Origin of the sequence: Georgenia ruanii (genome assembly GCF_009193175.1) — a bacterium.
GTDB lineage: Bacteria > Actinomycetota > Actinomycetes > Actinomycetales > Actinomycetaceae > Georgenia > Georgenia ruanii.
Window position 1 is genome coordinate 173,015 of the sequence record NZ_VUKE01000004.1, and the last position, 57,671, is coordinate 230,685.

General features: G+C 74.5%; 46 protein-coding genes (2 of these 46 running past the window's edge). 27 read left to right on the forward strand and 19 right to left on the reverse strand.

Annotated features, from left to right (window positions below):
- Both GD880_RS06420 and GD880_RS06425 read left to right on the forward strand, forming a co-directional pair.
- Positions 1 to 1,318: the 3' portion of a dipeptide ABC transporter ATP-binding protein gene (locus GD880_RS06420; RefSeq protein ID WP_152230793.1), read on the forward strand. The gene continues 638 nt to the left of window position 1, outside the view; the window shows 1,318 of its 1,956 coding nt (coding positions 639-1,956); the start codon falls outside the window, past its left edge; the stop codon is at positions 1,316 to 1,318.
- Between the two features lie 108 nt (positions 1,319 to 1,426).
- Positions 1,427 to 3,106: an ABC transporter family substrate-binding protein gene (locus GD880_RS06425; RefSeq protein ID WP_152230794.1), complete on the forward strand. Its 1,680-nt coding sequence runs from the start codon at positions 1,427 to 1,429 to the stop codon at positions 3,104 to 3,106.
- Positions 3,107 to 3,121: 15 nt separating this feature from the next.
- Here GD880_RS06425 and GD880_RS06430 read toward each other — a convergent pair whose 3' ends face one another.
- The gene (locus tag GD880_RS06430; protein ID WP_152230795.1) at positions 3,122 to 3,760 is read right to left on the reverse strand and encodes a PH domain-containing protein; all 639 of its coding nucleotides are present in this window, start codon (positions 3,758 to 3,760) and stop codon (positions 3,122 to 3,124) included.
- Between the two features lie 220 nt (positions 3,761 to 3,980).
- Between GD880_RS06430 and typA the strand changes: the two genes are divergently transcribed.
- The 4 genes from typA (at position 3,981) to GD880_RS06450 (ending at position 8,182) form a co-directional block, all read left to right on the forward strand.
- Positions 3,981 to 5,900, forward strand: a complete 1,920-nt coding sequence (typA, locus tag GD880_RS06435; RefSeq protein WP_152230796.1) for a translational GTPase TypA — start codon at positions 3,981 to 3,983, stop codon at positions 5,898 to 5,900.
- A 194-nt stretch (positions 5,901 to 6,094) separates the two neighbouring features.
- Positions 6,095 to 7,264 (forward strand): PIG-L family deacetylase, encoded by a 1,170-nt coding sequence (locus GD880_RS06440; protein WP_152230797.1) that lies wholly within the window; start codon positions 6,095 to 6,097, stop codon positions 7,262 to 7,264.
- Positions 7,261 to 7,671, forward strand: a complete 411-nt coding sequence (locus GD880_RS06445; protein ID WP_152230798.1) for a hypothetical protein — start codon at positions 7,261 to 7,263, stop codon at positions 7,669 to 7,671. Before GD880_RS06440 ends, GD880_RS06445 begins: the two co-directional genes overlap by 4 nt.
- Positions 7,664 to 8,182: a flavin reductase family protein gene (locus GD880_RS06450; RefSeq protein ID WP_152230799.1), complete on the forward strand. Its 519-nt coding sequence runs from the start codon at positions 7,664 to 7,666 to the stop codon at positions 8,180 to 8,182. Before GD880_RS06445 ends, GD880_RS06450 begins: the two co-directional genes overlap by 8 nt.
- 585 nt (positions 8,183 to 8,767) lie before the next feature.
- Here GD880_RS06450 and GD880_RS06455 read toward each other — a convergent pair.
- On the reverse strand, positions 8,768 to 9,481 hold the full coding sequence (locus GD880_RS06455; RefSeq protein WP_152230800.1) for a hypothetical protein: 714 nt from the start codon (positions 9,479 to 9,481) through the stop codon (positions 8,768 to 8,770).
- Between GD880_RS06455 and GD880_RS06460 the strand changes: the two genes are divergently transcribed.
- Entirely contained in the window at positions 9,458 to 11,383 is a 1,926-nt protein-coding gene (locus tag GD880_RS06460; RefSeq protein WP_152230801.1) for a VanW family protein, read from the forward strand. The two genes, GD880_RS06455 and GD880_RS06460, sit on opposite strands and share 24 nt — an antisense overlap.
- 67 nt (positions 11,384 to 11,450) lie before the next feature.
- The gene (locus tag GD880_RS06465) at positions 11,451 to 11,945 is read left to right on the forward strand and encodes a GNAT family N-acetyltransferase (protein WP_152230802.1); all 495 of its coding nucleotides are present in this window, start codon (positions 11,451 to 11,453) and stop codon (positions 11,943 to 11,945) included.
- 26 nt (positions 11,946 to 11,971) lie between these two features.
- On the opposite strand, the gene GD880_RS06470 is transcribed toward GD880_RS06465, so the two are convergent.
- The gene (locus tag GD880_RS06470) at positions 11,972 to 12,214 is read right to left on the reverse strand and encodes a putative acetyltransferase (RefSeq protein WP_226909424.1); all 243 of its coding nucleotides are present in this window, start codon (positions 12,212 to 12,214) and stop codon (positions 11,972 to 11,974) included.
- 277 nt (positions 12,215 to 12,491) lie between these two features.
- Here GD880_RS06470 and fdxA point away from each other — a divergent pair, with 277 nt between their 5' ends.
- From fdxA to GD880_RS06480, 3 genes are all read left to right on the forward strand, one after another.
- On the forward strand, positions 12,492 to 12,809 hold the full coding sequence (gene fdxA, locus GD880_RS20635; protein WP_226909425.1) for a ferredoxin: 318 nt from the start codon (positions 12,492 to 12,494) through the stop codon (positions 12,807 to 12,809).
- Between the two features lie 2 nt (positions 12,810 to 12,811).
- Positions 12,812 to 13,954, forward strand: coding sequence for a succinyldiaminopimelate transaminase (gene dapC, locus GD880_RS06475; RefSeq protein WP_226909426.1), 1,143 nt, complete (start codon positions 12,812 to 12,814; stop codon positions 13,952 to 13,954).
- A 160-nt stretch (positions 13,955 to 14,114) separates the two neighbouring features.
- Positions 14,115 to 15,416, forward strand: coding sequence for a citrate synthase (locus tag GD880_RS06480; RefSeq protein WP_152230804.1), 1,302 nt, complete (start codon positions 14,115 to 14,117; stop codon positions 15,414 to 15,416).
- Between the two features lie 184 nt (positions 15,417 to 15,600).
- Here the strand turns inward: GD880_RS06480 and GD880_RS06485 are convergent, their stop codons facing one another.
- Together GD880_RS06485 and GD880_RS06490 are read right to left on the reverse strand one after the other, a co-directional pair.
- On the reverse strand, positions 15,601 to 16,593 hold the full coding sequence (locus GD880_RS06485) for an ABC transporter substrate-binding protein (protein ID WP_152230805.1): 993 nt from the start codon (positions 16,591 to 16,593) through the stop codon (positions 15,601 to 15,603).
- A 197-nt stretch (positions 16,594 to 16,790) separates the two neighbouring features.
- Entirely contained in the window at positions 16,791 to 17,240 is a 450-nt protein-coding gene (locus tag GD880_RS06490) for a MarR family winged helix-turn-helix transcriptional regulator (RefSeq protein ID WP_152230806.1), read from the reverse strand.
- A gap of 169 nt (positions 17,241 to 17,409) precedes the next feature.
- On the opposite strand from GD880_RS06490, the gene GD880_RS06495 reads away from it, so the two are divergent.
- From GD880_RS06495 to GD880_RS06515, 5 genes are read left to right on the forward strand one after another with little or no spacing between them, the layout of a single operon-like run.
- Entirely contained in the window at positions 17,410 to 18,360 is a 951-nt protein-coding gene (locus tag GD880_RS06495; protein ID WP_152230807.1) for an SDR family oxidoreductase, read from the forward strand.
- Positions 18,357 to 19,298 (forward strand): amidohydrolase family protein, encoded by a 942-nt coding sequence (locus tag GD880_RS06500; RefSeq protein ID WP_152230808.1) that lies wholly within the window; start codon positions 18,357 to 18,359, stop codon positions 19,296 to 19,298. Before GD880_RS06495 ends, GD880_RS06500 begins: the two co-directional genes overlap by 4 nt.
- On the forward strand, positions 19,291 to 20,865 hold the full coding sequence (locus GD880_RS06505; protein WP_152230809.1) for an acyl-CoA synthetase: 1,575 nt from the start codon (positions 19,291 to 19,293) through the stop codon (positions 20,863 to 20,865). Before GD880_RS06500 ends, GD880_RS06505 begins: the two co-directional genes overlap by 8 nt.
- A complete protein-coding gene (locus GD880_RS06510; protein WP_152230810.1) occupies positions 20,862 to 21,314 on the forward strand; it encodes a MaoC family dehydratase in 453 nt (150 codons plus the stop codon). The genes GD880_RS06505 and GD880_RS06510 overlap by 4 nt, the downstream gene beginning before the upstream one ends.
- 7 nt (positions 21,315 to 21,321) lie before the next feature.
- On the forward strand, positions 21,322 to 22,509 hold the full coding sequence (locus tag GD880_RS06515) for an acyl-CoA dehydrogenase family protein (RefSeq protein WP_226909427.1): 1,188 nt from the start codon (positions 21,322 to 21,324) through the stop codon (positions 22,507 to 22,509).
- A 49-nt stretch (positions 22,510 to 22,558) separates the two neighbouring features.
- Here GD880_RS06515 and GD880_RS06520 read toward each other — a convergent pair whose 3' ends face one another.
- The 4 genes from GD880_RS06520 to GD880_RS06535 all read right to left on the reverse strand — a co-directional run bounded on the left by GD880_RS06520 (position 22,559) and on the right by GD880_RS06535 (position 27,130).
- Positions 22,559 to 23,974 (reverse strand): glycoside-pentoside-hexuronide (GPH):cation symporter, encoded by a 1,416-nt coding sequence (locus tag GD880_RS06520; protein ID WP_152230812.1) that lies wholly within the window; start codon positions 23,972 to 23,974, stop codon positions 22,559 to 22,561.
- 145 nt (positions 23,975 to 24,119) lie between these two features.
- Positions 24,120 to 25,181 carry a hypothetical protein gene (locus GD880_RS06525; RefSeq protein WP_226909428.1) on the reverse strand — a complete coding sequence of 354 codons (1,062 nt, stop codon included), beginning with the start codon at positions 25,179 to 25,181 and terminating at the stop codon, positions 24,120 to 24,122.
- Positions 25,174 to 26,136, reverse strand: a complete 963-nt coding sequence (dapD, locus tag GD880_RS06530) for a 2,3,4,5-tetrahydropyridine-2,6-dicarboxylate N-succinyltransferase (RefSeq protein ID WP_152230813.1) — start codon at positions 26,134 to 26,136, stop codon at positions 25,174 to 25,176. Before dapD ends, GD880_RS06525 begins: the two co-directional genes overlap by 8 nt.
- A 100-nt stretch (positions 26,137 to 26,236) precedes the next feature.
- Positions 26,237 to 27,130: an NUDIX hydrolase gene (locus tag GD880_RS06535; protein ID WP_226909429.1), complete on the reverse strand. Its 894-nt coding sequence runs from the start codon at positions 27,128 to 27,130 to the stop codon at positions 26,237 to 26,239.
- 878 nt (positions 27,131 to 28,008) lie between these two features.
- Here GD880_RS06535 and betT point away from each other — a divergent pair.
- From betT to GD880_RS06550, 3 genes are read left to right on the forward strand one after another with little or no spacing between them, the layout of a single operon-like run.
- Positions 28,009 to 30,054, forward strand: a complete 2,046-nt coding sequence (gene betT, locus GD880_RS06540) for a choline BCCT transporter BetT (RefSeq protein WP_226909430.1) — start codon at positions 28,009 to 28,011, stop codon at positions 30,052 to 30,054.
- Positions 30,054 to 31,529, forward strand: coding sequence for an aldehyde dehydrogenase family protein (locus tag GD880_RS06545; protein ID WP_152230815.1), 1,476 nt, complete (start codon positions 30,054 to 30,056; stop codon positions 31,527 to 31,529). Before betT ends, GD880_RS06545 begins: the two co-directional genes overlap by 1 nt.
- A 14-nt stretch (positions 31,530 to 31,543) precedes the next feature.
- Positions 31,544 to 33,130, forward strand: a complete 1,587-nt coding sequence (locus tag GD880_RS06550; RefSeq protein ID WP_152230816.1) for a GMC family oxidoreductase — start codon at positions 31,544 to 31,546, stop codon at positions 33,128 to 33,130.
- A gap of 159 nt (positions 33,131 to 33,289) precedes the next feature.
- On the opposite strand, the gene GD880_RS06555 is transcribed toward GD880_RS06550, so the two are convergent.
- Positions 33,290 to 35,131 carry an acetyl/propionyl/methylcrotonyl-CoA carboxylase subunit alpha gene (locus GD880_RS06555; RefSeq protein WP_152230817.1) on the reverse strand — a complete coding sequence of 614 codons (1,842 nt, stop codon included), beginning with the start codon at positions 35,129 to 35,131 and terminating at the stop codon, positions 33,290 to 33,292.
- A gap of 311 nt (positions 35,132 to 35,442) precedes the next feature.
- Here GD880_RS06555 and GD880_RS06560 point away from each other — a divergent pair, with 311 nt between their 5' ends.
- Positions 35,443 to 36,273: a uracil-DNA glycosylase gene (locus GD880_RS06560; protein ID WP_405002728.1), complete on the forward strand. Its 831-nt coding sequence runs from the start codon at positions 35,443 to 35,445 to the stop codon at positions 36,271 to 36,273.
- A gap of 129 nt (positions 36,274 to 36,402) precedes the next feature.
- Here the strand turns inward: GD880_RS06560 and GD880_RS06565 are convergent, their stop codons facing one another.
- Both GD880_RS06565 and GD880_RS06570 read right to left on the reverse strand, forming a co-directional pair.
- On the reverse strand, positions 36,403 to 37,389 hold the full coding sequence (locus GD880_RS06565; RefSeq protein WP_152230819.1) for a diaminopimelate dehydrogenase: 987 nt from the start codon (positions 37,387 to 37,389) through the stop codon (positions 36,403 to 36,405).
- A gap of 231 nt (positions 37,390 to 37,620) precedes the next feature.
- Positions 37,621 to 38,271: a Maf family protein gene (locus tag GD880_RS06570; RefSeq protein WP_152230820.1), complete on the reverse strand. Its 651-nt coding sequence runs from the start codon at positions 38,269 to 38,271 to the stop codon at positions 37,621 to 37,623.
- A 295-nt stretch (positions 38,272 to 38,566) separates the two neighbouring features.
- Between GD880_RS06570 and GD880_RS06575 the strand changes: the two genes are divergently transcribed.
- The 6 genes from GD880_RS06575 to GD880_RS06600 all read left to right on the forward strand — a co-directional run bounded on the left by GD880_RS06575 (position 38,567) and on the right by GD880_RS06600 (position 48,976).
- Positions 38,567 to 40,477, forward strand: a complete 1,911-nt coding sequence (locus GD880_RS06575) for an Hsp70 family protein (RefSeq protein WP_152230821.1) — start codon at positions 38,567 to 38,569, stop codon at positions 40,475 to 40,477.
- Positions 40,474 to 43,005, forward strand: coding sequence for a helix-turn-helix transcriptional regulator (locus GD880_RS06580; RefSeq protein WP_152230822.1), 2,532 nt, complete (start codon positions 40,474 to 40,476; stop codon positions 43,003 to 43,005). The genes GD880_RS06575 and GD880_RS06580 overlap by 4 nt, the downstream gene beginning before the upstream one ends.
- Before the next feature lie 229 nt (positions 43,006 to 43,234).
- Positions 43,235 to 44,236: an IniB N-terminal domain-containing protein gene (locus GD880_RS06585; protein WP_152230823.1), complete on the forward strand. Its 1,002-nt coding sequence runs from the start codon at positions 43,235 to 43,237 to the stop codon at positions 44,234 to 44,236.
- A 220-nt stretch (positions 44,237 to 44,456) separates the two neighbouring features.
- The gene (locus tag GD880_RS20285; protein ID WP_193314391.1) at positions 44,457 to 45,440 is read left to right on the forward strand and encodes an IniB N-terminal domain-containing protein; all 984 of its coding nucleotides are present in this window, start codon (positions 44,457 to 44,459) and stop codon (positions 45,438 to 45,440) included.
- A gap of 90 nt (positions 45,441 to 45,530) precedes the next feature.
- Complete coding sequence (locus tag GD880_RS06595) at positions 45,531 to 47,372, forward strand: dynamin family protein (RefSeq protein ID WP_152230824.1); 1,842 nt, start codon at positions 45,531 to 45,533, stop codon at positions 47,370 to 47,372.
- A complete protein-coding gene (locus tag GD880_RS06600; protein ID WP_152230825.1) occupies positions 47,369 to 48,976 on the forward strand; it encodes a dynamin family protein in 1,608 nt (535 codons plus the stop codon). Before GD880_RS06595 ends, GD880_RS06600 begins: the two co-directional genes overlap by 4 nt.
- Here GD880_RS06600 and GD880_RS06605 read toward each other — a convergent pair.
- The 7 genes from GD880_RS06605 to GD880_RS06635 form a co-directional block, all read right to left on the reverse strand.
- Positions 48,918 to 49,886, reverse strand: a complete 969-nt coding sequence (locus GD880_RS06605; RefSeq protein WP_152230826.1) for a hypothetical protein — start codon at positions 49,884 to 49,886, stop codon at positions 48,918 to 48,920. The two genes, GD880_RS06600 and GD880_RS06605, sit on opposite strands and share 59 nt — an antisense overlap.
- Positions 49,887 to 50,021: 135 nt before the next feature.
- Positions 50,022 to 51,731, reverse strand: a complete 1,710-nt coding sequence (locus GD880_RS06610; RefSeq protein WP_152230827.1) for a DUF885 domain-containing protein — start codon at positions 51,729 to 51,731, stop codon at positions 50,022 to 50,024.
- On the reverse strand, positions 51,728 to 52,756 hold the full coding sequence (locus GD880_RS06615; protein WP_152230828.1) for a zinc-binding dehydrogenase: 1,029 nt from the start codon (positions 52,754 to 52,756) through the stop codon (positions 51,728 to 51,730). The genes GD880_RS06610 and GD880_RS06615 overlap by 4 nt, the downstream gene beginning before the upstream one ends.
- A gap of 34 nt (positions 52,757 to 52,790) precedes the next feature.
- Positions 52,791 to 53,582 carry a class I SAM-dependent methyltransferase gene (locus GD880_RS06620; protein WP_226909431.1) on the reverse strand — a complete coding sequence of 264 codons (792 nt, stop codon included), beginning with the start codon at positions 53,580 to 53,582 and terminating at the stop codon, positions 52,791 to 52,793.
- A gap of 25 nt (positions 53,583 to 53,607) precedes the next feature.
- Entirely contained in the window at positions 53,608 to 53,997 is a 390-nt protein-coding gene (locus GD880_RS06625) for an acyl-CoA carboxylase subunit epsilon (RefSeq protein ID WP_152230829.1), read from the reverse strand.
- A complete protein-coding gene (locus GD880_RS06630; RefSeq protein ID WP_152230830.1) occupies positions 53,994 to 55,619 on the reverse strand; it encodes an acyl-CoA carboxylase subunit beta in 1,626 nt (541 codons plus the stop codon). Before GD880_RS06630 ends, GD880_RS06625 begins: the two co-directional genes overlap by 4 nt.
- Before the next feature lie 180 nt (positions 55,620 to 55,799).
- A complete protein-coding gene (locus tag GD880_RS06635; RefSeq protein ID WP_152230831.1) occupies positions 55,800 to 56,666 on the reverse strand; it encodes a DUF559 domain-containing protein in 867 nt (288 codons plus the stop codon).
- Between the two features lie 414 nt (positions 56,667 to 57,080).
- Between GD880_RS06635 and GD880_RS06640 the strand changes: the two genes are divergently transcribed.
- A protein-coding gene (locus GD880_RS06640; RefSeq protein WP_152230832.1) for a biotin--[acetyl-CoA-carboxylase] ligase crosses the window boundary here: on the forward strand, positions 57,081 to 57,671 show its 5' portion. Its footprint extends 255 nt past the window's final position; the window shows 591 of its 846 coding nt (coding positions 1-591); it begins with the start codon at positions 57,081 to 57,083; its stop codon lies off the right edge, out of view.

Sequence of the window (57,671 nt, forward strand, 5' to 3'; positions counted from 1 at the left end):
GCACGACCTGGGCGTGGTGGCGGGCCTGGCGGACCGGGTCGCGGTCATGGACGCCGGGCGGGTGGTGGAGGACGGCGACGTCGAGCGGGTCTTCGCCCGCCCGCGCGCCGCCGAGACGGTCGCGCTGTTGGCCGGGGTGTGCCCGGCGGGTGCTGGGGGAGCGGCCGGCGACGGCGTGCCGACAGCAGCCGGGACCGGCGTGCCGACGGCAGCCGGGACCGGCGTCCCGACGGCGTCCGCGACCGGCACGGACGGCGGGGTCCCGGCCGCGCCCGCCACGGCGCCCCGCGAGGCCGCCGTTCAGCGCGAGGACCCGGTGGTGCTGCGCGTGCGCGGCCTGCACCGCCACTTCCCGCTGACCCGGCCGGGCCCGCTGCGCCGGCGCGTGGGCACGATCCGCGCCGTCGACGGCGTGGGCCTGGAGGTGCGCGCGGGGGAGGTCCTCGCCCTGGTCGGCGAGACCGGCAGCGGGAAGTCCACCACCGTGCGCGCCATCCTCGAGCTCGCGGCGCCGCAGGCCGGCACGGTGGAGGTGCTCGGCCGGGACGTGGCCAGCCTCGACCGGGCGGCCCGGCGGGCGCTGCGCCGTGACGTCCAGGTGGTCTTCCAGGACCCCGACGCCGCGCTCGACCCGCGCCTGCCCGTCGCCGACCTCGTCGCCGAGCCGCTGCTCGCGGACGGGCGCCGCGGAGAGGCCGTGGCCCGGCGGGTGGCGGAGGTCCTCGACCTCGTCCGGCTCGAGCCCGCCCTGGCCCACCGCTTCCCGCGCCACCTCTCCGGCGGGCAGCGCCAACGGGTGGCCATCGCCCGGGCGCTCGCACTGCAGCCGCGCCTGCTCGTCCTCGACGAGCCCGTCTCCGCCCTCGACGCCCCCGTCCAGGCCGACATCCTCGACCTGCTCGCCGACCTGCGCGCCCGGCTGGCCCTGAGCTATCTCCTCGTCACCCACGACCTCACCGCCGTGCGGCGCCTGGCCGACCGGGTCGCCGTCATGCACCTGGGCCGGATCGTCGAGGCCGGCGACGCCGCCGAGGTGCTCGCCCGGCCCGCGCACCCCTACACCCGCGCGCTGCTGTCCGCGGTGCCGCTGGCCGACCCCGCCGCCGAGCGGCGCCGGCCCCGCACCCTGCTCGTGGGGGAGGTGCCCTCGCCGGCGGACCCGCCCTCGGGGTGTCGCTTCCGCACCCGCTGCCCGCTCCGACCCACCCTCGACGACGCCGCCCGGGCCCGCTGCCGCGAGGAGGACCAGCGGCTCACCGCCCTGGCCGGCGACCACGAGGCGGCCTGCCACGCGGTGCGGCGACACGCGGTGGGGTGAGACGCGCCGGTAGCGTGCCCCCAGAACGTGGTTCAGTACTGTCAGGACGCTGCACGGCCGGAACCCCCTCCGTCGGTCAGCCGTGTGCCTGGAGGAGGACACCCACCGATGAGAAGGCGTGCGACAGCACTGCTCACCGGCGCGGCGCTGGCGCTCGCGCTCGTGGGCTGCGCCGCCGACGACGGCGCCGGCCCCGGGCCGGCCCCCACCACCGTCGCCGGGGAGCTGGCCGACGTCAACGCCACCCCCCGGGAGCGGCTCGCCGAGGGCGGCACGCTGCGGCGCGCCGTCGAGCGGTTGCCCAGCCAGTGGAACCCGCTGCACCTGGCCGGCGGCGACGTGTCGGCGTCGGAGATCCGCGGCCCGCTCAGCGTCACCAACTGGGACACCGACGCCCGCGGCGTCACCACCCCTAACGAGAACTTCGTCACCGACGTCGAGGACACCGTCGCCGACGGGCGCGAGGTCGTCACCCTCCACCTCAACCCCGACGCCGTGTGGAACAGCGGCGAGCCCATCACCTGGGCGGACTACGCCGCTACGGTCGCCGCGTGCTCCGGCACGCGGCCCGACTTCGAGTGCGCCACCCACGCCTTCGGGGCCATCGAGTCCGTGACGCACGGCGAGAGCGAGTTCGACGTCGTCGTCACCTTCGCCGGCACGTTCCCCGACTGGCCCGCGCTGCTGGGCACCGTGCTGCCGGCCGCGGGCGTGGCCGACGCCGAGACGTTCAACGCCGGTTGGCTCGACCACCCCGAGGAGTGGTTCACCGGCCCGTTCCGCCTGGACGAGGTCGACGCGGCCCAGCAGGTCGTCAAGCTCGTGCCGAACGAGCGGTGGTGGGGCCCGGCGCCGAAGCTCGACGAGATCCAGTACCGCGCCGTCTCCCCGGACGCCGCCGCCAGCGCCTTCGCCAACCACGAGCTCGACGTCCTCGACGTCGGCGCCGACGCCAACGCCTACCAGCGCGCCCTCGCGGTGCCCGACGCCGAGGTGCGCCGCGCCGCCGGGCCCGACTGGCGCCAGATCACCTTCAACGCCACCGCGGGCCCGCTGACCGACCCGGACGTGCGCCAGGCGGTCGCGCGGGCGATCGACCGCGACGCCGTCGCCGCCTCCAGCCTGGCGGGCCTGCCCGAGGAGCTCCAGCGCCCGCTGGACAACCACATCTTCATGCAGGGCCAGGAGGGCTACGAGGACAACGCCGGGGCGTACGCCTACGACCCGGGCGCCGCGGCCGCCCAGCTCGACGCCGCCGGCTGGGTGCTCAACCCCGACACCGGTGTTCGCGAGCGCGACGGCGAGCCGCTCACGCTCCGCTACACGGTCTTCAGCGGGGTGCCGGCCTCCGCCAACGAGGGTCAGCTGGTCCAGGCCCAGCTCAAGGAGGTGGGCATCGCCGTCGAGCTCGACGCGGTGCCCGAGACCGCCCTCGGCCCAGTGCTCGGCGAGGGCGACTTCGAGCTGATCGGCTTCTCCTGGTACGGCTCGCCGTACCCGCTGCTGGCCGTCGCGAACCTCTATGGCGACCCGGCGACGACGCCGACGAACTACGCCCGCCTGGCCGTCCCCGGCCTCGACGACCTCCTCGGCCAGCTCATGACCGAGACCGACCACGCCACCCGCCTCGGCCTGGCCGACCGGGCCGACGAGCTGCTCTGGGACGCCATGCCCATCCTGCCGCTCTACCAGCGCCCGCAGCTGGTGGCCACGGCGCGCGACCTGGCCAACGTCGGCGCGTCCGGGCTCGGCTCCACCCGGGCAGAGGACTGGGGCTACGTCGGCTGAGCGGCGCCAGCGCGATTAGAGCGCGACCGCGAGGACGGCGAGGGCAATCGTGCCGCCGAGCAGCACGACGACCACGGTGTTGACCCGGGCCTGCGGCGCGTCGGCCCCGCGCGCCCCGGCGTCGGGCGCCCCGACGGCGCGTTCCGCAGCGTGCGGTGGCGCCCCGGCGGAGGCCCTCGCCGCCCGACGGGCCCGCCGGTCCTCGACGACGGCGCCGACGGCCGCCGCGTCCCCGGGGTGCCGCACCCGGCCGGTGCCCTCGAAGAGCCGGTCGGGGAGGTGCTCGGCCCGCCGCTGGCTGCGCGCACGCCCGACGCCCGCCCGCGCGGGCGCCGCCCATCCGTTCACCGCGCCCCGCGAAGTGACCAGCCGCAACCCCCAGCGGGTCTCGACCCGGTCGATCGCGCCCCACGGCACCTCGACGGTGCGCAGGACGTTGGTGAGCACCACGCCGTCGTCGCCCACCTCGACCGAGGGCCGCCAGAACACCGCCCAGCCGAAGACCGCCATCGCCAGCGGGATCGCGCCGTAGCGCACCACCTCGCCGATCCCGCCGTTGGCGCCGAGGGCGGCCAGCACGACGGCGGCCACCGCCCAGGTGATGACCGCGTACACGCGCGCGGAGGTCGTTCGGAAGACGATGGTCGGGCCCACCGGCCCATCCTCGCCGATCTCGCCGGGCCGCGCCGGAATCGCCCCGCGCGCCGCCCCTCCCGCGCGTGAGCCCACGCACACCGGCTAGGGGTGACGCAATGCGGGGGTCGACCGGTAGAATTGCGGTTTGGCGCCGGACTATCCGGCACCGGGCCCGCGGGCAGCGAACCTCCTGCCGTCGGCGGTCGGCCCCTCATCTTCGATGAAATGAGCTCTGCGTATGCCTGTGCGCTCTGATCTGCGCAACGTCGCGATCGTCGCCCACGTCGACCACGGCAAGACCACCCTGGTGGACGCCATGCTGTGGCAGTCCGGCGCCTTTGGCGAGCACCAGCACGTCGACGAGCGGGCCATGGACTCCGGCGACCTCGAGCGCGAGAAGGGCATCACCATCCTCGCGAAGAACACCGCGGTGCACTACCGCGGCCCGGCCGCCCAGCGCGCCGGCCTCGAGGATGGGCTGGTCATCAACGTCGTCGACACCCCCGGCCACGCCGACTTCGGCGGCGAGGTCGAGCGGGCGCTGAGCATGGTTGACGGCGTCGTGCTGCTCGTGGACGCCTCCGAGGGCCCGCTGCCGCAGACCCGGTTCGTGCTGCGCAAGGCGCTGGCCGCCAAGCTGCCCGTCGTGCTCGTCGTCAACAAGGTCGACCGGCCCGACTCGCGCATCACCGAGGTCGTCTCCGAGGCCCAGGACCTGCTCCTGGGCCTGGCCTCCGATCTCGCCGACGAGGTGCCCGACCTCGACCTCGACGCCATCCTCGACGTCCTGGTCGTCTACGCCTCCGCCAAGGCCCGCCGCGCCAGCCTCACCCAGCCCGCCGACGGCACGCTGCCGGACAGCGAGGACCTCGAGCCGCTGTTCGAGACGATCATCGAGAAGATCCCCGCGCCGTCCTACGACGAGGGCGCGCCGCTGCAGGCGCACGTGACCAACCTCGACGCCTCCCCGTTCCTGGGGCGCCTCGCGCTGCTGCGCATCCACAACGGCGAGCTGCACAAGGGCCAGACCGTGGCCTGGGCCCGGCACGACGGCACCATGAAGAACGTGCGCATCTCCGAGCTGCTGCGCACCGAGGCGCTGGACCGGGTGCCCGCCGAGAGCGCGGCCGCGGGCGACATCGTCGCCGTCGCCGGCATCGAGGACATCACCATCGGCGAGTCGCTGGTCGACCCCGAGGACCCCCGCCCGCTGCCGCTCATCACGGTCGACGACCCGGCGATCTCCATGACCATCGGAATCAACACCTCCCCGCTGGCCGGCCGGGTCAAGGGCCACAAGCTCACCGCCCGCCAGGTCAAGGACCGCCTCGACCGCGAGCTCATCGGCAACGTCTCCCTCAAGGTGCTGCCCACCGACCGCCCGGACGCCTGGGAGGTCCAGGGGCGTGGCGAGCTGGCGCTGGCCATCCTCGTCGAGCAGATGCGCCGCGAGGGCTTCGAGCTCACGGTCGGCAAGCCGCAGGTGGTCACCCGCACCATCGACGGCAAGAAGCACGAGCCGATGGAGCGCATGACCATCGACGTGCCCGAGGAGTACCTCGGCACGGTCACCCAGCTCATGGCCCAGCGCAAGGGCCGCATGGAGACGATGTCCAACCACGGCACCGGGTGGGTGCGCATGGAGTTCGTCGTCCCCTCCCGCGGCCTCATCGGCTTCCGCACGCGGTTCCTCACCGAGACCCGCGGCACCGGTATCGCCTCCTCGATCCACGAGGGCTACGAGCCGTGGCAGGGCCCGATCGACATGCGCGCGACCGGCTCGATGGTCGCCGACCGGGCGGGGGCCGTGACCCCCTTCGCCATGATCAAGCTCCAGGAGCGCGGCTCGTTCTTCGTCGAGCCCACCTCCGAGGTGTACGAGGGCCAGGTCGTCGGCGAGAACCCGCGCAACGAGGACATGGACGTCAACATCACCAAGGAGAAGCAGCTCACCAACATGCGCTCCTCCACCGCGGACAACTTCGAGAGCCTCGTGCCGCCGCGCAAGCTCACCCTCGAGGAGTCCCTGGAGTTCGCCGCCGAGGACGAGTGCGTCGAGGTCACCCCCGAGACCGTGCGGATCCGCAAGGTCATCCTCGACGCCAACGAGCGCTACAAGGCCGCGTCCCGCAACCGCCGGGCCGCCGCCGCGGTGTGACGCCGCGCGTGCCGTCCACGGTCTGACGCCGTGCGCGCCGCCGCCGTCTGACGGCGTCGACCGCGACCACCGCGAGGGCGGCCGACACGTCCCGAGAGGCCAGGTCCCACACCCGTGGGCCTGGCCTCTCGGCCTCGGGGGACGACGACGCGCGTTTCGCTGGCGGGGTCGGGGGAAGCGGTCATCATGGAGCCATGGCGTCGACACTGAGCACCAAAGAGGCTGAGCCGCCGACCGGCGGGGTGCTGGGGGCGTTCGCGCACCCCGACGACGAGACGATCACCGCCGGCGGCCTCCTCGCCTCCGCCGCCCGGGTCGGCCTGCCGACCACGGTTGTCGTCGGCACGCGGGGGGAGCGGGGCCAGGTCATCCCGCTGGACCTCGTCCACCTCGACGGCGACCCCGCGGGCCTGGCCCACCAGCGCGCCCGCGAGCTCGCCCGCGCCTGCTCGGCGCTGGGGGTCCGCAGCCACTACTTCCTCGACGAGGTGCCGGGCCTCGCCGCCCGCCGGCCGGCCCGGTTCACCGACTCCGGCATGGTCTGGGTGCGCCCGGGCGTCGCCGGCCCGGTGCCCGAGGCCGGCCCGGACGCCCTGAGCGCCGTCCCGGTCGAGGTCCCCGCCCGCCTGCTCGCCGCCCGCCTGCGCGTGGAGCGGCCCCAGGTGGTCATCACCGAGGACCCGCGAGGCGGGTACGGCCACCCCGACCACGTCCACATGCACCAGATCGCCATGCGGGCCGTCGAGCTGGCCAACGAGGCCGGCGAGGTCGATGACGCCGACGACCCGCTGGCCGGGCTCGAGCCCTGGCGCGTGCCGGTGGTGGTCTGGGTCGTCGCCCGCGAGGACCGCTACCGGGAGTCGTTGCGGTGGCTGGCGGACAAGCTCACTCACGCGCCGCAGTTCGGTACCCGTGGTGACGTCCTGGCCACCTTGCCCCCCACCACCGAGCTGCCGACGTTCGTCTTCCCGCCCGAGAAGGTCGACGTCGTGGTGGACTTCGCCGCCGTGCTGCCGGCCGTGGTCTCGGCGCTGCGCGCGCACCGCAGTCAGCTCCAGGACGTCCAGCACGAGGAGGTGGCGCGGCGCGACCAGCCCGCCCGCGGCTGGTTCGCCGTCGCCAACGGGCTGCTGCTGCCCCTGCTCGGCTCCACCGGCCTGTACCTGGTGCCGGGGTTCGACCGGGTCGGCGACCTCTACGTCGCCCCCGTGCACCACAGCGTCACCGAGAAGATTCCCGTGCTGGAGCGCTACAGCCTGGCGGGCACGTTCGGCCTGGCCCGTCTCGACGTGCGGGACCGGCTCGGCGACACGCGGGGCACCGACCGCCTCGCCGCCTTCCTCGGGGTGAAGATCGTTCCATGAGGAGTCGGGACCGCTCGGGCGTCGCAGTCGGCGTCGCGGCGGTGGTGCTGCTCGGCGTCGTCGTCGCCGGCTGCGGGACGATGCTGCACCGCTGGGAGCTTGGCGGCGTGCCGCTCGGGGTGGTGCTGGCCCTGCTCATGGTGCTGGTGGGCGGCGTCGTGGCCCGCGCGCTGATGGACATGGGCGGAGTGGTCCTCTACGGCCTCGCGGCCATCGTCACCAGCCAGGTGATGACGTTCTTCGGTCCCGGCGGCGACGTGCTTGTGCCCTCCGGGGCGCCGAGCCCCGTGTGGCTCCTCGGGCTGCCGGTCGCGGTGGCCCTGGCGGCCGCGACACCGCGGGCCTGGTATGCCGACCTCCCGGCGGGCGTGCGCCACCATCGCCGGCGCCGTGGCACCCATGAGTGAGGGCGCGGCGGTCGCCCCCGATCCCGAGGAGCTGGTGGAGCGCTACCGGGCGGCGATGGGCCGGCTCGCCGGGGGAGTGACCGTCGTGTCCGTGCGCGCCGGACAGGTGGATCTCGCCATGACCGCGACGGCGGTTGCGTCGGTCTCGCTGCGCCCGCCGATGGTGCTGTTCTGCGTGTACTCCGACGCGCGGCTGCGCGAGGCGCTCGACGAGGTCGACACGTGGGCCATCAGCCTCGTCGACGCGGACGCCCGGGTGGCCGCGGAGCGCCTGGCGATGCCGGGGCGGCCCACCATGGGCCAGCTCATCGGGGTGCAGCACCACCGCGGAGCGCTGTCCGGCGCCGCCCTCGTCGACGGCGCGCAGGGGTGGCTCGAGTGCCGGACCGCCTGGATCAAGACCGCCGGCGACCATGACGTCGTCGTCGGCGAGGTCCTGGACGCCACCCTCGGTGCCACCGGGACCGGGGCGCTGGTGCACTACCTGGGACGGATCCGGCCACTGTCCTGAGCTGTGGGGCTGGCGGTGTGGCACCCGGGATCGGTGCTGCCCGCGCGATGGCGCTGGGCCCCGCCCGTGAGGTCCGGGCGCCCGAGCAGCCGGGCCGTGCCATGCGGACGGCCCACGTGGCGCCGCCCGTGCACCCAGACCGGGAGTGGGCGCCCCGCGATCGATGGGTAGAGAACGACAGGCATTGCCTGCCGAGGTTTACCCATCGACCCGAGCCGTACGTTCGCGGCGTCGGCGCGCCGCGTCGATCGACGGCCACGACCCGTGCGGCCTCGTGTGGCGAGCGTCACCGTCGGCCGCCCCGGACGCAGACACGCCCGGTTCCGCGCTGAGCGATCAGTTGGTCACAGATTGGTGAAAAAGCCCGTCCGCACGGGTAAGGCGGGCGAAGCGTTGCTTACCATGCTGAAGTCGTGCGCCCGGCGCGACGGGGAAGAGGAACATCAGCTCGTGGCACAGGATTCAATGCCCGGCCGACACGGCACGCCTTCAGAGGAACCGTTCGACGGAGAGAACGGCACCGTCCCTGACCAGCCCGCCGGTCCTGGACTGAACGATCTCGACGCGGTGCTGTCCGCTCGCCGTTCACACGATACAGCGGACGTGGACCGTCCGGGGAATGCCAACGGCGACCCGACCGGCGAAACCGACGGCGACGTGGCCCACACCTCCGAGGACGCCGGCGGCACCTCCGACGACCGCATCGGCCAGCCGGAGGACGGGCCCTCGGCCTCCGATCCTCTCGATGAGGTCGTGACTGAGCCTGCCGAGCATGCCGATCCCGTCGAGGAGGCTGTGGCCGAGCGGGTCGATCCCGTCGATGAGGCTGTGGCCGAGCCCGTCGAATCTGTCGATGAGGTCGTAGCCGAGCACGGCGAACCTGTCGATGAGGTCGTGACCTTCGAGCGCGCCGAGCCTGTCGCCGAGTCGGCGGCGGCCGAGCACGCCGATGAGGTCGCGGCCGAGCCCGTCGAATCTGTCGATGAGGTCGCGGCCGAGCACGCCGATGAGGTCGCGGCCGAGCCCGCCGAGCCTCTCGATGAGGCCGTGGCCCCTGAGCGCCCCGAGCCTGCCGCCGAGTCCCCGGCTGTCGAGCCGGAGGCCGTGGCCGAACCAGCGGTCGCCGAGCCGGAGGCCGTGGCCGAACCAGCGGTCGCCGAGCCCCTCGAGCGCGCCGGCGCCGAGGATTCCGCGTCGTCGGGGGACGAGACGCAGGTTCTTCCCGTCGCCACCGAGACCGCGGCGGCTGCCGCTGCCGCGGACGACACGACGGCGGTGTCGGCCGCCGCCGCGCAGCACGAGACCGCCGTCGTGCCGCCGACCGCCGCACCGGACGAGACCGTCGCGAACCCGGCTCCGGAGCCGCCGGCCCCCGCCGCCGCGACGCCGACGGAGCGGCTCAACCCCGTGGAGGACGACCCCATGCCGTCTGCCTCACCGCTGCTGCAGTTCCCGGCCGCGCCGGCCCAGGCGCCCCGCACCAGCCGCAAGCGCGGCCTGACCGTCGCCGCGATCATCGTGGCGGTCGCCGCCGTCGCCTACGGGGTGGGCGCGTGGTTCGTCGGGGACAGGGTGCCCAACGGCACCGTCGTGGCCGGCGTGTCGATCGGCGGCCTGCCCGAGGACGAGGCCCGCCAGCGGCTCACCAGCGGGCTGGAAGACGTCCAGGGCGAGGTCGTGCCCGTGTCGATCGGCGGCGAGAACGTCTCCAGCATCGACCCGGCCGCCGTCGACCTCACGCTCGACGCCAACGCCACGCTCGACCCGCTGGTCGGCTTCTCCCTCGACCCGCGCGTCCTGTGGGGCCACCTCTTCGGTCGCGGCGAGGCCCCGGCCGTGTCCCGCGCTAACGAGGACGCCCTGCACACGGCCCTGGAGACGGCGGCCAGCGAGCTCGACGTCGCCCCGGTCGAGGGCGCGATCGCCTTCACGGGGGCCACGCCGGAGCCCACCGAGCCCGTCGCGGGCCGATCGGTCGACGTCGACGCCGCCGCGCAGCTCGTGCTGCGCGAGTGGCTCTCGTCCGAGCGTCCGCTGGAGCTGCCGACCAAGGAGGTCCAGCCGACGGTCGACGCCGCCGCGGTGGACAAGGCCATGACCGAGCTGGCCGAGCCGCTCGTGTCCGGACCGGTCGCGGTGAGCGTGGAGGACAAGCTCGCGCAGCTGAGCCCGCAGACGCTCGCGGCGCACGCCAGCTTCGTCGGTCACGACGGCGCCCTCCAGCTGGAGATGGACGGCGAGGGCCTGGCGGAGGCCGTCCAGGAGGCCAACCCGGAGATCGGCGTGGCCGGCGAGGACGCGAAGATCATCCTCAACGCCAACGCGGAGCCGCAGATCGTGCCCTCGACCTCCGGTCGCGGCCTGGACCCGAAGGAGCTCGGCCAGGCGGTGGCCACCGCCGGCACCTCCACCGACCGCACCGCGACCGTGCAGCTCGTGGACGCCGAGCCGGAGTTCACCACCGAGGACGCCCAGGCCCTCGGCGTCAAGGAGATCATCGCCGACTTCTCCACGCCCATGCCGTACGACCCCGTGCGCACCAAGAACCTCGAGGTCGGCACGGCCAAGGTGACCGGCATGCTCGTCAAGCCGGGGGAGGAGTTCTCCCTCCTCAAGGCGCTCGGCCCGATCACCGCGGCCAACGGGTACGTCTCCTCCGGCGTCGTCGAGGACGGCTTCTCCACCACCGCGCTCGGCGGTGGCCTCTCGCAGCTGTCCACCAACATGTTCAACGTCGGGCTCATCTCCGGGATGGACGACATTGACCACAAGCCCCACTCGCGCTGGTTCGACCGCTACCCGGCCGGTCGGGAGGCCACCTTGTGGGAGGGGCAGACCGACCTGGTCTGGCGCAACAACACCGACTACGGGGTCCTCGTCCACGCCTGGGTGGGGAACGGCCGGGTGCACACCCGGCTGTGGAGCACCAAGGTCTGGGACGTGAAGATCACGTCTTCGGACCACTACAACATCACCCGGCCGACCACCGTCTACAACCCCGCGGAGAAGTGCATCGCCGAGTCCGGCGGGCAGTACGGCTTCACCGTCACGGTCACCCGCGAGCGCTCGCGCGCCGGGCAGGCGCCCGAGAGCCAGAAGTGGACGTGGACGTACCAGCCGTGGAACAAGATCGTCTGCGGCGAGAAGCCGTCACCGCAGTCGGGGCCGAGCCCGAGCCCGTCTCCGTCGGCGGCCGGCTGACGCGGCGGTTCCCGAGGGCCGACACGGCGCCGCGCGGGCGCCGGCGCGGTGCGTAGGGTGCGGGCTCATGAGCCACATCCGCCCCGCCCGGCCGGAGGACGTGCCGGTCATCCTCCAGCTCGTCCACGACCTCGCCGTCTACGAGCGTGAGCCCGACGCCGTCAAGGCCACCGCGGAGGGCCTGCGAGACGCGCTGTTCGGGCCGGCGCCCGCGGTCTTCGCCCACGTGGCCGAGGAGGACGGCGAGGTCCAGGGCTTCGCGCTGTGGTTCCGGAACTTCTCCACCTGGGAGGGCGTGCACGGGATCTACCTGGAGGACCTCTACGTGCGCCCCGAGGCGCGCGGGCGCGGGCACGGCTCGGCGCTGCTGCGGACCCTCGCGCAGATCGCGGACGAGCGCGGCTACGCCCGGGTGGAGTGGGCGGTGCTGAACTGGAACGCCCCGTCCATCGGGTTCTACCGCAGCCTGGGCGCCCGGCCGCAGGACGAGTGGACCACCTTCCGGCTCACCGGTGCCGCGCTGGCCGAGCTCGCCGCCGAGGGCGCCGACGTGCGCGCCTGACCGCCGCCGGCCCCCACGCCACGGGGTCAGCGCGGCCGCGGGTCCGCCGCCGGCGGGGGCGGGACGCGCTTGCCCGTGACCATCACGGCCGCCGGGACCGCCACGTCCCCGCGCCGGGTGCGCACGACGACGCCGTCGGGCCGCACCTCGAGCAGGTCGCCCAGCGCGTCGGAGTAGCCGCCCTCGACCCGATAGCGCACGACGACACGTTCACCCACGCGCCAGCGCAGCCAGGGAAGCGGGGGTGGGGCGTCGGGGGCGGGCGTCATGGGCCCAGCCTGCCCCTCAGCGCCTGGCACCGGAAATCCGCCGGACGGCCGGCGAGCCGACCCCACCCGACGTGCCGGACGGCCGGTGAGCCGACCCCACCCGACGTGCCGGACGCCGCGCCCGGCACCGTCCCCGGTGCGCCCGGGCCATCGCCGGCGCCCGGGCGACGGCGCGGCGGGCGCGCAGGTTCGTGTAGCGCCCCGGACTGCGGGATACTGGGGGCCGACGTCGCCATGGGCGCCACCGCGCCGTGGCCAGCGAGGAAAGGATGTTTCCGTGACCTACGTGATCGCCCAGCCGTGCGTGGACGTCAAGGACCGGGCCTGCGTGGACGAGTGTCCCGTCGACTGCATCTACGAGGGCGCCCGCTCGCTGTACATCCACCCCGACGAGTGCGTGGACTGCGGCGCCTGCGAGCCGGTGTGCCCGGTCGAGGCGATCTTCTACGAGGACGACGTCCCGCAGATCTGGTCGGACTACTACCGCGCCAACGTCGAGTTCTTCAACGACCTCGGCTCGCCCGGCGGCGCGGCGAAGATGGGCGTCATCGACAAGGACGACCCGATGATCGCCGCCCTGCCCCCGCAGGCCTGAGCGTGCCGCTCTACGGCCGAGCCCTGCCCGACTTCCCCTGGGACTCCCTCGCGCCGGCGAAGACCCGTGCCGCGGCGCACCCGGGCGGCATCGTCGACCTCTCCGTCGGCACGCCCGTCGACCCCACCCCCGCCGTCGCCCAGGAGGCGCTGCGGGCGGCGGCGAACGCCCCGGGCTACCCGCAGACCGTCGGCACGCTGGCGCTGCGCGAGGCGGTGGTCGCCTGGTTCGCGCGGCGGCGCGGCGTGCCCGACCTCGGCGTCGACGGCGTGCTGCCCACCCTGGGGTCGAAGGAGATGGTCGCCCTGCTGCCCGCCCTGCTCGGGCTGGGCGAGGGCGACGTCGTCGTCCACCCGCAGGCGGCCTACCCCACCTACGACGTCGGCGCCCGGCTGGCCGGGGCGACCCCCGTGCCGGTGGGCGAGGACCTCGCCGCCTGGCCCGAGCACGCGCGGCTCGTCTGGCTGAACTCCCCGGGCAACCCCGACGGGCACGTGCTCGGCGCCGACCAGCTCGCCGCGGTGGTGGCCTGGGCGCGCGAGCGCGGCGCCGTCGTCGCCTCCGACGAGTGCTACGCCGAGCTGCCCTGGCGTGCGCCGTGGACGAGCGAGGGCGTGCCCTCCCTGCTCGACCCCCGGGTGACCGGCGGGGACCACAGCGGCCTGCTGGTGCTGTACTCGCTGAGCAAGCAGTCCAACCTGGCCGGGTACCGCGCGGCGTTCGTGGCCGGGGACCCGGCGCTGGTGCGGCCGCTGACGGAGGTGCGCAAGCACGCCGGGATGATCGTGCCCTTCCCCGTCCAGGAAGCGATGACCGCCGTCCTGGCCGACGACGCGCACGTCGAGGCCCAGCGCGAGCGCTACCGCGCCCGGCGCGAGGTGCTGCTCGGCGCCGTCGAGGCCGCCGGGCTGGAGCTGGACCCCGCCACCGCCGCCGGCCTCTACCTGTGGGTGCGCGCCGCCGGGCGCACGGACGTCGGCTCCTGGGAGCTCGTCGACGCCCTGGCCCACCGCGGCATCCTCGTGGCGCCGGGGACGTTCTACGGCCCCCGCGGCGAGGGGTACGTCCGGGTGGCGCTGACGGCCACGGACGAGCGGGTGGCCGCCGCCGCGGACCGGCTGGGCGGGGGCGGACGGCTGTTCTGACGCCGTTTGTGCCGCGGGTCACAGTGCGGGCGAATTCGAACGTGACGCTCGCAATGGCCTATCGTTGTGTGTCGGATCACGCCCCCCTCGGGCGCCACCGGAGCCCGAGGGTTCGCAACGAGGCGCTCAACAGAGGGCCACATCCCGAGGAGGGGACCACATGTCGATTGCCGAGCAGAGCGCGGCAGCAACATTCGAGGTAGACGGCAAGGCGCTCCAGTTCGAACGCGTGCACGCGGTCGAGGGCAACGACGGCGTCAACATCTCCTCCCTGCTCAAGCAGACCGGCCTGGTCACCCTCGACCCGGGCTTCATGAACACCGCGTCGACGACCTCGGCGATCACCTACATCGACGGCGACAAGGGCATCCTGCGCTACCGCGGCTACCCGATCGACCAGCTGGCCAAGGACTCCACCTTCCTCGAGGTGGCCTACCTGCTCATCTACGGCGAGCTGCCCGACGCCGAGACCCTCGAGGCGGTCACCCGCCGCATCAAGCGGCACACCATCCTCCACGAGGACTTCAAGGCGTTCTTCACCGCCTTCCCCGCCAACGGCCACCCGATGGCCATCCTGCAGGCGGGCATCGCCGCGCTGGGCACGTACTACCAGCACACGCTGGACCCCAAGGACCACTACCAGATGGAGCTCTCCACGGTGCTCCTCATGGCGAAGGTCCCCACGATGATCGCCTCGATCGCCAAGCGGGCCACCGGGCTGCCGCTGCTCTACCCCGACGCGTCGAAGTCCTACATCGAGGACTTCATCCGCATGACCTTCGGGCTGCCCTACCAGCGCCACGACGTCGACCCGGCCATCGTCAAGGCCCTCGACATGCTGCTCATCCTGCACGCCGACCACGAGCAGAACTGCTCGACGTCGACCGTGCGCATGGTGGGCTCCTCGCACGCGAACATCTACGCCTCGGTCGCCGCCGGCGTCGGTGCGCTGTCCGGCCCGCTGCACGGCGGGGCCAACGAGGCCGTGCTGGAGATGCTCAGCCGCATCCAGTCCGGCGGGCACTCGGTCGAGGGGTTCATGACCAAGGTCAAGAACAAGGAGGACGGCGTCCGCCTCATGGGCTTCGGCCACCGGGTCTACAAGAACTACGACCCGCGCGCCGCCATCGTCAAGGAGGCCGCGCACGACGTGCTGCAGCGCCTGGGCAAGAACGACGAGCTGCTCGACATCGCCATGGGCCTGGAGGAGATCGCCCTCCACGACGAGTACTTCATCGAGCGCAAGCTCTACCCGAACGTCGACTTCTACACCGGGCTGATCTACAAGGCCATGGGCTTCCCGACCCAGATGTTCACCCCGCTGTTCGCCCTGGGCCGCCTGCCCGGCTGGATCGCCCAGTACCGCGAGATGATCGAGGACCCGACCACGAAGATCGGCCGCCCGCGCCAGGTCTACACCGGCTCCGCCGAGCGGCAGTACGTGCCGATCGACCAGCGCTGACGTCGCGTCCGGGCGGCGATGCCCCGGCGCCGACGACGGCGAGGGCCCCCGACCACAGGCAGGTTCCTGTGGTCGGGGGCCCTCGCCGTCGGTCGCCGGAGGCCCTGGCTGCGCCGAAGGCGCCCGCTCGTGCCGGTGCCGCCGCGCCACGCGGGCAGCGGCGGCACCGGGCATGCCGTGGTCGTCAGGACTTCGGCACGAACGTGTCCATGGCGACCTTCTTCTTGAGGATGCCGTCCTGCAGCGCGAGGTCGGCGAGGGTCTGCAGCGCGTCGCGGTCCATCTGCCCGCGGAAGTCCTCGATGAGCACCTTCTGCGCCAGCTCGGGCTTCATGTCGAGGAACGTCGTCAGGGTCTGCCGGACCTCGTCCGGGTGCTCCTGGGCGTACGCGGTGACGTCGTCGACGGCCGCGGCGAAGTTGTCGACCAGCTCGGGGTCCTGCTGGGCCAGCTTGCCGGAGGTGAAGACGGACATGGTCGGCACGCCCGGCATGGTCTCCTGGTAGTTGTACGTGACGCGCGTGTCGCCGGCGTCCTTGAACACGGTCTGGAACGGCTCGGGGACCCAGGCGGCGTCGATGTTGCCGGCGTTCAGCGCGGCGGGCATGTCGGGGAAGCCGAGCTCGACGAAGTTGATGCTGTCGGGGTCGCCGCCGGCCTTCTTGACCACCTCGCGGATGGTGACCTCGCCCTGGGTCTTGAGGTTGTTGACGGCGACGGTCTTGCCGGCGAGGTCGGCCGGGGACTCGATACCCGAGTCCGGCTTGGCCCACACGGAGGTGATGTCGTCGCCCTCCTTGAGGGCGTGCGAGTAGCCGGTGACCATCCGGACGTCGAGCCCCTGGTCCTGGGCCAGCATGAGGCTGAGCGGGTTGGAGATCGCGAACTGCATCTGGCCGGAGACGACGGCGGGCAGCAGTGCCGCCCCGCCCTGGCCGGTCTCGAGGGACACGTCGAAGCCGTGCTCCTTGAAGATGCCCTTGTCGACGCCGAGCTGGAGGGCCGCGCTGGGCACGATGGGCAGCACGCCCATCTTGACCTCGGTGGTCTCGGACCCGCCGGCCGCGCTGCTCTCGGAGCCGGCCGCGGGGGTGGTGGCGTCGTCGTTGCCGCCGCCGGAGCAGGCCGTCAGCGCGAGGAGGATCCCCGCCGTCAGGACACACATCCTTGTGCGCATGCTGTTCCTTTCCTAGCTGTGTGAAGGGAGGTGCTGGTTCTTTTCGGTGAGTCGGGTTCTGCGGTCGTGGTCTCGGTGTCGGGATCTGGTGTCGGTCGCGGATGCGGTGTCGGTGTGCGTGCAAGCTCGGTCGCGGCCGGGGCGCCGGTCGCAGGTGCGGCCGGACGGCCTCGGTGGTAGGTCGGGTCTCGTTGCCCTCAGCTGGCCCGGCCGAGCCGGGCGGCCTCGGCGCTGGCGGGGCTGACGATGCGCTGCAGCAGCCGGCGCAGGGTCTGACGCTCGGCGTCGTCCAGGTCGCCGAGCAACTGGTCGATCGACCCCTCGACGCGCTCGCGGGCCTGGGCGTAGAGGTCGCGCCCGGGTCCGGTGATGACGACGGACTTCTGCCGCCGGTCCGAGGGGTGCGGCCGCCGCTCGGCGAGGGTGCGCCGCTCGAGCCCGTCGACGAGGGCGACGATCTGGCTGGGGTCGAGCCGCAGGGCGTCGGCGAGCTCGCGCTGGCTCACGCCGTCGGTGGTGGCGAGCAGCTCGAGCAGGGAGTACGACCGGCTGTTGAGGTCCAGCGGCGCCAGCGCCGCGTTCGCGGTCGCGACGCCCTGCCCGCTCGCCAGGGACAGCAGCAGGCCGATGTTCTCGGGCGCGGTCATCGCAGCTCCTGGCGTCGTCGCATGTCCGGGAGCCTAGAGGCAACGATTAAGAACGTCAATGATTGACGGCGTCCATGATGTGTGGTCACACTGTGAGGGACGTCGCAGGTGACGTCGCGGGCGCCGCCCGCGCGAGCACCGCGGTCAACGAGGACATCAAGGAGCGGACATGAGCCTGACCGGAAAAGTCGCCATCGTCACCGGCAGCGGCCGGGGCCTGGGCCTGGCCTACGCCACGGAGCTGGCGCGCCAGGGCGCGCGCGTCGTCGTCAACGACGTCGACCAGCAGGTCGCCGACGACGCCGTCGCCGCCATCACGGGCGCCGGCGGGGAGGCCGTGGCGGTGGTCGCCCCGGTCGGGTCCACCGAGACCGCCAAGGCGCTGGTGGCCGCCGCCGTGGAGAGCTTCGGCCGCCTGGACATCCTGGTGACCAACGCCGGGGTGCTGCGCGACACCGTGCTGTGGAAGATGTCCGACGACGACTTCGACACCGTCATCAACGTCCACCTACGCGGCACCTTCACCTGCGTGCGCGAGGCCGCGACCTACCTGCGCGAGCAGGGCGAGGGCGGCCGGATCATCTGCATCGGCTCCCCGACCGGCCAGCGCGGCAACTTTGGCCAGACCAACTACGCCGCCGCCAAGGCCGGCATCGTCGGCATGGTGCGCACCTGGGCGATGGAGCTGGCCCGGGCCAACATCACCGCCAACGCCGTCATCCCGGTCGCGGCCACCGCCATGACCGAGACGGTGCCGTTCTTCAAGCAGTTCGTCGACGCCGCCGCCCGCGGGGAGCAGATGCCGCCCTTCGCCCGCCGCGTCCTCGGCTTCGGCACCCCGGACGACGTCGCCGGCGTCATCGCCTTCCTCGCCTCCGACGCCGCGGCCGGTGTCACCGGCCAGGCCGTGGGCGTGGGCGGGGACCGCCTGGCCCTGTGGTCGCACCCGCAGGAGGTGGCCACCGCGTTCCAGGACGGCGGCTGGTCCGTCGACCAGCTCACCGAGGACTTCGACTCCCTCTTCGGCCAGGTGCTCCAGAGCGTCGGCCAGCCCATGCCGCAGCCGCCGGCCGAGAAGCCCGCCGACGCCCCCGCCGCGCAGAAGGTCGAGCAGCGATGACCCGCTACGAGTGCGCGGTCGACCCGGCCGCCGTCGTCGCCGTCGACACGCACGTGCACGTGGAGAAGGACCACCACGGCCACCTCTCCCTGCCCGGGGAGGTGCTCGACGCCGCCGCGAAGTACTTCAAGGCGCCCACGGACCGGATGACCATCGACGAGACGGCGCAGTACTACCGCGAGCGGCAGATGGCCGCCGTCGTCTTCACGGTCGACGCCACCACCAAGCTCGGCCACGCGCCGAACAGCACCGAGGAGATCGCCGCGGGCGCCGCCCGCAACAACGACGTCCTCATCCCGTTCGGCTCGGTCGACCCGCACGCCGCCGACGCCGTCGACAAGGCGCGCCGGCAGGTGGAGGAGCTGGGGGTGCGCGGGTTCAAGTTCCACCCCTCGCTGCAGGACTTCGACCCCTCCGAGGAGCGCTGGTTCCCCCTCTACGCCGCCATCGAGGAGTACCGGCTCCCGGCGATCTTCCACACCGGTCAGACCGGCATCGGCGCGCGCATGCCCGGCGGGTTCGGGATCAAGCTGGGGCTGTCCAACCCCATGCTGCTCGACGTCGTCGCGGCCACCTTCCCGCGGATGGGCATCATCATGGCCCACCCCTCGGTGCCCTGGCAGGACGAGGCGATCGCGGTGGCCACGCACAAGGGCAACGTCTACATCGACCTGTCGGGCTGGTCGCCGAAGTACTTCCCGCCCGCCCTGGTCAAGCAGGCCAACTCCCTGCTGCAGGACAAGGTCCTGTTCGCCTCCGACTTCCCGCTGCTGACCCCCGAGCGCTGGCTCAAGGACTTCGCCGCCCTCGACCTCAAGGACGAGGTGCGCCCGAAGATCCTCAAGGACAACGCCGTGCGGCTGCTCGGGCTGGGCACCGCCGCGGCGGACCCGGCCGCGCCGGCCGCCGCCGCGGCCCGGGGTGAGACCGGTGCGTGACCTCGGCATCGGCTCCTGGCCGGCGCGGCGGGTCAAGAACGGCGCGGACCGGCCGGCGCTGGTCTACGGGGACCGCGTGGACACCTACGCCGACGTGGAGCGGCGGACCCGTCAGCTCGCCAACGCGCTGCGCGCCGCCGGGGTGCGGCGCGGGGACCGGGTCGCCTACGTGGGGTTCAACCACCCCTCGCTGCTGGAGACGTTCTTCGCCACCGCGCAGCTCGGCGCCATCTGGGTGATCATCAACGCCCGGCTCGCCCCCGCCGAGGTCGAGTACATCCTGACCGACTCCGGCGCCTCGGTGGTGGTCCACGGCGCCGAGCACGCCGAGCACGCGGCCCGCCTCGCCCACCTCGCGGGCGTGCGGTGGATCGCCGTCGACGGCGCCGCCGCGGCCGCGTCAGGGGCGCCCGGCGGCGCGCCGGGCACCGCCGCGGCCGCGCCCGGCGCCGTCGGGTTCGAGGAGTTCCTCGCCGCCGGCGGCACCGACGTCATCGACGAGCCGGTCGGCTGGGACGACCCGGCGATGATCATGTACACCTCGGGCACCACCGGACGGCCCAAGGGCGCCACGCACACCCACGGCAGCCTGAGCTTCCAGTACTTCACCGCGCTGGTGGACACCGACTTCGTCCGTGACGAGGTCATGCTCGCCGTCGCCCCGCTGTTCCACGTGGCCGGGCTGAACACGATGACCATGCCGACCTTCCTCAAGGGCGGGAAGGTCATCATCCAGCACGGCTTCAGCCCCACGAGCGTGCTGGAGACCATCGAAGCCGAGCGGGTGACCTCGATGTTCGCCGTCCCGGCGATGATGGACGCCCTCGCCCTCGACCCGGCCTTCGCCGGCACGGACCTGTCCAGCCTGCGCAACGTCCTCGTCGGCGGCTCCCCGCTGCCGGACCGGATGCTGCGCACCTGGGCCGACCGCGGCGTCGCCGTCCAGCAGGGCTTCGGCATGACCGAGACCGCGCCCGGGATCTACCTGCTGCTCAACGAGGACGCCTTCCGCAAGTCCGGCTCGGCCGGCCGCCCGCACTTCTGGGTGGAGGGCCGCGTGGTCGGCCCCGACGGCCGCGACGTCGCGCCGGGGGAGATCGGCGAGGTCGTCGCCCAGGGCCCCAATGTCATGCGCGGGTACTGGAACAAGCCCGAGGCCACCGCCGAGGCGATCCGCGACGGCTGGTACCACACCGGCGACCTGGCCACCGTCGACGAGGACGGCTACGTCTACATCAAGGACCGGCTCAAGGACATGTTCATCTCCGGCGGGGAGAATGTGTACCCGGCCGAGGTGGAGAATGCCCTGCTCGACATCCCCGGCGTGGCCGAGGCCGCCGTCATCGGGGTGGCGCACCCGAAGTGGGGCGAGGTCGGGCACGCCTACGTCGTCCTCGCCGAGGGCGCCGCCCTCCTCACCCCCGACGACGTCGTCGCCGCGCTGGAGGGCCGCCTGGCCCGCTACAAGATCCCCAAGGACGTCGTCTTCGTCGACCAGCTCCCGCGCACCGCGACGGGCAAGCTCCAGAAGCACCTCATCCGCACCCGACTCGAGGAGTCCGCATGACCACCACCGTGACGTTCCAGGACCTGCCCGGCCTCGCCGGCACCAACCTGGGGTTCTCCGGCTACCGGGAGATCACCCAGGAGCAGGTCAACCTCTTCGCTGACGCCGCCGACGACCACCAGTGGATCCACGTCGACCCCGAGCGCGCCAAGGACGGCCCGTTCGGGGCGCCCATCGCCCACGGCTACCTCAGCCTGGCGCTGATCATCCCCTTCTCCGAGGAGCTGCTCGACGTCGACGGGGTCACCACCAAGGTCAACTACGGCCTGGACAAGGTGCGCTTCCCCTCCCCGGTCAAGGTCGGCTCCCGGGTGCGGATGGGCACGACCGTCCGGGAGGTCACCGAGGTCCCCGGCGGGTACCAGCTCACCCTCGACAACGTGATCGAGGTCGAGGGCGCGACCAAGCCGGCGGTGGCCGCAACCACCCTGTTCCGCTTCTACGCGTGAGCGCGCTGTGACGGTGACGGCGCCGGCCCGGCTCTACGAGGCCATCGACCCCTACGGCTACGAGTCCCTGCTCAGCGCGGCCGAGCGGGCCGTGCTTGGCCGGCTGCGCGAGGTGCTCGAGCGCGACGTGAAGCCGCTGGTCAACGACTACTGGGACCGGGCGGAGTTCCCGCACGCGATCCGCGGGCCGCTCGAGGCGCTGGACCTCATGGCCCCGCCCGAGTTGGGCGCCGCCCCGAGCGCGCTGTACCGCGGCTTCCGCATGCTCGAGCTGGCCCGCACCGATGTCTCGGTCGCGGTCTTCTACGGCGCCCAGGCGACGCTGTTCCGCAACAGCATCCTGCTCGGCGGGTCGCCCGGGCAGGTGGCCGAGCTCGACGCCGGCGTGCGCGGCTGGGCGATCAAGGGCGTCTTCGCCCTCACCGAGCCCGACCACGGCAGCGACGTCGCCCGCGGGCTGGCCACCACCGCCCGCCGCGACGGCGACGGCTGGGTGATCAGCGGCGCCAAGCGGTGGATCGGGGGCGCGGAGTACGCCGACCTCATCACCGTCGTCGCCCGCGACGAGGCCGACGGCGAGGTCAAGGCCTTCCTCGTCGACCGCCACGCGCCCGGGGTCACCGTGGAGCAGATCCCCCGGAAGATGGCCCTGCGGATCGTCAACAACGGCCACATCACCCTCGACGGCGTCCGGGTGCCCGAGACCCGGCGGCTGCAGCGGGTGAACTCCTTCCGCGACGTCAACCGGCTGCTGCGGTCCATGCGGGCCGACGTGTCCTGGCTCGCCACCGGCGCCCAGGCCGGCGCCTACGAGGCGGCGGTGCGCTACACCCTCGGGCGCGAGCAGTTCGGCCGGCCCATCGCCGGCTACCAGCTGGTCCAGGACAAGCTCGCCACCATGCTCGGCAACCTCACCGCCTCCCTCGGGATGGCGGTGCGGCTGAGCCAGCTCGAGGACGCTGGCGGCTACAGCGACGCCGACGCGGCGCTGGCCAAGGGCTGGATCGCCCGCCACACCCGCGAGACGGTCGCGCTGGCGCGGGAGGTGTGCGGCGGCAACGGCATCACCCTGGACACCGACGTGGCCCGGTTCTTCGCCGACGCCGAGGCGATCTACACCTTCGAGGGCACCAACGAGATCAACCAGCTCGTCGTGGGCCGGGCGATCACCGGACTGAGCGCGTTCGTGCGCTGAGGCGGCGCCGTCCCGTCCGCTGTCCCGCTCAGCGACCGCTCGCGGGCGGTCAGCCCACCGGCGCCTCCCCGGCCGCGTCGCCCGGTGCGGCGCCCCGGGTGCGCGCGGCCCGCCGGGCGACGACGTCGTCGAGCATCTGCTGGAACCGCGCCTCCGAGAGCGGGTAGGCGAGCATCACCACGGCGCCGAGCCCGACGAAGATCGTCGGGGCGAAGCCGGTGAGGTACCGGATGGCGATGAGCGACTCCTGCCGCTGCGTCGCGGCGCCGGCCACGTAGCCGCTGACCCCGAGCCCCCAGGCGGCCAGGCCGCCGCCGATGCCCTGGCCGACCTTGCGCGTGAACGAGAGCGCGGCGTAGTTGCTGCCCTCGGTGCGCACGCCGGCGTCCCACTCGCCGTACTCGACGGTGTCCGCCTCCAGCGCCCACATGAGCGCCTGGATCGCCGCGATGCCCAGCCCGTAGACCCCGAAGGAGACGATCGCCGCCACGGGCGCGGCCGGCGGGCTGAGCGCGATGCCGACGCCGCCGAGGGCGGTGAGCACCCCCGCCGCGATGTACGCCGCCTTCTTGCCGGAGCGGGCCACCAGCCGAGGCACCACCGGCACCATGGCGAACTGGCCGAGCACGGTCATCACCGTCAGGGCGATGGTGAAGTTCGCGTTCCCGAGCACGTCGCGGGCGTAGTACACCTGGGTGGTCTGGAGCACGAACATCCCGGTGAGCACGAATATCGCGCTGAGGCACAGCATCAACAGCGGGCGGTTGCGGCCGATCGCCGCGAGGGTCTGGCGCAGCGTCACGGGCGTGGTGTCGCGCGGCACGGTCTCGCGCACTGTGCGGAACAGCGTCACGTACAGCAGCAGGCCGACCACGCCGAAGGCGATCATCACCGTGGTGAAGGAGCGCTGCAGGTCCGGCGAGCTCTGGATCTGCGGGGCGACGACGAACGCGAGGATCACGGTGGCCAGCGCCTGGCCGACCGCCCGGTAGCTGCTCAACCGCGCCCGCTCCTGGGGCAGCTCCGTCATCGCGGACGCCACGGACCCGTACGGGATGTTCACGAAGCTGTAGGCGAGACCGAAGACGGCGTAGCTCACCATGGCGTACAGCGCCGCGCCGCCGTCCGAGAGCCGGCCGGGCACGGAGAACAGCGCGACGCCGAGCAGCATCAGCGGCGCCCCGCAGAAGAGGAAGTACGGGCGGAAGCGTCCCCAGCGGGTGGTGGTGAGGTCGACGACCCGGCCCGCGACGAGGTCGGTGACCGCCTGCCACACCCGGACCACCAGCAGGATCGCGCCCGCGACCGCGGCGCTGAGGCCGACGACGTCGGTGTAGTACAGCAGCAGGAACAACGACGCCATCATGAACGTCAGGTTGTTCGCCGCGTCCCCGCCGGCGTAGCCGAGGTAGTCGCGGACGGTCAGGTCGCGCGGACGGCTCGGCGCCTCGGTGCTCACATCCACCCCCGGAGGATCCGCCGGGCGCGCACCGAGCGCCGCGTGCGCGCCAGTGGCACCCTAACCGGGCGGCCGCCGGGCCGCTGCCGGAGGGGCGTGGCCGCCGCACCGCTGCCGAGGGCCGCGGCCTGGCGGCCGTGGCCCGAGCCAGTCAGCCGATGATGACGATCCCCGGCGCCGCACCGGCGATGGCGTCGTGCAGCCCGGCCGGCAGTCCCGCCCGCTCCACCGGCAGCCAGGCGGCGTCGTCGCCGTCGTCGCGCACCCACACCTGCCCGTCGGCGCCGACCACCCGGGCGCCGGTGGCGCTCGCGGTCGCGACCGCCCACTGCGCCACCGCCCAGGCGCGCCGCTGCGGCTCCGGGTCCAGTCCGGCCGGCAGCGAGGCGGCGTCCACCTGCAGCACCCCGGGCGGGACCACCGCGGCGCCGATCTGGACGAAGTCGCGGTCCAGGCGCTGCTGGATGACGGCGAGCCGGGCCGGCGGGGTGGCGCCGGCGATGGGTCCGGCGCTCGATGCCGCGGCGGCCCCCGCGGGGACCGCGCCGGACGCCGCGCCGCCGGACGCCCCGCCGCCGGCCGCGGAGGCGTCGTCGGACACCGGGTCCAGGTGGCAGGTCAGCGCGCCGGTGGAGTAGCCCGACAGCGCCGAGGCGAAGGCGCGGCCGCGGCTCTCGTGCTGGGCGTAGGCGTTGGGGAAGGCCGAGCGCTGCACGCGCTGGGCGGCGTCGGTGATCTCCTGGCCCTCCCAGCCCTGGACGGTGACGAGCACGTCGTAGAAGGCGTTGGTGGAGTACACCGGGTCCATGATCTGGGCGACCGTGCCCCACCCCTGCGAGGGGCGCTGCTGGAACAGGCCGACGGAGTCGCGGTCGCCGTAGTCGATGTTGCGCATCTTCGACTCCTGCAGCGCGGTGGCGATCGCGATGGTCACCGCCCGCGCCGGCAGCTCGCGGTGGGCCGCCACGGCGGCGAACAGCGCGGCGTTGTCCGCCTGGTCGGCGTCCAGGCGCACGCTGCCGGCGTCGGGAAGGGCCACCAGGCAGGTGCCCGACGCCGAGCGGGGGACCAGGGCGTTGAGGGCGAGCACCACGCCGGTGATCGCCACCGCCAGCGCGGCGAGGACGAGCACGGCGCCGCCGGCGCAGCCGCGGGCGCGCCGGGAGGTGCGCACGCGGCCGCGCGCCGCGCCCCCGGGCCTGCCTCTAGGCATGCAGGGCGGCGTTGAGCTCCACCCCGGTGCCCTGGCGCGGGATGGCCTCGACGGCCCCGGAGAGGGAGTTGCGGCGGAAGAGCAGGTTGTCCTGCCCGGACAGGTCGCGGGCGGCGACCACGGGCGGCTCGGCGAGCTGGCCCTGGTCCGGGCGGGTGCCGCCGCCGGTGAGCACGGAGACCTTGGTGCCCGCGGTGAGGTAGAGCCCGGCCTCGACGACGCAGTCGGCGCCGAGGGAGATGCCCACCCCGGCGTTGGCGCCGAGCAGGGACCGCTCGCCGACGGAGATGACCTGCTTCCCGCCGCCGGACAGGGTGCCCATGATCGACGCGCCGCCGCCGATGTCGGCGCCGTCGCCGACGACGACGCCCTGGGAGATGCGGCCCTCGACCATGGACCGGCCCAGCGTGCCGGCGTTGAAGTTCACGAAGCCCTCGTGCATCACGGTCGTGCCCGGGGCGAGGTGGGCGCCCAGGCGCACCCGGTCGCCGTCGGCGATGCGCACGCCGGCGGGGAGGACGTAGTCGACCATGCGGGGGAACTTGTCCACGCCGTAGACGGTCACGCCGCCGCGGGCGCGCAGCCGGGCGCGGGTGGCCTCGAAGCCGTCGACGGCGCACGGCCCCTGGGAGGTCCACACGACGTTCGGCAGCACCCCGAAGATGCCGTCGAGGCTGAGGGTGTTCGGGCGGACCAGGGTGTGCGAGAGCAGGTGCAGGCGCAGGTAGGCGTCGGCCACGGTGGCGGGGGCGGCGTCGAGGTCGATCTCGGTGCGCACCACCTCGGTGCGCACGGACCGGGCCTCGTCCGCGCGCACGGCGGCGGCCAGCTCCGCGGGCGCCGCCGCGTCCTGCGGGGCGGTGCCGAGCGCGGGGGTGGGGTACCACACGTCGAGGGTGTCGCCGGAGTCGGTGATGGTGGCCAGTCCAAAGGCCCAGGCAGTGCGCTCGGTCATGGCCCCCAGGTTACGTGGGACCACGGACGTGCCCGCGGGGCGTCTCGTCGCTGTGAGCGGGCTCGCGGTATGCCAGTGCCCGTCCGCGCGGCGCGACAGGTCAGTTCCGCACGACCCGTGGCCCGAGCGTCCGGGCGCCCAGCTCTCGCACCCGCGCGCCCAGCTCACGGTCGGCGGTGGTCACGGCCACGTCCGTGGCGGGGTCGGCGTGGGCGTGCTGGGCCTCGGCCACCGCGGCGACGACGGCGTCGTCCCCGCTGCCCTCGGCCGTCACGACCCGCACGCCGTCGACCGCCGCGACGCCGCGCGCCGCGCCCTCGGTGACGAGGACGACCTCCGGGTACCACCGGTCACCGGGCAGCTCGACGGCGTAGGCGTCCAGCCCGTGGTGGGCGAGGCCGGCGAGGTGGTCGCGCAGGCGGACGGTGGCGCCGCGTCGGTCCGCCCACCAGCCGTCGGGGCGGGAGCCGACGACGTTGGCGGCGTCGACGACCAGCACCAGGCGGCGCAGCATGGTCCGCAGCTCGGGCAGGGCGTCGGCGAACGCGGGCAGCAGCGGGTGGTCCTCGAGGGCGGCGAGGTCCACCCAGCGCATCTCGAGGCTCTCCGGGTCGCCGACCCGCGGCTCGAACGGGCCGGTCGCCTCCGCGAGCACGGTCGTGTACGCCCAGTCGGGGTGAAGCAGGGCGCGGGTGGCGCGCACGCGCAGCAGCCCGGGGTCGACCCCGGCCTCCTCGCCGGCCTCGCGCACCGCGCCGTGCAGCGCCGTCTCGCCGTCGCGGATCGCCCCACCGGGCAGGCCCCAGGTGCCGCCGTGGTGCGACCACAGCGCGCGGTGCTGGAGCACGAGCTGGGGGCCGCTGGACCCGGCGCGCCACAGCAGCAGCCCGGCGGCCCCGTTGAGGCCCCAGTGCTGGTACCCGCAGGCGCACTCCACCCAGCCGTCGCCGGGCTGGCGGTGCACCCGGGAATCGGGCGGGCGGTGGATGGTCACCGGCACAGCCTCGCACAGCCCGCGGAGCAGGCGGCCTGGACGGATCGGGAAGCGGGCGGCGTCCGGACGGATCGCGCAGCGGGCGGCGTCCGGACGGATCGCGCAGCGGGCGGCGTCCGGACGGATCGGGAGGCGGGCCGGTCCGGACGGGTCGTGAGGCTGGTCGCATCTGCACGGATCGTGGAGCAGGTGGCATCCGACCGGGTCGCCAGGCCGGCGGCATGCGGATGCGCCTGCGACCAGCGGCCATGCGCCGATGGGTCTCCATGGCGGTTCGTGGGTTCGTCGCGACCGGACCCATAGGTGCGCGGCGCTTCCGTCAGGGACTTTAGGGAAAAGAGTCCGGTATGGGTAAAGTCGTGGGCCGTTGAGCGGGCCCAGGGCAGGACGACGCGCCCAAGGCCCGCCGCGCCCAGCCCGCGGGCCTGCCGCGCACCCTGCGCGGGCCCTGGAGCGGCGCGACCACCGAGCGCGAGGTCGCCGCGCCCTGCGCGACACCCAGCGCACCAGACCGAGAACACGCACGCAACCGAGAGCACACGGAACCAAGGACGATGACCCAGACCAGACCTCCCGTCCCAGAACGGGCCGCGCCCTCCACAGACGCCGAGACGGGGCCGCCCACCGCGCGGGCGGTGCCGCCGGAACCCGTCACGGGTGCGGCACCGGCGGGCCCGGGGATGACGGCGCAGCCCCCGCGAGCCCTGCACACCCCGCCGCCCGTGGGCGCGACGACGGCCCCGCAGCCGCCGCGCCCCGCGCACGACCCGCCGTCGGCCCGCCCGGCAACGGCCCGGAAGACGGCGCCGCGGCCCCCACGCCCGGAGGGCCCGCCGCAGACCCCCGCGGAGACGGCAACGGAGCCGCCGACGACGAACATGCGCGTGTTCGTCCCCTCCGCCATCGGCATCCTCGCCATCGCCCTGTGGGCGATTCTCGCCCCGGACCACGCCGCCACGGTCATCGGCGCGATGGTGGCCTGGGTGTCCAAGAACCTCGGCTGGTACTACATCCTCACCGCCACGGTGGTGGTGATCTTCGTCGTCTTCGTCGCGGCCTCGCGCGTGGGACGCACGAAGCTGGGTCCGGACCACTCCAAGCCCCAGTACTCGATGTTCTCCTGGACCGCGATGCTCTTCGCGGCGGGCATCGGCATCGACCTGATGTTCTTCTCCGTGGCCGAGCCCGTGACCCAGTACTACGGGCCGCCGGCCGGCGCGGGGGAAACCCTCGAATCGGCCCGGCAGGCCGTGGTCTGGACCCTGTTCCACTACGGCATCACCGGCTGGGCGATGTACGCCCTCATGGGCATGGCGTTCGGCTACTTCGCCTACCGCTTCAACATGCCGCTGAGCATCCGCTCCGCGCTGTACCCGATCATCGGCCGGCGCGTGCACGGCGCCGCCGGGGACGCCGTCGACACCGCCGCCATGCTCGGCACCATCTTCGGCATCGCCACGTCGCTGGGCATCGGCGTCGTGCAGCTTAACTTCGGCCTGAAGATCCTCTTCGGCGTCGAGGAGGGGCTCGCCGCCCAGATCGCCCTCATCGTGCTGGCCGTCCTCATGGCCACCGCGTCCGCCGTGGCCGGCATCGACAAGGGCATCCGGCGGCTGTCCGAGCTCAACGTCGTCCTCGCCGTCGGCCTCATGCTGTACATCACCGTCACCGGCAAGACCGCGTTCCTGCTGGACGCGCTGGTGCTGAACATCGGCGACTACCTCGCCGGCTTCGCCGACATGACGCTGAACACGTTCGCCTTCGACCGCCCGGACGAGTGGATGAACGGCTGGACGCTGTTCTTCTGGGCCTGGTGGATCGCCTGGGCGCCCTTCGTGGGGCTGTTCCTCGCCCGGATCTCCCGCGGGCGCACCATCCGCCAGTTCGTCGTCGCCACGCTGACCGTGCCCTTCCTGTTCATCCTGGTCTGGCTCTCGATCTTCGGGAACAGCGCCCTCGACGTGGTGCTGGGCGGCAACGACGCCTTCGGGCAGGTGGCGATGAACCAGCCCGAGCGGGCCTTCTACTCCCTGCTCGAGCAGTACCCCGGCGCCCCGCTGCTCATCGCCGTGGCCACCTTCACCGGCCTGCTCTTCTATGTCACCAGCGCCGACTCCGGCTCGCTCGTGATGTCGACCTTCACCTCCCGGATCAAGGACCCGGGCAAGGACGGGCCGAACTGGCTGCGGATCTTCTGGTCCCTCGCCACCGGTGCGCTCACGCTCGGGATGCTCATGGTCGGCGGCGTGGCGACGCTGCAGTCGGCGACGATCATCATGGGCCTGCCGTTCTCCGTGGTGATCTACCTGGTCATGGCGGGCCTCTACAAGTCGTTGCGGATCGAGGCGGCGCTGGCCGCGAGCCTGCGCACCTCCCTGCCCGGCGCGCTCTCCGGGCGGGCCGTCGCCGGTCCGCAGCGCAGCTGGCGCCAGCGCGTGGCCCGGTCGATGGCCTACCCGAGTTCGGCGCAGGCCCAGCGCTACATCACGCAGGTCGCGCTGCCCGCGGTGCAGGAGGTCGCGGCCGAGCTGAGGGCCCAGGGCGCCGTCGTCGAGCTGACCGACGGCGCGGTCGAGGGGGCGGGCTGCAGCCAGCTCACCCTCACCGTGGTCCTGGCCGACGACCCCGACTTCCGCTACCAGATCTACCCCGTCGAGCACGTCACGCCGACCTACGCCCCGCGCGCCCAGGGCCGGAACGAGACGTACTACCGGCTCGAGGTCTTCTCGATGACCGGCAGCCACGGCTACGACCTCATGGGGTACACGAAGGACCAGGTCATCACCGACGTCCTGGACCAGTACGAGCGACACCTCGAGTTTCTCCACCTCCAGCGCGACTTCACCGGGTCGGCCATGGCCGACGAGGCCGACGCGCCGGAGGACTGGAACGCCGACTTCGCGATGGAGGAGAGCAAGAACTGATGACGAACACCCTGTTCATCGACGGCCGGTGGGTCCCCGCCCGCAGCGGCGAGACCCGCGAGATCCGCAACCCCGCCGACGGCGAGCTCGTCGGGATCGTGGCCGAGGCCGGCGCCGAGGACGCCGAGGCGGCGATCGCCGCCGCCCGGGCCGCCTTCGACGGCGGCGCCTGGCGCGACGTCCCGGCCCCCGAGCGCGGCGACTTCCTGCTCAAGGTCGCCGACCGGCTGCGCGAGCGCAAGGCCGAGTTCGCCCGCGCCGAGTCCCTCGACACCGGCAAGCGGCTGGTCGAGAGCGAGATCGACATGGACGACATCGCGGCCTGCTTCGCCTACTTCGGCAAGCTCGCCGGGCTGGAGGCCGGCCGGCTGGTCGACGCCGGCAACACCGACGTCGTCTCCCGGATCGTCTACGAGCCGGTCGGCGTCTGCGGGCTCATCACCCCGTGGAACTACCCGCTGCTGCAGGCGGCGTGGAAGATCGCGCCCGCGCTGGCCGCCGGCAACGCCTTCGTCCTCAAGCCCTCCGAGCTCACCCCGCACACCGCGATCCTCATGATGCAGGTGCTCGAGGAGCTCGGCCTGCCCGCCGGCGTCGCCAACCTCGTGCTGGGCGCCGGCGCCACCGCCGGCGCGCCGCTGTCGTCCCACCCCGACGTCGACATGGTCTCCTTCACCGGCGGCCTGGAGACCGGCAAGGTGATCGCCGCCGCTGCGGCGGGCACCGTGAAGAAGGTGGCGCTGGAGCTGGGCGGGAAGAACCCCAACGTCATCTTCGCCGACGCCGACTTCGACGCCGCCGTGGACAACGCCCTCAACGGCGCCTTCGTCCACTCCGGGCAGGTCTGCTCCGCCGGCGCCCGGATCATCGTCCAGGACACCATCGCCGAGCGGTTCGTCGACGAGCTCGTGCGCCGGGCCCAGGGCATCCGCCTCGGCGGGCCCTTCGACGAGGCCGCCGAGACCGGCCCGCTCATCTCCGCCGCCCACCGCGACAAGGTCACCGCCTACGTCGAGCGCGGCGTCGCCGAGGGCGCCCGGGTGCGCTGCGGCGGCGCCTGGGGCGAGGGCGAGCTCGCCAAGGGCTACTACTACCTGCCCACCGTGATCGACGACGTCCGCCGGGGCATGTCCGTGGTGCGCGACGAGGCCTTCGGCCCGGTGGTGACGGTGGAGACCTTCGCCGACGAGGACGAGGCGGTGGCCACCGCCAACGACACGCACTACGGGCTGGCCGGCGCGGTGTGGACCCAGGACGCCGGCCGCGCCCAGCGGGTCGCCGGGCGCCTGCGCCACGGGACGGTGTGGATCAACGACTTCCACCCGTACCTCCCCCAGGCCGAGTGGGGCGGGTTCGGCCAGTCCGGGGTGGGCCGCGAGCTCGGTCCCACCGGCCTGGCGGAGTACCAGGAGGCCAAGCACATCTACCAGAACACCCGGCCGCAGGTCACCGGCTGGTTCGAGGACCGCAAGTGAAGGAGCACAGCAGCGTGAACGAGAGCACCTACGACTACGTGGTGGTCGGCGGCGGGTCCGCCGGCGCCGTCGTCGCGGCCCGGCTGAGCGAGGACCCCGACGTCCAGGTCGCCCTCCTCGAGGCCGGCCCGACCGACGTGGGCCTCGACGTCGTCCTCCAGCTCGACCGGTGGATGGAGCTGCTCGAGTCCGGCTACGACTGGGACTACCCGATCGAGCCGCAGGCCAGCGGCAACTCCTTCATGCGGCACGCCCGCGCCAAGGTGCTGGGCGGGTGCTCCTCGCACAACTCGTGCATCGCCTTCTGGGCGCCGCGCGAGGACCTGGACGAGTGGGAGGCCACGCACGGGGCCACCGGGTGGGGCGCGGAGCACACCTTCCCGCTGTACACCAAGCTCGAGACGAACGAGGACGACGGCCCCCTGCACGGCAAGGACGGCCCGGTGCACCTGATGAACGTCCCGCCCGCGGATGCCTGCGGCGTGGCGCTGCTGGACGCCTGCGAGCAGGCGGGCATCCCGCGGGCACGGTTCAACACCGGCGAGACCGTGGTCAACGGCGCGAACTTCTTCCAGATCAACCGCCGCGCCGACGGCACCCGGTCCTCCTCCTCGGTGTCCTACCTCCACCCGGTCCTGGACCGGGAGAACCTCCACGTCCTCACCGGCTCCTGGGCCAAGAAGCTCGTGCTGGACGCGGACAACCGCTGCACCGGCGTGGAGGTCACCGACAACGCCTTCGGGCGCAGCAAGGTCGTCTCCGCCCGGCGCGAGGTCATCGTCTCCACCGGCGCCATCGACACCCCCAAGCTGCTCATGCTCTCCGGCATCGGCCCGGCCGAGCACCTGCGCGAGGTGGGCATCGACGTCGTCGTGGACGCGCCCGGCGTCGGCGCGAACCTGCAGGACCACCCCGAGGGCGTCATCCAGTGGGAGGCCAAGCGGCCCATGCCGACCACCTCCACCCAGTGGTGGGAGATCGGCATCTTCACCACCACCGAGGACGGCCTGGACCGGCCGGACCTGATGATGCACTACGGGTCCGTGCCGTTCGACATGCACACCCTGCGCCAGGGCTACCCGACGACGGAGAACGGCTTCTGCCTGACCCCCAACGTCACCCACGCCCGCTCCCGCGGCACGGTGCGGCTGCGCAGCAAGGACTTCCGCGACAAGCCGATGGTCGACCCGCGCTACTTCACCGACCCGCACGACATGCGCGTGATGATCGCCGGCATCCGCAAGGCCCGCGAGATCGTCGCGCAGCCCGCGATGGCGGAGTGGGCGGGGGAGGAGCTCTACCCCGGCGCGGACGTGCAGACCGACGAGCAGCTCGCGGACTACGTCCGCCGCACCCACAACACCGTCTACCACCCGGTCGGGACGGTGCGCATGGGCGCCCCAGCGGACCCGATGTCCCCGCTCGACCCCGAGCTGCGGGTCAAGGGCGTCACCGGCCTGCGCGTCGCCGACGCCTCGATCATGCCCGAGCACACCACGGTCAACCCCAACATCACCGTGATGATGATCGGCGAGAAGTGCGCCGAGATGGTCAAGGCCGCCCGGGCCTCCGCGCCGGTCGAGGTCGCCGCGACCGCCTGATCGCCGGCCGCGCTGACCGCCGCCGGCGGGCTGCCGCCGGCGGGCTGCCGCCGGCGGCGGTCGCTCGCCGATTCCCGCACGTGAAACCGCCCGGGCGCCCCCAGTGGGGCGCCCGGGCAGTTCGTCGTTGCCGGCGTGCCGGGCGGTCGGCACGCGCCGTCAGTTCGCGGAGACGTCGTCCAGCGGGTCGATCTGGCAGATGACGGCGCCCGTGGCGACGTTCTGCCCGACGGCGGCCGCCATGCCGTGCACGCGCCCGGCGCGGTGCGCCACCAGCGGCTGCTCCATCTTCATCGCCTCGAGGACGACGACGAGGTCGCCCTCGGCGACCAGCTCGCCGTCGGCCACCGCGACCTTGACGATCGTGCCCTGCATGGGCGAGGTCAGCGCGGCGCCGTTGGCGCCGTTGGCGGCGGCCCCACCGGACCGGGCCGCCCGACGCGCCGGCCGGCGGGCGGCGCCGCGCGGCCCGGCGGAGATCCCCAGGCCGGCGGGGATGACCACCTCGAGCCGCTTGCCGCCCACCTCGACGACGACGCGCTCGGTGGCCTCCGCCGCGCCCTCGTCCTCGGCCGGGGCGGGCGTCGCCGGGGCGGCCCTGGGCAGCTCGCGCAGCTTCTCCGCGTAGTCGGTCTCGATCCAGGTGGTGTGGACCCGGAAGTCCTCGGCCCGCTCGGCGGTGAAGTCCGGCTCGGTCAGCACGCTGCGGTGGAACGGCAGCACGGTGGGCAGGCCGACGATCTCGGTCTCGCGCAGCGCCCGGCGCGCGCGCTCGAGCGCCTCGGCGCGGGTGGCGCCGGTGACGATCAGCTTGGCGAGCAGGGAGTCGAAGGCGCCGGAGACGGCGTCGCCGGCGACCACCCCGGCGTCCACCCGCACGCCCGGCCCGGCGGGCCAGGTGAGGGAGGCGATGGTCCCGGGGGCGGGCATGAAGTTGGACGCCGGGTCCTCGCCGTTGATGCGCAGCTCGATGGAGTGCCCGCGGGTGGCGACCTCGGTGTAGCCGAGCTCCTCGCCGGCGGCCACGCGCAGCTGCTCGCGCACGAGGTCCAGCCCGGCGACCTCCTCGCTGACCGGGTGCTCGACCTGCAGGCGGGTGTTGACCTCGAGGAAGGAGATGGTGCCGTCCTGGCCCACGAGGAACTCGCAGGTGCCGGCGCCGACGTAGCCGGCCTCGCGCAGGATGGCCTGCGAGGCGCGCACGAGGGTGGCCTCCTGCTCGGCGCTGAGGAACGGCGCGGGCGCCTCCTCGACGAGCTTCTGGTGGCGCCGCTGCAGCGAGCAGTCCCGGGTGGAGACGACGACGACGGTGCCGGCCGCGTCGGCCAGGCACTGGGTCTCCACGTGGCGCGGGCGGTCGAGGAAGCGCTCGACGAAGCACTCGCCGCGGCCGAACGCGGCCAGCGCCTCGCGCACGGCCGACTCGTACAGCTGGGGGATCTCCTCGCGGGTGCGGGCGACCTTGAGGCCGCGCCCGCCGCCGCCGAACGCGGCCTTGATGGCCACCGGGAGGCCGTGGGCGTCGGCGAAGGCGAGCACCTCCTCGGCCCCGGCGACCGGGTCGGCGGTGCCGGGCACCAGCGGCGCGCCGACCCTCTGGGCGATGTGCCGGGCGGTGACCTTGTCGCCCAGGGCGGCGATGGCGGCCGGCGGCGGACCGATCCACACGAGCCCGGCGTCGAGCACGGCCTGGGCGAACTCGGCGTTCTCGGACAGGAAGCCGTAGCCGGGGTGCACCGCGTCGGCGCCGGAGCGGCGGGCGACGTCGAGCAGCTTGCCGGCGTCGAGGTAGGTCTCGGCGGCCCGCTGGCCGTGCAGGGCGTACGCCTCGTCGCTGAGCTTGACGTGCAGGGCGTTGCGGTCGGAGTCGGCGTAGACGGCGACCGTGGCGATCCCCGCGTCGGCGCATGCCCGAGCCACCCGGACGGCGATCTCGCCGCGGTTGGCGATGAGCACCTTCGTGAGCCTGCGCGGGCTCGGCTGGCTCGAGGTGCTCGTCATGGACAACTCCTGTTCTGGCCCGGGATCCGGGCGCCGGTGATGATCGATCGGGGGCGGCTGGGGGCCGCGTGGGCACCGGTGGCAGCGGGGTGAGGAGCACCCCGGTGGGACCGTGCCCGGGCTACGTTAGCCGGGGGCGGCGCGGCCCTCCTATTTCGGCATGGCCGCGGCCGCCAAGATTGTCCATGTGACCAAGCCACGGCGGCGGTGGTTGTCGCGTGTCTACAAGTTGTGCGGGCCGCGCCGCGGCCCCGCCCGGGTGTCTTGGTAGCAGGTGCACAAAAGCCGGCGACGGCGGCAGGATGGCGAGCGTGCCCGACGACCTGCGTCCCCATCCCGTCACCGGCGAGCTCTTCGCCTCCCCGGTGCCCCCGGGCACCGGCTGGCCGGGCGACCCGGCGGACCCCGCCACCCCGGTGGCCCGCTCCGCCGCCGAGGTCGGGCGCCTCGCCCGCGGGGCGGACGACGTGGCCGAGCTCGACGCGCGGGTGTCCGTCTGCCGCGCCTGCCCGCGCCTGGTGGCCTGGCGCGAGGCCGTCGCCACGACCGGGCGGCGGGCCGCCTTCGCCGACCAGCCGTACTGGGGCCGCCCCGGCCCGGGTTTCGGCGACCCCCGGCCCCGGGTGCTCGTCGTCGGGCTGGCGCCGGCGGCCAACGGGACGAACCGCACCGGCCGGATGTTCACCGGCGACCGCAGCGGTGACTGGATCTACGCCGCCCTCTACCGCGCCGGCTACGCCAGCCAGCCGACCAGCACCTCCGCCGCCGACGGGCTCGAGCTGCGCGGCGCGCGGATCGTGGCCGCGGTGCGCTGCGCGCCGCCGGGCAACAAGCCCACCCCCGAAGAGCGCGCCACGTGCGGGCAGTGGCTGGACCGCGACCTCGAGCTGGTCGCCCCCGGGCTCCGCTCGATGCTCGCCCTGGGCGCGATCGGCTGGGACGCCGCCCTGGCCAGCGCCCGGCGGCTGGGCTGGGCGGTGCCCCGGCCCAGGCCGCGGTTCGGCCACGGCGCCGAGGCCGTGCTCGTCACCCCCGCCGGGCACGAGGTCCGGCTGCTCGGCAGCTACCACGTCAGCCAGCAGAACACCTTTACCGGAAAGTTGACTGAGAAGATGCTCGACGAGGTGCTCGCCCGGCTGTGACGGGCGCCGCCGAGCCGAGCGACCAACCTGTCAGTCTGGCTGTGACCAACCTGCCAGTGAGGCTGCGACCAAGCTGTCAGTCGCTGTGACCAACCTGACAGGGTGGCTGCGGCGCCGGGGAGGCCGCGCCTACAGCAGCTCGGCCCGCAGCTGGTCGGCGGGCTTGGGCGACAGCAGCCCGGGCGGGACGTCGAACACCGTCTTGGCGCCGACCTGCCCGGCGGCGTGGAGGCGGGCGGCGGCCCGGGCGTACGCGACCAGCACGCTGGCGGTGAACTCGGGGTTGCTGCCGAGCTCGAGGCGGTACTCCACCACCTGGGAGCTGCCCGCCCCGGTGCTGCCGCTGCGGATGACGAACCCGCCGTGCGGCATCGCGGCGTGGTCGCGAGCCAGCTCCTCGGCGCTGATGAAGCTCACGGTGGTGTCGTAGTCGGCGAAGTAGTCGGGCATCGTGACGATGGCCCGCTCCACCGCGGCAGCGTCCGCCCCCTCCTCGAGGACGACGTAGCACTCGCGCCGGTGCTTCTGCCGGGTGGTCAGCTCCGGACGCCGGCCGCTGCGCACCGCGTCGATCGCCTCCTCCGACGGCACGGTGTACTGCACGCCCCCGGCCACGCCGGCCACGCGCCGCACGGCGTCGGAGTGGCCCTGGCTCAGGCCCTTGCCCCAGAAGGTGTACGTCTCCCCGTCGGGCAGCAGGGCCTCGCCCAGGAGCCGGTTGAGGGAGAACATGCCCGGGTCCCAGCCGACCGAGATGATCGCGGTGTGGCCGCCCGCGCGGGCGGCGTCGTCGACCGCGCCGTAGTACGCGGGGATCTTCGCGTGGGTGTCGAAGCTGTCCACGGTCGTGAAGTGGGCGGCCAGGGCCGGGCCGTGCTCGGGCAGGTCCTCCTTCGACCCGCCGCACAGGACGAGGACGTCGATGTCCTCGCGGTGCTCGAGCAGCTGGTCCCAGGGCAGCACCGGCACGTCGGCCCGCGGCGGGGTGACCTGGGCGGGGTCGCGGCGGGTGAAGATGCCCACCAGCTCCATGTCGGCGCACCGGTCGACGGCGGCCACGACCCCGCGCCCGAGGTTCCCGTACCCGGCGATCCCGATCCTCAGCCGTGCTGCCATGTGTGTCACGTCTCCGTTCCCTGGGTCGCCGATGCGTCGGACCGGCGGCTCGTCGACGGCGTGGCTCCCGCGGCACCGGCCGCGGGGCTCGCGCGCCCTGTGCCAGCGACGGTAACCGCGGGCGGCGGCGCCGGGCGATTCCGTCCGCGGCGAGACCGCGCCCGCGTGGCTTCGACCTCACGGGCAGGCGGCGGCCACGCCCGACCCTCCCGGCCTCACCCGGGCTTCGGCCTATCGGGCCGGCGGCGCGTCCGCGGACCGGGCCCACAGGTCGGTGATGGCCACGCCGACGTCCCGCAGCAGGTCGCGCAGCAGGGGCAGGCTGAGCCCCACCACCCCGTGGTAGTCGCCCTCGATCGCGGTGACGAACGGGCCGCCGAGGCCGTCGACGGTGAACGCGCCGGCCACCGCGAGCGGCTCCCCGGTGGCGACGTAGGCGGCGATCTCGGCGTCGGTGAGCTCGGCGAAGCGCACCACGGTGGAGGACGTCGCCCCCACCTCGGTCGGCCCGGCGATGAGCCAGTGGCCGGTGTGCAGCACCCCGCTGCGCCCGCGCATGCGCTGCCAGCGGGCGACGGCGTCCGCGGCGTCGGCCGGCTTGCCCAGCACCGCGCCGTCGAGCTCGAGCATGGAGTCGCACCCGAGCACGAGGTCGGCGGCCCGGGAGCGGCCGTGGACGTCGCGCGCCTTGGCCCGGGCCAGCAGGAGCACCTGCTCGGCGGCCGGGACCGGTCGGGTACCCGCGCGGGCGGCCGCGTCCGCGGCGTCGGCCAGCAGGGCGTCCTCGTCGACGCCCGAGACCTCCACCAGCGGGTCGATGCCCGCCGCGCGCAGGGTGCTCAGTCGGGCGGGGGAGGCGGAGGCGAGGAGGAGTGAGGTCACGCCGGCCAGGGTAGGGGACGCGCCCGGGGGTGATCATCACCTGAAAATTCGTCCGCCGTGATCGCTTCGTGACCGGGGTGTGACACCGGTGTGACATGGGGCGACCTGCGCAGAAATCAAAGAGCCACTTTCCCGATATCTCTGTCGCTGAGGCTGGCGCGCCGGGGTGGCGCCTCGCCCCCTGGAAGGACGACACCTGTCGGGTTAGCCTGTGGTGCGAGTCACCGTCGGCCCCGGCCTCATCGTGGATCGCCGGGGCCGTCGGGGGCTCGCCGTGAAGCGGCTAGGGGGGTTCATGACGTACGCGGTCGGCATCGACATCGGCACCAGCTTTGTCGCAGCCGCCATCACCCGGCTCGTCGGTGCCCGCCACCAGGCGCCGCAGCCGCTGCACCTGGGTACGCGCTCCGCCGCCGCGCCGTCGGTGATCTACCTCGGCGAGGACGGCCTGGTCCTGGTCGGCGAGACCGCCGAGCGCCGGGCCCTCGCGGAGCCGCACCGTGTCGTGCGCGAGTTCAAGCGCCGGGTGGGCGATCCCGTCCCGGTGGTCGCCGGCGACCTGCTGGTCGCGCCCCAGGACGTCTTCGCCACCCTCGCCCGCTGGGTCGTGGACCGCGCGGCGGAGCAGGAGGGGGAGGGGCCCGAGCGGGTCGTCGTCGCCCACCCGGCCGGGTGGGGCGGGTACAAGATCGGCCTGGTCCGCGAGGCGCTCGCGGGCGTCGGACTCGGCGACGCCGCCCTCATCAGCGAGCCGGAGGCCGCCGCGCTGCACTACGCCGCCTCCGAGCGGGTCGACGTCGGCAGCACGATCGCGGTCTACGACCTCGGCGGCGGGACGTTCGACGTCGCCGTCCTGCGCAAGGTCGCCGCGGACACCTTCGACGTCCTCGGCACGCCGGAGGGCCTCGAACGACTCGGCGGGGCCGACTTCGACGAGGCCGTCTTCCGCCACGTCACCACCAGCCTCGGCGGCGACCTCGCCGGGCCGGACACCACCGACGCGGACGTCCTGCTGGCCTTCTCGCGGTTGCGCCGGGAGTGCACCGAGGCCAAGGAGGCGCTCTCGGGGGACTCCGAGACCACCGTCCCGGTCCTGCTGCCCGGGGTGCACACCCAGGTCCGGCTCGTCCGCGCCGAGTTCGAAGAGCTCATCGAGAGCCACGTGCGCGAGACCGTCGCGACCCTGCGGCACGCCCTGGACCTCGCCGAGGTCGCGCCCGACGAGCTCTCCGCCGTGTTGCTCGTCGGTGGCTCCTCCCGCGTGCCGCTCGTCGCCGAGCTCGTCTCGGCCGAGCTGGGACGGCCCGTCGCCGTCGACGCCGACCCCAAGGCCAGCATCTGCCTCGGGGCCGCCCTGGCCGCGGCCGTCCCCGGTGCGGCGGAGGGCACCACCGTGGTCGTCGACGACGGCGCCCCGGTGTCCGATGGCGCCGCGGTGCCCGACGATGAGCCGGCCATGGTCGCCGGCGCCCCGCGCGCCGCCCGGACCGCCGCCGACGCCGCCGTCGCCCCCCGGCCCCCCGCCCCGGTGGCCGCGGTCGCCGGCGGCCCGTGGCGGGTCGGCACCCGGCGCGGCGTGAAGGTGGCCGCCGCGCTCGCGGGCGTGGTCGGCATCACGATGCTCACCGCCGTCGCGGGGCAGACCCCGCAGGTCGTGAACCACCTGCTCGCCCCGGCGTTGACCGAGGCCCAGGCGGGCACGCCTACGGGAGGCGGCACCGACGGGGGGTCCGCGGTCGGCACCCGGGAGGGGACGACGCCCGGGGACGGGACGGCCAGCCAGACCTCCGCCGAGCCCCGGTCGTCGGCGCGGCGCACGACGCCCGGCGCCACCCCGGAGGCGACGCCCACGCCGACCACCGGGGCGCCGTCGTCGACGGCGGCGCAGCCAAGCATCGGGACCCCCGCCGCGGGCCCCTCGACGTCCCGCCCGAGCGGGACGGGCACGCCCACCGCCCCGGAGACGCGCGCACCGTCGCCGTCCGGCAGCCCGACCCCGGTGACCCCGTCGCCCTCGCCGACCCCGTCCCCGTCTCCGGCCACCGAGCCGCCCACCGGTGGTGCCATCGGGCAGGAGGACCCCTCGACCTCACCGGCTCCCAGCGACCCGGCGAGCCCGGCGGGGAGCCCGACGGTCGTGCCGGGGGAGGCCCAGCTCGTCGAGAACCCGGCCGGCGCTCCCGGCACCGGAGGGACGGGAGGGTGAGCGTGGACGCCCGCACGACGACCCCCGTCCCGGTGCGCAGCCTGCGCGGTCCCGGGGCCGTCCTGCTCGACGAGGTCGCCGCCGACCCGCAGCGCCGCCTGCTTGTGGGGGTCACCGGGCCGGCCGGCACCGGCAAGTCGGTCCTGCTCGGCGAGCTCGCCGGCGTCTACCGGGCGGCCGGCTTCGAGACCCGGCAGGCCCCCGCGCCCGACGTGCCCGGCGGCGACGCGGCGTACACCGCCGTCCTCGTCGACGACGCCCACGACCTCGACGACGTCACCGTGGGGCGGCTGCGCGAGCTGGCCGAGAAGGGGGAGAGCCACCTCGTCGTCGCCCACCGGCCCTGGCCCCGCAGCCGGGCCCTGCGGGCCCTGCTCGCCACCCTCGACCTGCACCGCCCGCCCGTCGCGCTCGGCCCGATGGGCCGCGAGGACGTCGCCATCGTCGCGGCCCACCGGCGCGGGCAGCCGGTCCCCGGCACGGTCGTGGACGCGCTGACCCGCCTGACCGCCGGCATGCCGTGGCTCGTCCATCGCGTCGTGGCCACCTGGCCCCGCGACGGCGTCCAGGTGGCGCCGGCCGGGGTGCTCGCCCAGCTCGGCCGGGAGCTCGAGCACCTCGACGACCGGCTGCGGAAGCTGCTGCTCGACCTCGCCGTCGGCTTCGACCTCGCCGGCGACACCCCGCCCCCGGCCCTCGAGCAAGATCCGGACGGCGTGGAGGACCTCGTCGCCCACGGCGAGGCCGCCGGGCTCCTCACCGCCAGCGGGGCGATCGTCCCGCTCGTGGGCGAGGCGCTGGTCGTGGCGACGCCCGCGCACCGGGTCCGCGCGCGGCAGCGCGCCCTGCTCGCGGCGGTGGACGCCGCCGGGCGACCCCTGGACGACGTCGCCCGCCAGCTCGCCCGGACCGGCCTGGCCGATCCGCGCGTGGCCGCCGCGCTTACCAGCCAGGCCGACGCCGCGCTGGCGCGGGACCCCGCCGCCGCCCGGGCGCTGTACACCCAGGCCGTGGCCGCCGGGGCGGACGTCGGCGCGCTCGCGGCCCGGCGGGCCCAGGCGGCGGCGCTGTCCGGCGACCTCGACGAGGCCGGCCGCATGGTCGACGACCTGCTCACCCGGCCGGACCCGCCCGACCTGGGCCGCGCCGTCGACGTCGCCGCCGAGGTCTGGTCCCGGCGGGGCATGCTGGCCCGCAGCGCCCAGGTGTACCGCTGGCTCGGGGCCGCCCGGGCGGGGGCGTCCGCGCCGCTGGCGGTCGTGGCGCTGCTCGGGGCGGGGGACCGCGAGGGGGCCGAGGAGATGCTGGGCGCCAGTCCGGCGGCCGCACCGCCCACGGTGCTGGCGTCGGTGCCGGCGCTGATGTCCGAGGGGCTGGGGGAGACCCTGGACGGCTCCGCCACCGCGGCGATGGCCTCGCTCGTGCGCGCCTCGGACATGCTCACGGCCAGCGGCTGCGCCATCCCCCTGCCGATCGGCCCGGCGGAGCTGGCGGCGCTGGCCGCCCTGCACGTCGGGGAGCTGTCCGTGGCGGAGTCGGTCATCGAGGGCGCGCTGGCCGGCGGGCAGGGCAGCGCGGCCACCCGCCCGGGCCTGCTGCTGCTCCGGGCGTGGACGGCGATGCTGCGCGACCGCCCCGACCGCGCCCAGGCCGCCGTGGGCGAGGCGGCGGGCGCCGGGAACGCCCTCGCGCCGCGCGAGGAGCTCTTCCTGCGGGCGCTCGAGGTCGGGCTCGCCCGGCGGACCGACGACGCGCCGGCGCTGGTGCAGGCGTGGGGCCGGGCCCGGGAGACGATCCTGCACTTCCCGGTCGACCTGTTCACCCTGCTCCCGCTCGGCGAGCTGCTCATCGCCGCGGCACGGCTGCGGGACGCCCCCCGCGTCGAGGGCCACGTCGCGGAGGCGTGGGCGCTGCTGAGCCGGCTGGGCGACCCGCCGCTGTGGGCGGTGCCGTTGCACTGGGCCCACGTGCACGCCGCCATCCTCGCCGAGCGGCCCGCCGACCTCGGTCCGCACGCGGCGGCGCTGGTGCGCGCGGCCGGGAAGAGCCACTACGCGGCGGTCCTCGCCGCCGCCGGCCGGGCGTGGGTGTCGGTGCTCGCCGGGAACGTCGACGTGGCGGTGGTCGAGAACGCCGCCCGCGGGCTCGCCTCCGTCGGCCTGACCTGGGACGGCTCCCGCCTGGCGGGCCACGCCGCCGCCCGCACGGAGGAGCGCAAGGACATGGCCCGGCTGCTCGCGCGCGCCCGGGACCTCCACCCCGGCACGACGCCGGGCCTCCCGCAGGAGGCGGCCCTCGCGGCGGGTCGCCCGCTCGCCGACGACAGCGGCCTCAGCCCCCGCGAGCGGGAGATCGCCGGGCTCGTGCTCGCGGGGAAGACCTACCGCGAGATCGGCGACACGATCTACATCTCGCCACGCACCGTGGAGCATCACGTGGCGCGCATCCGGCGCCGGCTGGGTGCGGCCTCGCGCTCGGAGCTGCTCGCGCGGCTGCGCATCGCCCTTGGCGAGGAGTGGGGCGCGTAGCCCGGCGGTCCGGATTCACCCGTCCGATCACCCGGCCCCCTCACCCCCGGGTGGCGGCCCCTGGTGCGCCCGGACGCCGGAACGCGTGGGCCCGGGCGGAGGCCCCATGCCCGGCCCGCGAAGCAGGGGCGGGAGCCCCGATGTGGTCGACACCTGTCCGGTCCTACGTTCGGCCCAGTCGGGCGGGACCCGCTCGGCCCCTGACGCTTCACGGACGAGGAGATCACCGATGGCCACCATCGCCAGCCAGCTGCTCGAGTTCCTCCTGCACCTCATGCGCGACCCGCAGGCTGCGGCCGAGTTCAACGCCGACCCCGAGGGCTACCTCGCGAGCTCTGGCCTCGCCAACGTCTGCAGCGCCGAGGTCGCGGCCGTCGCGCCGGTCGTGCTCGAGCACGCCGTCCGGCGAGAGGTCAGCACCGAGGCGTCGGCGCGTGCCGAGGCGTCGGCCCGCGCGGAGGCCTATGCCCGGGCGGAGGCCTCCGCGCGCGGCGAGCGCGACCACGGCCACCACCGTGACCGGGACGATGACCGTGACCACGGGCGCGACCATGACCGTGACCACGGGCGCGACCACGACCGTGACCACGACCACGACCACGCCGTGACCCAGCTGACCCACATCGTCAACAACTTCGAGTACACCAAGAACATCGACGACCGGGACACCATCACCGACCAGTCAATCCACCAGAACATCTGGGCCGACGGCGACGTCAAGCAGTGGTTCGACAACGACGCGATCATCGCCTCGGGCGACGACGCCGTCGCGGCCGGCGGCGACGCGCACGTCGACAGGTCCACCGACAACTCCACCAACGTCGAGGCCCACGACTCCACCGTCGAGGTGGGTAACACCGACATCGACGTCCGCGACTCCTTCAACGACGACCACTCCACCGACAACTCGGACCACTCGGTCGACGTGACCCGGGACTCCTACAACGACAACTCCGACCACTCCACCGACCTGGACCTCGACGTCTCCGACTCGTTCAACGACCAGTCCACCCACTCCGACATCGACATCACGGACTCCTTCACCCAGGACAACGACGTCGTCGACGCCAAGGACGCCGACATCGACGTCGACGCCTCGGACCACTCCACGACGGTCTCCGACGTCGGAAACACCGACGTCTCGGACAACGTCGTCGCGTACGACTCCTTCGACGACAACTTCTCGGACAACTTCTCCGACAACGACCTGGACGTCGACGGCGCGGCCTGACCTCGCGCCGGTGGCCGGCCCGCCCCCCTGGGCCGGCCACTGGTCCGGCCGGTTCGGGTGGCTACCGGGCGATGCCGCCCGACCCCTAGCCCGGGGGTCCCCCCACCCCCTAACGAGGGCCGGCACAGGCACGGGCAGGGCCCCGATGCCACCCGGCCGGGCGCGCCCTACGTTCGAGGCAGCGCGCCGTCGCCCGGGGCCATGACGACGAGGAGGCCCGATGACCACGATCGCCAACGCGTTGCTGGGATTCCTGATGCACCTGCTCAGGGACCCGGACGCGGCGGAGAAGTTCCGGGAGGACCCCGACGGCGAGCTGCACCGGGCGGGACTGGACGACGTCCAGCCCGACGACGTCGACGCGGTGCTGCCGGTGGTGCTGGACTACGCGCCGATCCGGGTCGACACCTCGTTCGACCGCGGCCCCGACGCCGGCGGCAGCCGGGCCGGGGCCGGCCGCGAGGGTCGGCGCGACGGCGGCGGCCAGGACCACGACCGCGGCGACTGGGCCCACGGCCGCGACGACGAACACGACTACGCCGTCCAGCAGCTGACGCACCTCGTCAACAGCTACGCACACGCCGCCACCGTGGACGACGGGGACACCGTCACGGACCAGGCGGTACACCACAACGTCTGGGCCGACGGCGGCGTCCTGCAGTGGTTCGACGACGACGCGCTCGCCGCCTCGGGCGACGGCGCCGTCGCCCCAGGTGACGTGGACGCGCACGGCTCCGCCGACAGCGCGACGACCGTCGGGGCTCACGACCCCGAGGTCGGCACCACCGACCTCGACCTCGAGGACTCGTTCTACGCCGACCACCCCACCGACGCCTCGGACCACTCGGCGGACCTCACGGAGGACTCGTTCACCGCCGGCTCCACCCACTCTCCGGACCTCGACCTGACGGACGCGTTCACCGACCAGGCGACCGACGTCGATGTCGACCTCGAGGACTCCTTCACCCCGGACGACGGCGCGGACCTCAAGGACGCCGACGGGGACGCCTGGGACAGCTCCACCCATGACGGCTCCGCGACGATCAGGGCCAACGAGGCGGGCACCACCGACCTCCCGGACGAGGTCGACATGCCCGACTCCCTCGACGGCCACGTCTCGGACGACGTCGCCGGACACGACCTCGGCCCGGACACCGTCGTCGACGACCTCGGCCCGGACGGACTGGGCGACGTTCCCGGCTGACCACCGCTCACCGGGCCACCTCGCGAGGGATTCCGGCCCCCGCGCATCGGCCCTGTGGTGCGATAGGTCCTCACGCCCGAGGGAGGGACCGTGGCAGATCTGGTCACGCTGGTCGATCAGTCGATCGCGCTGGTGCGCGACGGGGAACGCGCGGACCTACGCCGCCGCCTGGAGCAGACCCGGCGCCGGCTGCTCGACCCGACGATCCGCGTCTTCGTCGTCGGCGAGTTCAAGCAGGGCAAGAGCATGCTCATCAACGCCCTCGTCGGCGCGCCGGCGTGCCCGGTGGACGACGACGTCGCGACGGCGGTGCCCACCGTGGTCCGGCACGGCGAGCAGCCCACCGCGGCGGTGCTGCTCGCCGGCGGGGGAGAGGACGCCGCCGCCGAGCGGCGGCCGGTGCCGCTGGAGGACCTGCCCCGGTTCGTCACCGAGGCCGGCAACCCGGGCAACACCAAGCGGCTGGTCGGGGCCGAGGTCACGCTGCCGCGGGCGGTGCTGGCCGGCGGGCTGGCCCTCGTCGACTCCCCGGGGGTGGGCGGCCTGGACTCGGCCCACGCCCTGACCACCCTGACCGCGCTGCCCGCGGCGGACGCCGTGCTGGTCGTCTCCGACGCCTCCCAGGAGTACACCGAGCCGGAGATGCATTTCCTGCGCCAGGCGATGCGGGTGTGCCCCAACGTCGCCGCGGTGCTGTCGAAGACGGACCTGTACCCGCAGTGGCGGCGCGTGGCGGACCTCGACCGCGGCCACCTCGCCCGGGTTGCGGCCGACATCCCGCTCTTCCCGATCTCCTCGGTGCTGCGGCTGCACGCCGGCCAGCTCGGCGACCAGGAGCTCAACGCCGAGTCGGGCTTCCCCGCGCTGGTGGCCTACCTGCGCCGGGAGATCGTCGGCCAGGCCGAACGGCTCCAGCGCCGCTCGGTGGCGCACGACCTGGCCTCCACCGCCGAGCACCTGCGCCTGGCGCTGAGCGCCGAGCTCTCCGCCCTGCAGGACCCCGAGCGCACCCCGCAGCTGCTCGCCGAGCTCGAGGTGGCCAAGGACCGCGCCGACGAGCAGCGCAAGCGTTCGGCCCGCTGGCAGGTGACGCTCAACGACGGCATGGCCGACCTCATCGCCGACATGGACTACGACCTGCGCGACCGGCTGCGCGCCGTTCAGCGTGAGGCCGAGCAGGCCATCGACGCCGGCGACCCCGGGCCGGTGTGGGACCAGTTCGCCGACTGGCTCGACCAGCGGGTGGCCTCGGCGGTGTCCGAGACGTTCGTGTGGACCGCCGAGCGGTCGCAGTGGCTCGCCGAGCAGGTCGGCGGCCTGTTCGCGGAGGACGACGTGAACCTGCCGCGGCTGCAGGTCGAGGACACCGACGACGTCCTCGAGCCCGTCGCCCCCGTGCCCGACCTCGACCCCGGGCACGTCTCGGCGGTGCAGAAGATCCTCATCGGCATGCGCGGCTCCTACGGCGGGGTGCTGATGTTCGGCCTGCTCACCGGGATCGCCGGGCTGTCCCTGATCAACCCCATCTCGGTGGGCGCCGGGGTGCTGCTGGGCGGGAAGGTCTACCGCGACGACAGGGAGAACCGGCTGAAGCGGCGCCAGGCCGAGGCCAAGAGCATCGTGCGCCGCCAGATCGACGACGTGACCTTCCAGGTCGGCAAGCAGCTGCGGGACCGGCTGCGGGTGGTCCAGCGGGCCATTCGCGACCACTTCACCGAGATCGCCGAGGAGCACCACCGCTCCCTGACCGACTCGGTGCTCGTGGCCCAGCGTGCCGCCACGGTCTTCACCGCCGAGCGCGAGCAGCGGATGAAGAAGCGGCAGGCGGAGCTGGCGCGGGTGGAGGGGCTGCGCCGGCGCGCCGAGACGCTGGGCCGGGAGGCGGCGCCGGCGGGCGATGCACCATCGGACGCTGGTGCGGTGGTGCCGTGAGCACGGACGACGCCGTCCGCCGCCTGCTGCGCGACGCCCTCGAGGTCTACGGCGAGGACCCGGAGGCCGCCGCGTTGCTGCGCGGCTACACCGAGCGGCTCGACGGACCGTTGCGGGTCGCCGTCGCCGGCATGGTCAAGGCGGGCAAGTCCACCCTTCTCAACGCCGTCCTCGGGGAGGAGCTCGCCCCCACCGACACCGGCGAGTGCACGCGCGTGGTGACGTGGTACCGCCACGGGCCCGTCCCGCGGGTCACGCTGCACCCCGTCGCCGGCGAGCCGCGCCAGCTCCCGGTGCGCCGGGTGGACGGGCGCCTCCGGCTGGACCTCGGCGGCCTCCCGGCGGAGGCGGTGGCCCGGCTCGTCGTGGACTGGCCGACGACGAGCCTGCGCGAGCTGACCCTCATCGACACCCCGGGCATCGCCTCGCTCTCGACCGACGTCTCGGCCCGGGCGACGGCGTTCCTCACCCCCGACGACGCGCCGTCGGAGGCCGACGCCGTCGTCTACCTCCTGCGGCACCTGCACGGCTCGGACATCCACTTCCTCGAGTCCTTCCGGGACGCTGCGGCGGGCCGCTCGGGCACGGTCAACGCCCTGGCGGTGCTCTCCCGGGCGGACGAGGTGGGCGCCGGGCGGCTCGACACGATGGTCTCCGCCTGGGACGTCGCCGCCCGCTACCGGGAGGACCCGGTGCTGCGGCGGCTCGCGCTGGCGGTGGTGCCCGTCGCGGGGCTGCTCGCCCAGAGCGCCCGGACCCTGCGCCAGGCCGAGTTCAGCGCGCTGCGCGCCCTCGCGGGCCTGCCGCGGGAGGAGCGCGAGCGGCTGCTCCTGTCGGCCGACCGGTTCGCCCACGCCGCCGGCGCCCCGGTGGACCCGGAGGTGCGCGCGGCGCTGCTCGAGCGCTTCGGGATGTTCGGGCTGCGCCTGGCCATGGTGCTGATCCGCAGCGGCATCGACGACCCCACCGAGCTCGCCCGCGACCTGGCCCGCCGCAGCGGGCTCGGGGAGCTGCAGCGCCTGCTCGACGGGCAGTTCCAGGCCCGCGCGGCCCAGCTCAAGGCGCGGACGACGCTGGTGGGCCTGGAGGCGCTGCTGCGCGAGCGGCCCCGGGCGGGCGCCGAACGGCTCGCCGCCGAGGTCGAGCGGGTGCAGGCCGGGGCGCACGAGTTCCGCGAGCTGCGGCTGCTCGCGGCCGCCCGCACGTCCGGGCTGCCGGTGCCGGCCGCGCTCGGGGCGGAGGCCGAGCGCCTGGTGGGCGGGGCGGGGGTCGGCGCCGCGCGCCGGCTGGGGCTTGCCGACGACGCCGCGCCGGCGGACGTGCGCGAGCACGCGCTCGCCGCCCTGCGCCGCTGGCGGACGTTGGCTGCCAGCCCGCTGACGGACCGGGCAACGGCCGCGGTGTGTGAGGTGGTGGCGCGCAGCTGCGAGGGTCTGGTGGCCGCGGCCGGCGGGGTGGAGCGTCAGCGGCTGGTGCTGCGGGCGGAGCCCGCGGGGAGGGGGCGTCCCGCTGGCGCGCGGACGGCGGACACGGCAGCGGGGCCGGTCACGCCCGGGACGCCGGCTCCGCGCGGAACCAGCGCGTCGCCGAGGGCGCGAGGCTGACGATCCAGGCCGCCGCGGCCAGCAGCAGCTGGGCGACCAGCGGCCAGCGCACCCCGGCACCGGCCGTTCCGGGCGCGGCGAGGTAGGCGTCGGCGAGGACCATGACGGCGGCGTGGACGACGAGCACGACCAGCAGGGCGATGCGCGCCCACGCGCGCCGGCCCATCATCGTCCGCAGCAGCAGCGCCTCGACGACGATGACCAGCAGCACCGCCGCGAGGGAGCCCCAGAAGATCAGCCGCCCGAGCGACTCGAGGGAGGCCGGGTCCCGGGTGGGGTCGAGCTCGGTCACCAGCTCGGTCAGCCGCTGCTGACCGGCGGTCCGGTCCACCCAGGCGAAGCCGACCGCCACCAGGCCGGCGACGAAGCTCAGCAGCCACAGGGTGCGGCTGGTGAGGATCGAGCGCGGCGGCGGGATCCGTCGGCGCACCGGGGCGGGGGTCTCCGCCGAGAGCGGCGGACGCGGCGGCGGGCCGGAGCGCTGGGCCGGGCGCTTGGTGAGCGGCTCGGTCGGTGCCGCACCGCCGGTGTCGGGCGGGGTGGTCGGAGCGGGCTGGGGCGTCGGTGCGGTGGAGGCCGGCGGCGTCGTCGCGGCGCCGGACGGCGCGGTCGGCGCCGGGCTCGTCGCCGGCGTCACCGGGACACCGAACCCGGGCGTCGGTCCCGAGGGGGCCGAGCCCGGCGGCTGCACCCCGGACGGGCGGACCGGCGCGCGGCGGGTGCCCCCGGGCGGGGTGGTCGCCCCTCGCTGGGTGCCGCCGGGCGGGGTGGCGGGCGCCGGGCGAGCCTCCTCAGCCGCGGGACGGGTCTCCTCGGCGGGGCCGGGAGCTGGCCCCGGCGCCCGGTGACGCCCGGACCGGCGCCGCGTGACGCCGTCGGCGGCCTCGTCAGGGGTGCGCTCCTGCGACATGATCGCAATCTAATCGCCGCCTGCGCGGACCGCCCCAGGATCGGGGGCGGGCCGCCCAGCCCAGGATCGGGATGCGTCGTCCAGCCGGGATCGCCCCGGCCGGCCCAGCCCGGGATCGCGCCGGCCGCCCGTGATTCAGACCAACGCCTCGCGCAGCACGTCCAGGCCCACCGAGCCGACGTCGAGCGCGCGGCGGTGGAACGCCTTGAGGTCGAAGACTGCGCCGTCGCGCTCGGCGGCGGCGCGGGCGTCGTCGCGGATCTCCTCCCACAGCCGCTGGCCGATCTTGTAGCTCGGCGCCTGGCCGGGCCAGCCGAGGTAGCGGTCGAGCTCGAAGGCCAGGAAGCCCTCGGCCATGTTGGCGTTGGCGGTGAGGAACGGCCAGGCTTTGGCGGCGTCCCAGGTGCCCCCGCCCCACTGCTCGGGGGCGGGCTTGCCCAGGTGGACGCCGATGTCGAGGACCACGCGGGCGGCGCGCAGACGCTGCCCGTCGAGCATGCCCATGCGGTCGCCGGGGTCGTCGAGGAAGCCGAGGTCGGCCATGAGCCGCTCGGCGTACAGGGCCCAGCCCTCGCCGTGCCCGCTGACCCACGAGGCCATCCGGCGCCACATGTTCAGCAGGTCGGCGCGGTAGACGGTCTGCCCGATCTGCAGGTGATGGCCCGGCACGCCCTCGTGGTAGACGGTGGTCTTCTCGCGCCAGGTGGCGAAGTCGGTGACGCCCGGCGGCACGGACCACCACATGCGGCCCGGGCGGGAGAAGTCCGCGGAGGGGCCGGTGTAGTAGATCCCGCCGGACTGCGTCGGGGCGATGCGGCACTCCAGGCGCCGCACCGGGTCGGGGATGTCGAACTGGGTGCCCGCCAGGGCGGCGACGGCGGCGTCGGAGGTGGCCTGCATCCACTCCCGGAGGGCCGCGGTGCCCTTGAGCATCCGGGCGGGGTCGCGGTCGAGGCGGTCCATGGCCTCGCGGATGTCGGTGCCGGGGCCATAGAGCTGGTCGGCGACGGCCTGCTGCTCGGCGACCACGCGGGCCAGCTCGTCCAGCCCCCACGCGTACGTCTCGTCCAGGTCGACGACGGCGCCGAGGAAGTACCGCGACCACAGCGCGTAGCGCTCGCGGCCGACGGCGTCCGCCTGCGGGGCGGCGGGGGCGATCTCCTCGCGCAGCACCGCAGCGAGCTCGGCGTAGGCCTGGCGGGCGGCGCGGGCGCCGTCGTCGAGCGCGGCGGCCAGGGGACCGGAGGGCGCGGCGTCGTCGGGCAGGGCGGTGCGGGTGAAGGTGGTGAAGAAGGAGGTCGTGCCCTCGGCGAGCTCGTCCGCCTGCTTGATGCAGGCCTCGACCTGCCGGATGGCGGCGACCTGGCCGCGGTCCCGGGCGGTGCGCAGCGACTCCGCGTAGCCGGCGAGGGCGGCGGGGACGGCGCCGAGACGCTGGGCGATGGTCTCCCAGTCGGCGGTGGTCGCCGTCGGCATGAGGTCGAAGACGTCCCGGACGGCCTGGACGGGCGAGGCGATGACGTTGAGCTCGCGGGTCAGCTCGCCGGCGTCGGCCAGCTCGACGGCGAGGCCGAGGCGCTCGCCCATCGCGGCGTGGGTGACGCGGTCGATCTCGTCGGCCGGGGTGAGCCGTGCGAGCTCGGCGAGCGTGGCCCGGGCGAGGTCGGCGCGGGCGGCGGTGCCGGCGGGGGAGAGGTCCGGCATCTCGGTGTCGTGGCCGGGCAGGCCGAGGTTGGTGGCCTCGAGCGGGTCGAGGGCGACGCTGCGCTCGACGTAGGCGTCCGCGAGGGCGTCCGTGGGCGTGGGCCGGCGAACGGTGGTGGTGGGCTGGCGGGTTTCGGTCACCCGGCCGAGCCTAGCGGCCGGCCCCCGAGCGCCCGCCGGGATTGCCCGGCCTGCTGGCGGACCAGGACGACCTTGCCCAGCGCCCGGCGCGCCTCGAGGTCCGCGTGCGCGCAGGCGGCCTCGGCCAAGGGATAGGTCGTGACGAGCGGGCGCCACGCGCCGGCGCCGACCCGGTCCAGCGCGCGGGCGGCGAGCCCCCGGATCCCGCCGGGCAGCGCCTGCATCCGCGGCCCGAGGCTCCAGCCGACGCTGATCGAGCGCGAGACGACGTCGGAAGTGTCGAAGCGGGTGGGCGCCCCGGCGGAGTAGCCGAACGTCACCAGGCGGCCGCCCGGGCGCAGGAGCTCCAGGGCACGCCGGCCCACGTCGCCGCCGACGCCGTCGTACACCAGCGTCACGCCGCCGGTGCCCGCCCGGACCGCCTCCGCCCAGCCGGGCTCGGTGTAGTCGGCGACGAGGTCGGCGCCCAGCGGGGTCAGCGCGGCCACCCGGTCCGGGCCGCCGGCCGCGGCGACCACGGTCGCGCCCGCCGCCTGCGCGCCCTGGACCAGCAGCCAGCCGAGCCCGCCGGCCGCGGAGGGGACCAGCACGACGTCGTCGGGCGTGGGCGGCTCGAGCTCGAGGACGCCCTGGGCGGTGCGGCCGGTGCCGACCGCGGCGACCGCAGCGGGGAACGGCACGTGGTCCGGCACCGGAAGCAGGGACCCGACGGCGGTGACCGCCTGCTCGGCGTACCCGCCCGGGACCATGCCGAGATGGGCGACGACCCGGCGGCCCAGCCAGGAGTCGCCGACCCCGGGGCCGACCCGGTCGACGACGCCGGCCACCTCGCGGCCGGGAATGGTGGGCAGCTCGGGGGCGGGCATCGGCCCGGGCTCGCCGCGGCGCAGGCTGGTGTCCAGGAGGTGCACCCCGCTGGCCTCGACCACCACCCGCGCCTGGCCCGCGGCGGGCGTCAGGTCGGGCACCTCGTCGAGGACCAGGTTGGTGGGCGGACCGAACTCGTGAAGGCGTATCGCGCGCATGGTGGCGATTGGACAAGGTAAAGCGCGGTTGAGGTCAAGCCCCGGGCCGGCGACCCCGGACGGCCCAGGCGCGCGCCGCCAGGCTGATGGCGCCGTCGGCCGAGACGGGCAGCCGACCGCGGAACGCCCGGGCGAGCGTGGTGCGCTGCCGCGGCCCGAGCGAGCCGACGTAGCCCGGTGCCGGGCCCTGGCCGCCGAGGAACGGCGTCCACAGCTCCTGGAAGCGGGCGAAGCGCCGGGAGACGATGATCGCGCTGGTCGCGACGTCACCCAGCCCGGCGGACCGGAAGAGCGCGGCCAGCGGACGAGGGGCGCAGAGCGGGAAGCGGCGGCGTTCGTCGACGCGGTCGGCGTCCGGGTCGACGGCGACCGCCGCGGCCCAGAACTCCCGCAGGAGCTCCATGCCGCCGGCGTAGTCCCACACGTACGCGGCCACCCATCCGCCGGGCCGGGTTACCCGCGTCATCTCCGCCACGGCGGCGGCCGGATCGGGCAGGAAGTTGAGCACCAGCCCGCTCACGCACCGGTCCACGCTGCCGTCCTCGAGCGGCAGGGCAGCGGCGTCCGCCACGGCGAAGCGGACCCGGGGATCGGTTCCGGGGGAGCGGGCGGCGCTGACGAGTGCCGGGGAGGAGTCGACGCCGGTGACGCAGGTCGGTTCGGTGGCCGCGATGGCAGCGGTGAGCGCGCCGGTGCCGCACCCCACGTCCAGCCAGGTCAGGCCCGGGGCCGCGCCCAGCCAGCGGACGAACTGCACGGCGACCGGGCGACTCCAGCGGCCCATGTACCCCTCGTAGGCGTTGCCGGCGTCCCACACGTCCGCCACGGCACGAGGGTAGGCCCGGCCGCGGTCAGGGGTGGAGGGACCACCGCCACGCCCCGACGCCCGGGGCCGGCGGCCGGCCGATCACGCGGCCGCGGTCGGTCCAGCGGGTCCGCACGGCCTCGGCCGCCTCGTCCGGCAGGCCGCCGAGCTCGTCCACCCGGCCGCGGGCGGCGACGATCCCCGCCACCAGGGCGGCGAGCTCGACCTCGTCGGGTCGCCCGTGCACCACCCGCACGTCCGGCGGCGCGGGCGCGGCGGCCGGTGCCGCGGGGGGCGCTGGCGGGGCCGCCAGGGCGACGGCGACGACGTCGTCCTCCCCGTCCGCGGACCACTCCGCGGGGGACGCGGGCCCGACCGGCGCGGGCGGGACCGGGGCGCGGTGGCGGTCGCGGCGGACCAGGCTCACGGCGCTCACAGCGGGATGTTCCCGTGCTTCTTGGCGGGCCCGGCGGCCCGCTTGGTGCGCAGCGCCCGCAGCGCCTTGACCACGTGCACGCGGGTGTCGGCCGGCGCGATCACGCCGTCGATGAAGCCGCGCTCGGCGGCGTCCCAGGGGTTCACCAGCGCCTCCTCGTAGTCGGCCACGAGCCGGGCTCGCTCGGCCTCGACGTCGCCGCCCTCGTCCGCGACCTTCTGCAGGGCGCGCCGCTGCAGGATGTTCACCGCCCCGCCCGAGCCCATGACGGCGATCTGCGCCGTGGGCCAGGCGAGGTTGACGTCCGCGCCGAGCTTCTTCGAGCCCATGACGATGTACGCCCCGCCGTAGGCCTTGCGGGTGATGAGCGTGACCAGCGGGACGGTGGCCTCGGCGTAGGCGTAGATGAGCTTGGCGCCCCGGCGGATGATGCCGTTCCACTCCTGGTCGGTGCCCGGCAGGAAGCCGGGCACGTCCACGAACGTCAGCACCGGGATGTTGAACGCGTCGCAGGTGCGCACGAACCGCGCCGCCTTCTCCGAGGCGTTGATGTCCAGCGTGCCGGCCATCTGCAGCGGCTGGTTGGCGACGATCCCCACCGGGCGGCCCTCGACGTGCCCGAACGCGGTGATCATGTTCGGGGCGTAGCCGGGCTGGACCTCGAGCATCTCGCCGTCGTCGAGCACGTGGTCGATCACGGTGCGCATGTCGTAGGGCTGGTTGTCCGAGTCCGGCACGAGGGTGTCGAGCTCGCGGTCGGCGTCGGTGACCTCCAGCGCGGCCTCCGCCTCGGCCGGCGAGACCGGCCAGCTCGGCGGCTCCGAGAGGTTGTTGCTGGGCAGGTAGGACAGCAGCGCGCGGACGTAGTCCAGGGCGTCGTCCTCGTCGGCGGCCCGGTAGTGGGCCACGCCGGAGCGCTGGGCGTGGGTGGCCGCCCCGCCGAGCTCCTCGAAGCCGACCTCCTCGCCGGTGACCGCCTTGATGACGTCCGGGCCGGTGATGAACATGTTCGAGGTGCCCTCGGCCATGACGATGAAGTCCGTCAGGGCGGGGGAGTAGACGGCCCCGCCGGCCGAGGGGCCGAGGATGAGCGAGATCTGCGGGATGACGCCGGAGGCGGCGACGTTGCGGCGGAAGATCTCGGCGAACTGGGTCAGCGCCGCCACGCCCTCCTGGATGCGGGCGCCGCCGCCGTCGGAGATGCCGATCAGCGGCACCCCGGTGCGCAGCGCCATGTCCATGACCTTGGTGATCTTCTGCCCGTGCATCTCGCCGAGCGAGCCGCCGAAGACGGTGAAGTCCTGGGAGTAGACGCACACCTGGCGCCCGTCGACGGTGCCGAAGCCGGTGACGACGCCGTCGCCGGCCAGGCGCTTCTTCTCCAGCCCGAAGTTGGTCGAGTGGTGCGTGGCGAAGGCGTCGAGCTCGGTGAACGAGCCCGGGTCGAGCAGGGCCTCGATGCGCTCGCGGGCCGACTTCTTGCCGCGCTTGTGCTGCTTCTCCGCCGCCCCCTCGGCCGGGCCGGTGAGGTCCCGGGCGGTGCGCTCGGCGAGGGCCTGGAGCTTGTGCTCGGTGCTGGGAGACGGCGGAGCCGCGGTCGCGGAGGAGGTCGAATCGGTCACTTGCGACAGCGTACTTGTCGCTTCCCCACCACCCGGTTGCACACATGCGCGGGTCTGGCGCCGCGGGCTTGTGTGGTTCCCACAATCGCGTCGGGGTGCGGTCCGGGTGTCGCGACGGAAGGCGGCGTCGTGTCGCGACGCAAGTCGGCGTCGTGTCGCGACGCAAGGCGGCGTCGGCGGTCACCTGGTCCGGCTGGCGGCCGCGCGCGCGACGGCCTGCCTGATGTCCTCCACGACCAGGTCGACGGCCGTCATGACCTCGTCCCGGGTGAACCGCAGCACGACGAACCCGCGCGCCAGCAGCTCGCGGTCCCGGCGCCGATCCTCCTGGAACTCGCGCCGGCCGGAGTGGTAGGCGAACCCGTCGCACTCGACGACGACCCCCTCCTCGACGACCAGGTCGACCTCTCCGACGCCGGGGATCCCGACGCCGGCCCGCACCGCCAGTCCGGCGGCCTTGAGGTGCAGCCGGGCGCGGGTCTCGGTGACCGATCGGCTGCGGCCGTCGCACCGGCCCAGCGCGAGCCGGGCCCGTACGCTGCCCGGGCCGTTGAGGAGCCGGTCGATCTCCTCGACGGTGACGAGGCCGCGGTTCAGCGCGGAGTCGACCATCACGATTGCCGCCTCGGCGCGCTGACAGCGCAACGCCCGGGCCAGGGCGTCGGCGATCGGGACGATCGGCAGGAGCGGGTTCGCCGGGGTCACCCAGCCGGACTCGCGGTGCAGCGTCGCCTCGCGCGCCGGTCGCGACGGGCGTCGGCCCAGCCCGCGGGCGCGGGGCACCGCGAGATGGACACGGTCCGCCGGCTCGAGGGTCGCCAGGCCGTAGAAGACGGCGGCGCTGACGCAGCTGATGGCACCGTGCACCCGGCGGGCGGCGACGAGCGCGGGGTGCGCGTCCGGCAGCGCCACCCAGCCCTGGCCGAGGTCCTGGAGATGACCGGCGAGCACGGCGCCGGCGAGGGCGCAGCGTTCGGCGGCGGTGCGTGCGAGGTCCGCACGGCGGGCGACCCCGCGGTGCTGGTGCAGCCGCTCAAACGGGTCCATCCGTCGACGATCGAGGAGCGGGGCTGTGCCGCGGGCAGCCCCGGCCGTCCGCTGTGGATGGACAGGCGCCACGGATCCGGGTCGCGCTCGTGCGGCCCGCATCCCATCGTCAGCGCCGCGACCGTCAGGGCCGCGGCGTCGACACCCGTGCCGGGGCTACGCATCGGAACGTTCCGGGGTTCCGTTGGCATCGCCGGGCAGCGGTGCCAAAACACCACAAGTGGTGCTGGTGAGGCGATCTGGGCCGACCTTCGTGTCACACCAGTCACTCCAGCACCGGTTGTGGCGTTCCGAGCGTCGTCCCTCGGGAGACACGGCCCAAGCGACCATCACCGGCCGCGCGGGGGCCGGATGCCACCCCTGCGCCGGCCGGGATGCCACCCTCTGCGGCGGCCGGGATGCCACCCTTGTGCCATGACCGCGCACGAGCTGAGGCCCTTCACCCACGTGCTGCACGTGGACCGCACGGGCTCGACGAGCACCGACCTGCGCGAGGCCGCCACCGCGGACCCCGCCGCCTGGCCGCACCTGTCCGTCCTGGTCGCCGACGCCCAGGAGGCCGGTCGCGGCCGGGCGGGGCGGTCGTGGGTCACCGCGCCGGGCACCGCGCTGACCGCCTCGGTGCTGCTGCGCCCGCGCGTGCCCGCCGGGCGCCTCGCCTGGGTCACGCTGCTCGCCGGCCTGGCGGTCAAGCGGGCGACGGCCGAGCTGACCGGGCTGCCCACCGGGGTGAAGTGGCCCAACGACGTCCTCGTGCTGCGCGCGGGGGACGAGGAGATCGACGGCTGGGGCACCGACCGCAAGGTCGCCGGCATCCTCGCCGAGGTGCTGCCCGAGCCGCACCCGGAGGCCGAGCCCGGGGTCGTCATCGGCATCGGCGTCAATGTCGCCCAGGGCGAGGCGGGGCTGCCGGTGCCGTGGGCCACCTCGCTGCACCTGGCCGCCGGACGGGCCGGCGCGGCGGCTCGCCCCACCGTGTCGGAGGTGCTGCTCGCGTGCGGGCGT

What these genes read in the sequence shown, in the direction of transcription:
- GD880_RS06425 (WP_152230794.1), top strand. Translation starts at nt 1,427, where the DNA reads ATGAGAAGGCGTGCGACAGCACTGCTCACCGGCGCGGCGCTGGCGCTC.
- typA (WP_152230796.1), top strand. Translation starts at nt 3,981, where the DNA reads ATGCCTGTGCGCTCTGATCTGCGCAACGTCGCGATCGTCGCCCACGTC.
- GD880_RS06440 (WP_152230797.1), top strand. Translation starts at nt 6,095, where the DNA reads ATGGCGTCGACACTGAGCACCAAAGAGGCTGAGCCGCCGACCGGCGGG.
- GD880_RS06445 (WP_152230798.1), top strand. Translation starts at nt 7,261, where the DNA reads ATGAGGAGTCGGGACCGCTCGGGCGTCGCAGTCGGCGTCGCGGCGGTG.
- GD880_RS06450 (WP_152230799.1), top strand. Translation starts at nt 7,664, where the DNA reads ATGAGTGAGGGCGCGGCGGTCGCCCCCGATCCCGAGGAGCTGGTGGAG.
- GD880_RS06465 (WP_152230802.1), top strand. Translation starts at nt 11,451, where the DNA reads ATGAGCCACATCCGCCCCGCCCGGCCGGAGGACGTGCCGGTCATCCTC.
- GD880_RS06470 (WP_226909424.1), bottom strand. Translation starts at nt 12,214, where the DNA reads ATGACGCCCGCCCCCGACGCCCCACCCCCGCTTCCCTGGCTGCGCTGG.
- GD880_RS06480 (WP_152230804.1), top strand. Translation starts at nt 14,115, where the DNA reads ATGTCGATTGCCGAGCAGAGCGCGGCAGCAACATTCGAGGTAGACGGC.
- GD880_RS06485 (WP_152230805.1), bottom strand. Translation starts at nt 16,593, where the DNA reads ATGCGCACAAGGATGTGTGTCCTGACGGCGGGGATCCTCCTCGCGCTG.
- GD880_RS06490 (WP_152230806.1), bottom strand. Translation starts at nt 17,240, where the DNA reads ATGACCGCGCCCGAGAACATCGGCCTGCTGCTGTCCCTGGCGAGCGGG.
- GD880_RS06495 (WP_152230807.1), top strand. Translation starts at nt 17,410, where the DNA reads ATGAGCCTGACCGGAAAAGTCGCCATCGTCACCGGCAGCGGCCGGGGC.
- GD880_RS06500 (WP_152230808.1), top strand. Translation starts at nt 18,357, where the DNA reads ATGACCCGCTACGAGTGCGCGGTCGACCCGGCCGCCGTCGTCGCCGTC.
- GD880_RS06510 (WP_152230810.1), top strand. Translation starts at nt 20,862, where the DNA reads ATGACCACCACCGTGACGTTCCAGGACCTGCCCGGCCTCGCCGGCACC.
- GD880_RS06525 (WP_226909428.1), bottom strand. Translation starts at nt 25,181, where the DNA reads ATGCCTAGAGGCAGGCCCGGGGGCGCGGCGCGCGGCCGCGTGCGCACC.
- dapD (WP_152230813.1), bottom strand. Translation starts at nt 26,136, where the DNA reads ATGACCGAGCGCACTGCCTGGGCCTTTGGACTGGCCACCATCACCGAC.
- betT (WP_226909430.1), top strand. Translation starts at nt 28,009, where the DNA reads ATGCGCGTGTTCGTCCCCTCCGCCATCGGCATCCTCGCCATCGCCCTG.
- GD880_RS06545 (WP_152230815.1), top strand. Translation starts at nt 30,054, where the DNA reads ATGACGAACACCCTGTTCATCGACGGCCGGTGGGTCCCCGCCCGCAGC.
- GD880_RS06555 (WP_152230817.1), bottom strand. Translation starts at nt 35,131, where the DNA reads ATGACGAGCACCTCGAGCCAGCCGAGCCCGCGCAGGCTCACGAAGGTG.
- GD880_RS06565 (WP_152230819.1), bottom strand. Translation starts at nt 37,389, where the DNA reads ATGGCAGCACGGCTGAGGATCGGGATCGCCGGGTACGGGAACCTCGGG.
- GD880_RS06575 (WP_152230821.1), top strand. Translation starts at nt 38,567, where the DNA reads ATGACGTACGCGGTCGGCATCGACATCGGCACCAGCTTTGTCGCAGCC.
- GD880_RS06585 (WP_152230823.1), top strand. Translation starts at nt 43,235, where the DNA reads ATGGCCACCATCGCCAGCCAGCTGCTCGAGTTCCTCCTGCACCTCATG.
- GD880_RS20285 (WP_193314391.1), top strand. Translation starts at nt 44,457, where the DNA reads ATGACCACGATCGCCAACGCGTTGCTGGGATTCCTGATGCACCTGCTC.
- GD880_RS06605 (WP_152230826.1), bottom strand. Translation starts at nt 49,886, where the DNA reads ATGTCGCAGGAGCGCACCCCTGACGAGGCCGCCGACGGCGTCACGCGG.
- GD880_RS06615 (WP_152230828.1), bottom strand. Translation starts at nt 52,756, where the DNA reads ATGCGCGCGATACGCCTTCACGAGTTCGGTCCGCCCACCAACCTGGTC.
- GD880_RS06635 (WP_152230831.1), bottom strand. Translation starts at nt 56,666, where the DNA reads ATGGACCCGTTTGAGCGGCTGCACCAGCACCGCGGGGTCGCCCGCCGT.